General features: G+C 71.1%; 57 protein-coding genes and 1 tRNA gene (1 of these 58 only partly in view). 27 read left to right on the top strand and 31 right to left on the bottom strand.

Translation table 11 applies throughout. The features are described 5' to 3' along the window. Positions 1-2,137: VCBS domain-containing protein (locus BM041_RS06815; protein WP_217648648.1), on the top strand; the 2,137-nt coding region annotated here is incomplete at its 5' end. A 204-nt stretch (positions 2,138-2,341) separates the two neighbouring features. Here the strand turns inward: BM041_RS06815 and BM041_RS30470 are convergent. The 4 genes from BM041_RS30470 to BM041_RS06830 all read right to left on the bottom strand — a co-directional run bounded on the left by BM041_RS30470 (position 2,342) and on the right by BM041_RS06830 (position 3,403). Next, complete coding sequence (locus BM041_RS30470) at positions 2,342-2,503, bottom strand: hypothetical protein (RefSeq protein ID WP_175533787.1); 162 nt, start codon at positions 2,501-2,503, stop codon at positions 2,342-2,344. 297 nt (positions 2,504-2,800) lie between these two features. After that, a tRNA-Glu gene (locus BM041_RS06820) sits at positions 2,801-2,876 on the bottom strand. 65 nt (positions 2,877-2,941) lie between these two features. Then, a complete protein-coding gene (locus tag BM041_RS06825) occupies positions 2,942-3,121 on the bottom strand; it encodes a DUF2256 domain-containing protein (RefSeq protein ID WP_092957625.1) in 180 nt (59 codons plus the stop codon). 6 nt (positions 3,122-3,127) lie between these two features. After that, positions 3,128-3,403 (bottom strand): DUF6476 family protein, encoded by a 276-nt coding sequence (locus BM041_RS06830; RefSeq protein ID WP_245761964.1) that lies wholly within the window; start codon positions 3,401-3,403, stop codon positions 3,128-3,130. On the opposite strand from BM041_RS06830, the gene BM041_RS06835 reads away from it, so the two are divergent. The 4 genes from BM041_RS06835 (at position 3,390) to BM041_RS06850 (ending at position 8,130) form a co-directional block, all read left to right on the top strand. Then, positions 3,390-4,412, top strand: coding sequence for an RluA family pseudouridine synthase (locus BM041_RS06835; protein WP_408735396.1), 1,023 nt, complete (start codon positions 3,390-3,392; stop codon positions 4,410-4,412). The genes BM041_RS06830 and BM041_RS06835 overlap by 14 nt on opposite strands. Positions 4,413-4,764: 352 nt before the next feature. Then, positions 4,765-5,646 carry an RNA polymerase sigma factor RpoH gene (gene rpoH / locus BM041_RS06840; RefSeq protein ID WP_175533788.1) on the top strand — a complete coding sequence of 294 codons (882 nt, stop codon included), beginning with the start codon at positions 4,765-4,767 and terminating at the stop codon, positions 5,644-5,646. 145 nt (positions 5,647-5,791) lie between these two features. Beyond that, positions 5,792-7,486 carry a histidine kinase famiy protein gene (locus BM041_RS06845; RefSeq protein WP_245761965.1) on the top strand — a complete coding sequence of 565 codons (1,695 nt, stop codon included), beginning with the start codon at positions 5,792-5,794 and terminating at the stop codon, positions 7,484-7,486. A 125-nt stretch (positions 7,487-7,611) separates the two neighbouring features. Next, positions 7,612-8,130 (top strand): VOC family protein, encoded by a 519-nt coding sequence (locus BM041_RS06850; protein WP_092957637.1) that lies wholly within the window; start codon positions 7,612-7,614, stop codon positions 8,128-8,130. Here the strand turns inward: BM041_RS06850 and BM041_RS06855 are convergent. The 5 genes from BM041_RS06855 to BM041_RS06875 form a co-directional block, all read right to left on the bottom strand. After that, positions 8,127-9,236 (bottom strand): MFS transporter, encoded by a 1,110-nt coding sequence (locus BM041_RS06855; protein ID WP_092957639.1) that lies wholly within the window; start codon positions 9,234-9,236, stop codon positions 8,127-8,129. The genes BM041_RS06850 and BM041_RS06855 overlap by 4 nt on opposite strands. Next, complete coding sequence (locus BM041_RS06860) at positions 9,233-9,760, bottom strand: GNAT family N-acetyltransferase (RefSeq protein WP_092957642.1); 528 nt, start codon at positions 9,758-9,760, stop codon at positions 9,233-9,235. Before BM041_RS06860 ends, BM041_RS06855 begins: the two co-directional genes overlap by 4 nt. A 111-nt stretch (positions 9,761-9,871) precedes the next feature. Continuing rightward, positions 9,872-11,161, bottom strand: coding sequence for an adenylosuccinate synthase (locus BM041_RS06865; protein ID WP_092957645.1), 1,290 nt, complete (start codon positions 11,159-11,161; stop codon positions 9,872-9,874). A 52-nt stretch (positions 11,162-11,213) separates the two neighbouring features. Then, positions 11,214-12,350 carry an ATP phosphoribosyltransferase regulatory subunit gene (locus BM041_RS06870; RefSeq protein ID WP_092957648.1) on the bottom strand — a complete coding sequence of 379 codons (1,137 nt, stop codon included), beginning with the start codon at positions 12,348-12,350 and terminating at the stop codon, positions 11,214-11,216. Positions 12,351-12,499: 149 nt separating this feature from the next. Beyond that, positions 12,500-13,126: a dioxygenase family protein gene (locus BM041_RS06875; RefSeq protein ID WP_092957651.1), complete on the bottom strand. Its 627-nt coding sequence runs from the start codon at positions 13,124-13,126 to the stop codon at positions 12,500-12,502. Positions 13,127-13,264: 138 nt separating this feature from the next. On the opposite strand from BM041_RS06875, the gene BM041_RS06880 reads away from it, so the two are divergent. Then, a complete protein-coding gene (locus tag BM041_RS06880; RefSeq protein ID WP_092957654.1) occupies positions 13,265-13,813 on the top strand; it encodes a hypothetical protein in 549 nt (182 codons plus the stop codon). Between the two features lie 169 nt (positions 13,814-13,982). On the opposite strand, the gene serA is transcribed toward BM041_RS06880, so the two are convergent. Both serA and BM041_RS06890 read right to left on the bottom strand, forming a co-directional pair. Continuing rightward, positions 13,983-15,575 carry a phosphoglycerate dehydrogenase gene (serA, locus tag BM041_RS06885; RefSeq protein ID WP_092957657.1) on the bottom strand — a complete coding sequence of 531 codons (1,593 nt, stop codon included), beginning with the start codon at positions 15,573-15,575 and terminating at the stop codon, positions 13,983-13,985. Next, on the bottom strand, positions 15,575-16,747 hold the full coding sequence (locus tag BM041_RS06890; protein ID WP_092957660.1) for a phosphoserine transaminase: 1,173 nt from the start codon (positions 16,745-16,747) through the stop codon (positions 15,575-15,577). The genes serA and BM041_RS06890 overlap by 1 nt, the downstream gene beginning before the upstream one ends. A 151-nt stretch (positions 16,748-16,898) precedes the next feature. Here BM041_RS06890 and BM041_RS06895 point away from each other — a divergent pair, with 151 nt between their 5' ends. Then, positions 16,899-17,867 carry a Bug family tripartite tricarboxylate transporter substrate binding protein gene (locus tag BM041_RS06895; protein ID WP_092957664.1) on the top strand — a complete coding sequence of 323 codons (969 nt, stop codon included), beginning with the start codon at positions 16,899-16,901 and terminating at the stop codon, positions 17,865-17,867. Between the two features lie 73 nt (positions 17,868-17,940). Here the strand turns inward: BM041_RS06895 and BM041_RS06900 are convergent, their stop codons facing one another. Beyond that, entirely contained in the window at positions 17,941-19,098 is a 1,158-nt protein-coding gene (locus BM041_RS06900; RefSeq protein ID WP_092957667.1) for a YncE family protein, read from the bottom strand. A gap of 140 nt (positions 19,099-19,238) precedes the next feature. Between BM041_RS06900 and BM041_RS06905 the strand changes: the two genes are divergently transcribed. The 5 genes from BM041_RS06905 to BM041_RS06925 all read left to right on the top strand — a co-directional run bounded on the left by BM041_RS06905 (position 19,239) and on the right by BM041_RS06925 (position 23,759). Then, complete coding sequence (locus BM041_RS06905) at positions 19,239-20,120, top strand: 2-dehydro-3-deoxygalactonokinase (RefSeq protein ID WP_092957670.1); 882 nt, start codon at positions 19,239-19,241, stop codon at positions 20,118-20,120. Next, positions 20,111-20,725 (top strand): 2-dehydro-3-deoxy-6-phosphogalactonate aldolase, encoded by a 615-nt coding sequence (locus BM041_RS06910; RefSeq protein WP_092957673.1) that lies wholly within the window; start codon positions 20,111-20,113, stop codon positions 20,723-20,725. The genes BM041_RS06905 and BM041_RS06910 overlap by 10 nt, the downstream gene beginning before the upstream one ends. A 115-nt stretch (positions 20,726-20,840) precedes the next feature. Continuing rightward, a complete protein-coding gene (locus BM041_RS06915; protein ID WP_245761966.1) occupies positions 20,841-21,884 on the top strand; it encodes a TRAP transporter substrate-binding protein in 1,044 nt (347 codons plus the stop codon). 46 nt (positions 21,885-21,930) lie between these two features. Next, a complete protein-coding gene (locus tag BM041_RS06920) occupies positions 21,931-22,437 on the top strand; it encodes a TRAP transporter small permease (RefSeq protein ID WP_092957676.1) in 507 nt (168 codons plus the stop codon). Then, the gene (locus BM041_RS06925; RefSeq protein WP_092957679.1) at positions 22,437-23,759 is read left to right on the top strand and encodes a TRAP transporter large permease; all 1,323 of its coding nucleotides are present in this window, start codon (positions 22,437-22,439) and stop codon (positions 23,757-23,759) included. The genes BM041_RS06920 and BM041_RS06925 overlap by 1 nt, the downstream gene beginning before the upstream one ends. On the opposite strand, the gene BM041_RS06930 is transcribed toward BM041_RS06925, so the two are convergent. After that, on the bottom strand, positions 23,728-24,147 hold the full coding sequence (locus BM041_RS06930; RefSeq protein WP_092957682.1) for a rhodanese-like domain-containing protein: 420 nt from the start codon (positions 24,145-24,147) through the stop codon (positions 23,728-23,730). The genes BM041_RS06925 and BM041_RS06930 overlap by 32 nt on opposite strands. Before the next feature lie 54 nt (positions 24,148-24,201). After that, entirely contained in the window at positions 24,202-24,384 is a 183-nt protein-coding gene (locus tag BM041_RS06935) for a hypothetical protein (RefSeq protein ID WP_092957685.1), read from the bottom strand. Between the two features lie 125 nt (positions 24,385-24,509). Between BM041_RS06935 and pcaF the strand changes: the two genes are divergently transcribed. The 5 genes from pcaF to BM041_RS06960 all read left to right on the top strand — a co-directional run bounded on the left by pcaF (position 24,510) and on the right by BM041_RS06960 (position 29,704). After that, positions 24,510-25,718, top strand: coding sequence for a 3-oxoadipyl-CoA thiolase (gene pcaF, locus BM041_RS06940; protein ID WP_092957688.1), 1,209 nt, complete (start codon positions 24,510-24,512; stop codon positions 25,716-25,718). A gap of 102 nt (positions 25,719-25,820) precedes the next feature. Beyond that, complete coding sequence (gene pcaDC / locus BM041_RS32125; protein ID WP_092957690.1) at positions 25,821-26,960, top strand: bifunctional 3-oxoadipate enol-lactonase/4-carboxymuconolactone decarboxylase PcaDC; 1,140 nt, start codon at positions 25,821-25,823, stop codon at positions 26,958-26,960. Positions 26,961-26,966: 6 nt separating this feature from the next. After that, positions 26,967-27,671 (top strand): protocatechuate 3,4-dioxygenase subunit beta, encoded by a 705-nt coding sequence (gene pcaH / locus BM041_RS06950; protein ID WP_092957693.1) that lies wholly within the window; start codon positions 26,967-26,969, stop codon positions 27,669-27,671. A gap of 13 nt (positions 27,672-27,684) precedes the next feature. After that, positions 27,685-28,227, top strand: coding sequence for a protocatechuate 3,4-dioxygenase subunit alpha (gene pcaG / locus BM041_RS06955; RefSeq protein WP_092957695.1), 543 nt, complete (start codon positions 27,685-27,687; stop codon positions 28,225-28,227). A 133-nt stretch (positions 28,228-28,360) separates the two neighbouring features. Continuing rightward, positions 28,361-29,704 (top strand): class-II fumarase/aspartase family protein, encoded by a 1,344-nt coding sequence (locus BM041_RS06960; RefSeq protein ID WP_092957697.1) that lies wholly within the window; start codon positions 28,361-28,363, stop codon positions 29,702-29,704. 3 nt (positions 29,705-29,707) lie between these two features. On the opposite strand, the gene BM041_RS06965 is transcribed toward BM041_RS06960, so the two are convergent. Further along, positions 29,708-30,079, bottom strand: a complete 372-nt coding sequence (locus tag BM041_RS06965) for a response regulator (RefSeq protein WP_092957700.1) — start codon at positions 30,077-30,079, stop codon at positions 29,708-29,710. A 325-nt stretch (positions 30,080-30,404) separates the two neighbouring features. Here BM041_RS06965 and BM041_RS06970 point away from each other — a divergent pair, with 325 nt between their 5' ends. From BM041_RS06970 to BM041_RS06990, 5 genes are read left to right on the top strand one after another with little or no spacing between them, the layout of a single operon-like run. Continuing rightward, positions 30,405-31,382 (top strand): NAD(P)/FAD-dependent oxidoreductase, encoded by a 978-nt coding sequence (locus tag BM041_RS06970; RefSeq protein WP_175533789.1) that lies wholly within the window; start codon positions 30,405-30,407, stop codon positions 31,380-31,382. Continuing rightward, entirely contained in the window at positions 31,379-31,960 is a 582-nt protein-coding gene (locus BM041_RS06975) for a pyridoxamine 5'-phosphate oxidase family protein (RefSeq protein WP_092957705.1), read from the top strand. The genes BM041_RS06970 and BM041_RS06975 overlap by 4 nt, the downstream gene beginning before the upstream one ends. Then, on the top strand, positions 31,957-32,217 hold the full coding sequence (locus tag BM041_RS06980) for a DUF3253 domain-containing protein (RefSeq protein ID WP_092957708.1): 261 nt from the start codon (positions 31,957-31,959) through the stop codon (positions 32,215-32,217). The genes BM041_RS06975 and BM041_RS06980 overlap by 4 nt, the downstream gene beginning before the upstream one ends. Continuing rightward, positions 32,214-32,660: a DUF1499 domain-containing protein gene (locus tag BM041_RS06985; RefSeq protein WP_139225980.1), complete on the top strand. Its 447-nt coding sequence runs from the start codon at positions 32,214-32,216 to the stop codon at positions 32,658-32,660. Before BM041_RS06980 ends, BM041_RS06985 begins: the two co-directional genes overlap by 4 nt. 31 nt (positions 32,661-32,691) lie before the next feature. Beyond that, positions 32,692-34,416 (top strand): ABC transporter ATP-binding protein/permease, encoded by a 1,725-nt coding sequence (locus BM041_RS06990; RefSeq protein WP_092957711.1) that lies wholly within the window; start codon positions 32,692-32,694, stop codon positions 34,414-34,416. Here BM041_RS06990 and BM041_RS06995 read toward each other — a convergent pair. Together BM041_RS06995 and BM041_RS07000 are read right to left on the bottom strand one after the other, a co-directional pair. After that, entirely contained in the window at positions 34,413-35,369 is a 957-nt protein-coding gene (locus tag BM041_RS06995) for a polysaccharide deacetylase family protein (protein ID WP_092957714.1), read from the bottom strand. The two genes, BM041_RS06990 and BM041_RS06995, sit on opposite strands and share 4 nt — an antisense overlap. A gap of 53 nt (positions 35,370-35,422) precedes the next feature. Next, a complete protein-coding gene (locus BM041_RS07000; RefSeq protein ID WP_092957717.1) occupies positions 35,423-35,899 on the bottom strand; it encodes an SRPBCC family protein in 477 nt (158 codons plus the stop codon). Positions 35,900-36,094: 195 nt separating this feature from the next. On the opposite strand from BM041_RS07000, the gene BM041_RS07005 reads away from it, so the two are divergent. Beyond that, entirely contained in the window at positions 36,095-36,715 is a 621-nt protein-coding gene (locus BM041_RS07005) for a DUF1826 domain-containing protein (protein WP_175533790.1), read from the top strand. Continuing rightward, entirely contained in the window at positions 36,712-37,938 is a 1,227-nt protein-coding gene (gene zigA / locus BM041_RS07010; protein WP_092957723.1) for a zinc metallochaperone GTPase ZigA, read from the top strand. The genes BM041_RS07005 and zigA overlap by 4 nt, the downstream gene beginning before the upstream one ends. Positions 37,939-37,941: 3 nt before the next feature. Here zigA and BM041_RS07015 read toward each other — a convergent pair whose 3' ends face one another. Beyond that, a complete protein-coding gene (locus BM041_RS07015) occupies positions 37,942-38,328 on the bottom strand; it encodes a YkvA family protein (protein ID WP_092957726.1) in 387 nt (128 codons plus the stop codon). A gap of 143 nt (positions 38,329-38,471) precedes the next feature. Between BM041_RS07015 and BM041_RS07020 the strand changes: the two genes are divergently transcribed. Beyond that, positions 38,472-39,455 (top strand): Bug family tripartite tricarboxylate transporter substrate binding protein, encoded by a 984-nt coding sequence (locus BM041_RS07020; protein ID WP_139225981.1) that lies wholly within the window; start codon positions 38,472-38,474, stop codon positions 39,453-39,455. Positions 39,456-39,493: 38 nt separating this feature from the next. Here BM041_RS07020 and recQ read toward each other — a convergent pair whose 3' ends face one another. Together recQ and BM041_RS07030 are read right to left on the bottom strand one after the other, a co-directional pair. Further along, positions 39,494-41,317: a DNA helicase RecQ gene (gene recQ, locus BM041_RS07025; RefSeq protein ID WP_092957732.1), complete on the bottom strand. Its 1,824-nt coding sequence runs from the start codon at positions 41,315-41,317 to the stop codon at positions 39,494-39,496. Positions 41,318-41,421: 104 nt separating this feature from the next. Then, positions 41,422-41,835, bottom strand: a complete 414-nt coding sequence (locus BM041_RS07030) for an OmpA family protein (protein WP_092957735.1) — start codon at positions 41,833-41,835, stop codon at positions 41,422-41,424. Between the two features lie 163 nt (positions 41,836-41,998). Here BM041_RS07030 and BM041_RS07035 point away from each other — a divergent pair, with 163 nt between their 5' ends. Continuing rightward, positions 41,999-43,042: a hypothetical protein gene (locus tag BM041_RS07035; RefSeq protein ID WP_092957738.1), complete on the top strand. Its 1,044-nt coding sequence runs from the start codon at positions 41,999-42,001 to the stop codon at positions 43,040-43,042. A gap of 113 nt (positions 43,043-43,155) precedes the next feature. On the opposite strand, the gene phoB is transcribed toward BM041_RS07035, so the two are convergent. The 8 genes from phoB to BM041_RS07075 form a co-directional block, all read right to left on the bottom strand. After that, entirely contained in the window at positions 43,156-43,869 is a 714-nt protein-coding gene (gene phoB / locus BM041_RS07040) for a phosphate regulon transcriptional regulator PhoB (RefSeq protein ID WP_092957741.1), read from the bottom strand. 11 nt (positions 43,870-43,880) lie between these two features. Continuing rightward, on the bottom strand, positions 43,881-44,603 hold the full coding sequence (gene phoU / locus BM041_RS07045) for a phosphate signaling complex protein PhoU (protein ID WP_092957744.1): 723 nt from the start codon (positions 44,601-44,603) through the stop codon (positions 43,881-43,883). Between the two features lie 17 nt (positions 44,604-44,620). After that, positions 44,621-45,406 carry a phosphate ABC transporter ATP-binding protein PstB gene (gene pstB / locus BM041_RS07050; protein WP_092958965.1) on the bottom strand — a complete coding sequence of 262 codons (786 nt, stop codon included), beginning with the start codon at positions 45,404-45,406 and terminating at the stop codon, positions 44,621-44,623. Between the two features lie 71 nt (positions 45,407-45,477). Then, entirely contained in the window at positions 45,478-46,380 is a 903-nt protein-coding gene (gene pstA, locus BM041_RS07055; RefSeq protein ID WP_092957747.1) for a phosphate ABC transporter permease PstA, read from the bottom strand. Positions 46,381-46,383: 3 nt separating this feature from the next. Then, on the bottom strand, positions 46,384-47,358 hold the full coding sequence (pstC, locus tag BM041_RS07060; protein ID WP_092957750.1) for a phosphate ABC transporter permease subunit PstC: 975 nt from the start codon (positions 47,356-47,358) through the stop codon (positions 46,384-46,386). 89 nt (positions 47,359-47,447) lie between these two features. Beyond that, positions 47,448-48,509 carry a phosphate ABC transporter substrate-binding protein PstS gene (pstS, locus tag BM041_RS07065; protein ID WP_245761967.1) on the bottom strand — a complete coding sequence of 354 codons (1,062 nt, stop codon included), beginning with the start codon at positions 48,507-48,509 and terminating at the stop codon, positions 47,448-47,450. Positions 48,510-48,657: 148 nt separating this feature from the next. Then, positions 48,658-49,065 (bottom strand): ATP-binding protein, encoded by a 408-nt coding sequence (locus BM041_RS07070; protein ID WP_175533791.1) that lies wholly within the window; start codon positions 49,063-49,065, stop codon positions 48,658-48,660. 7 nt (positions 49,066-49,072) lie between these two features. Further along, entirely contained in the window at positions 49,073-49,414 is a 342-nt protein-coding gene (locus BM041_RS07075; protein ID WP_092957759.1) for an STAS domain-containing protein, read from the bottom strand. Between the two features lie 125 nt (positions 49,415-49,539). Here BM041_RS07075 and BM041_RS07080 point away from each other — a divergent pair, with 125 nt between their 5' ends. Next, positions 49,540-50,445: an isocitrate lyase/PEP mutase family protein gene (locus BM041_RS07080; RefSeq protein ID WP_092957762.1), complete on the top strand. Its 906-nt coding sequence runs from the start codon at positions 49,540-49,542 to the stop codon at positions 50,443-50,445. Positions 50,446-50,451: 6 nt separating this feature from the next. On the opposite strand, the gene BM041_RS07085 is transcribed toward BM041_RS07080, so the two are convergent. The 3 genes from BM041_RS07085 to BM041_RS07095 all read right to left on the bottom strand — a co-directional run. After that, the gene (locus tag BM041_RS07085) at positions 50,452-53,202 is read right to left on the bottom strand and encodes an autotransporter family protein (RefSeq protein ID WP_092957765.1); all 2,751 of its coding nucleotides are present in this window, start codon (positions 53,200-53,202) and stop codon (positions 50,452-50,454) included. A 78-nt stretch (positions 53,203-53,280) separates the two neighbouring features. Next, entirely contained in the window at positions 53,281-54,258 is a 978-nt protein-coding gene (locus tag BM041_RS07090) for a Bug family tripartite tricarboxylate transporter substrate binding protein (protein WP_175533792.1), read from the bottom strand. An 84-nt stretch (positions 54,259-54,342) separates the two neighbouring features. After that, on the bottom strand, positions 54,343-54,783 hold the 3' portion of the coding sequence (locus BM041_RS07095) for a fumarylacetoacetate hydrolase family protein (RefSeq protein WP_092957771.1). 432 nt of this gene lie beyond the right edge of the window; 441 of the gene's 873 nt are visible here — the last part of the coding sequence; its start codon lies off the right edge, out of view; it ends in the stop codon at positions 54,343-54,345.

A 54,783-nucleotide genomic window follows, 5' to 3' on the forward strand; every position in this document is an offset into this window, starting at 1 on the left:
CGACAATCCCTTCAACGGCATCGATGCCGGGGGCTACAGCTCGCCGAGCTTCGTTGACCTGGACAGCGACAGCGATCTCGACCTCGTCACGGGTGGGGATGAAGGCGTATTCAAGGCGTGGAAGAACAACGCGACGCCGGCGCCGATGCCCGCGTCGGCATCGATCACCGTGACCGTCACCGCGGAGAACGACGCGCCGGCCATCACCTCCGCCGCCACCGCCAACCATGCCGAGAACGGCACGGGCACCGCTTATCAGGCGGCGGCAACCGACCCGGAAGGCACCACGAGCTTCACCTGGTCGCTCTCCGGCGCCGATGCCGCCTTGTTCGATATCAGCAGCACGGGCGCCGTCACCTTCAAGGCCGCGCCGAACTTCGAGGCCCCGACCGATGCGGGCGCGAACAATATCTATGACATCACGGTCAAGGCCAATGACGGGACGCTGGACAGCGCGTCCCATGCGGTGACCATCACGGTCACCGATGGGAACGATGCGCCGACCGTCACTTCCGCCGCCACGGCGAACTTTGCCGAAAATGGCAGCGGCACGGCCTATCAGGCGACGGCGACCGACCCCGATGCCGTCACGACGCTTACCTGGTCGCTCGGCGGCGCGGATGCCTCGCTGTTCGACATCAATGCCGCGAACGGCGCGGTCACATTCAAGGCTGTACCGAATTTCGAGGCGCCCGCCGATGCCGGCGGCAACAACGTCTACAACATCACGGTCACAGCCGATGACGGTGGCGCAAGCAGCGCCGCCCATGCGGTCGCCATCACGGTGACGAATGTGAACGATGCGCCGATCGTCACTTCCGCCGCCACGGCGAACTTTGCCGAAAATGGCAGTGGCGCGGCCTATCGCGCGACGGCGGCCGACGCCGATGCCGGCGCGACGCTCACCTGGTCGCTCGGCGGCGCGGATGCCGCCCGGTTCAACATCAGCAGTGCTGGCGCGGTGACCTTCAAGGCATCGCCGAATTTCGAGGCCCCCACCGATACGGGCGGCAACAACGTCTATGACATCACGGTCGCAGCCAATGACGGTGTGGTGAGCAGCGCCGCCCTTGCGGTCGCGATCACGGTGACGGATGTGAACGAGGGGCTCAGCATCACTTCCGCCACCACGACGACCTTTGCCGAAAATGGCAGTGGCGCGGCCTATCAGGCGACGGCGTACGTTCCCTATGCCGCCACGACGCTCATCTGGAGTCTTGGCGGGACCGATGCGGCGCTGTTCAATATCACCAGGACGGGCACGGTGACCTTCAAGACCGCGCCGAACTTCGAGGCCCCGACCGATTCGGGCGGCAACAACATCTACAACATCACGGTCACCGCCAATTTCGGTGCGTTCAGCAGTTCGGCGCGGGCGGTTGCCATTACCGTGACCAATGTGAACGATGCGCCGACCGTCACGTCCACCGCCGTGGCGAACTTTGCCGAAAATGGTAGCGGCACGGCCTATCAGGCGACGGCGACCGATCCCGATGCCGGCACGACCCTCACCTGGTCGCTCGGCGGCACGGATGCCGCGCGGTTCGACATCAATGCCGCGAACGGTGCGGTCACATTCAAGGCCGCACCGAATTTCGAGGCTCCCACCGATGCTGGCGGGAACAATGTCTATGACATCACGGTCACAGCCAATGACGGTGGGCTGAACAGCACCGCCCGCGCGGTTGCCATCACGGTGACGGATGTCGCGGAGGCCTTGCGCCTCGAGGGTAGTGCGGGCAACGACAGCCTGATCGGTGGAACGGGCAACGATACGTTGCTCGGCTTCGGCGGCAATGATGTATTGGATGGTGGTGTCGGCCCCGACAGTCTGACGGGTGGGGCGGGGGCAGACAGCTTCCTGTTTGCAAGCAGCCTGCAGGCAAATCGCGATGTTGTGACCGATTTCAGCGCGCTCGAAGGGGATAAGATTGATCTAGCCGCCATGGACGCCAATACATTGTTTTCGGGTGATCAGGCCTTCAAATGGATTGGCAGCGCCAGCTTCAGCGCAGCGGGCCAGTTGCGCTTTGCTGGCGGGATCCTGGCAGGCGATGTGAATGGCGATGGCGCGGCCGATTTTCAGATCACGCTCACCGGTGTGACATCACTCACATCGGCTAGCATCTGGCTGTGAGAGTCGCCGACGAAGAGTGGGGGCAGACGGCGGCCTGCTGCCCCCACTCCCCGGGAAACGGCTTCGGCAGCGCCGGCAGACTGATCTCCTCGGCCTGCTGGTCAGCAAGGAGACCAGGACAATGTTCGGCGCCAGCAGCGGGAGCTGCGGCAGGCGCGAGATACGGGACTGGTTGAGCTTCCCGGCCGCCTCCATCATCCGGCGTTACCTGAATGCTCGGGCCAGCGCCTTCACCAACGTGGTGTCCGCAGCCGAGAAGCCTCGCTGCGCGGCGGCGCCCGGCGTCAGTATCAGCGTCCGCCCGCCCCACGGCTTCCGGACCGCCAGCGGCACCCGAACGGTCAGCATCTGCGCCGCGCCGGTCATGGTGCCGTCCTTGCCGATTCGGCGCCGGTCGCCACGAGGACCCAGGCCAGGCGCGCCAGCCCCTTCAACTCTAGCGGACTGCGGATGATCGGCGCCTGCTCGGTACGGGGTCCACGCCCCGCTGGCCTGGCGCTGAACCCACAGTGGCGATGCGTGTTGGTGTTGCGCCGCGTGATGCAATGATAGCGGACGGCCGGGACAGGCCACGCTCAACGCTGCGGGCGAAGCTGCGCAATTCCGATATCGGACCCGAAATGGAGCGGCCGACGTGGCTGGCGGGCAACCCGATGAAAAATATGGCGTCCCCTAGGGGATTCGAACCCCTGTTACCGCCGTGAGAGGGCGGTGTCCTAGGCCTCTAGACGAAGGGGACCCAGACAAACCGTCAGGCGCCGTGGCGCCGCGGTGAACGCTCTCTAGCGTCCCGGCCGGGGGCGATCAAGCCGCCCCCCGGCTTTTTCCGGTGCGCTGTTTCGCGGCGTCATACCGCCCCGTCCGGCAGGCATCGGAGCAGAAGCGCACCTGGTCCCAATCCCGCGCCCATTTCTTCCGCCAGGCGAAGGGGCGGCCGCAGGCGGCGCAGATCTTCTCCGGCAGGTTGGGCTTGCGATGGGCCATGGCCGCTCACTCCGCCGCGCGCAGCTCGCCGACCACGCGGCCGCTGCGGCCATCCACCAGCAGCACGCGCTCCGACCCGTCCGGCCGCGTGACCAGGACCGCGATCCGCCCCTCCGCGCCGGCGATGGACATGATCCGCGTCCCGGCGGGCTGGCCGAGCGCGCGCGGCGGCATCGTGCCGGAATCGCCGCCGGCGCGCTGGACGATCAGCGCAACCAGCGTCACGGTGCCCGCGACGATGAGCACCCCCATCCCGATCACCAACGCCTTGAGCAGTGCCACGACCCAATCCCCCCTGAAGCCCGATCCCGAAACCGGCGAGACGCAACGCATCGTCGCGCCCGCCGAGGCCGCCGGCACCCGTGCCGACCGATTCATCACGGATGCCCTCGGCGTCGCGATAGGCGGTCTCTCCCGGTCCCGGGTCAAGGCGCTGATGGAAGCGGGGCAGGTCACGCGGGATGGCGCCGTCATGCGCGACCCGTCGGAGGCGATCCGCGCCGGCGCGACCTACACGCTCCGCCTGCCGCCGCCGGAGGCCGCGACCCCCCAGCCCCAATCCATCCCCCTGACCATCCTGTTCGAGGACCGGCACCTGCTGGTGATCGACAAGCCGGCGGGGCTGGTGGTGCATCCCGCGCCGGGCAACCAGGACGGCACGCTGGTCAACGCCGTGCTCGCCCATGCGGCGGAGGATCTAACCGGCATCGGGGGGGAGAAGCGGCCCGGCATCGTCCACCGGCTGGACAAGGACACGTCCGGCGTCATGGTCGTGGCGAAGTCGGAACGCGCGCATACCGCGCTGTCGGAAGCCTTCGCGACCCGGGACCTGGACCGCGAATACCTGGCGCTGTGCTGGGGCCTGCCCTCCCCCATCCAGGGGGAGGTCGATGCCCCGATCGGCCGCCACCCGATCGACCGCAAGCGGATGGCGGTGGTGGAACGGCAGGGCAAGCACGCGCTGACGCGCTACCGGACGGAACGCGGCTTCGGCACGGCCTGCGCCCTGCTGCGCTGCCGGCTGGCCACGGGGCGCACCCATCAAATCCGCGTGCACCTGGCCCATATCGGGCACCCGATCGTCGGCGATCCGGTCTATCTGAAGCGCACGCCGGCCAGCGCCAAGGGTCTGCCGGCGGCGACGCGGGACCTGCTCCTGGCTTTCCCGCGCCAGGCTCTGCACGCGGCGACTCTCGGCTTCAAACACCCGATCACTGGCGATTCCCTGTCATTCTCGGCCCCGGTCCCGCCGGACATGCAGGCGCTGCTCACGGCCCTTGGCGGCGGTTAATCCGTGAAATCAGAAGGTTAACGACCCCTTAAGCCTGTTACCGGCAGGTTACCGTTCGTAAACCTACCTTACAGGTCGGTTTTTCTTGCCGGCCCCGCGCGGTGGGGCTACAACCTCCCTGCCAGCATCGGGTGGGTGCCGCTTCGTGCCCTGCCCCGGAATCCAGTGCTCCTCGTGCCGAACCATGCGCACGGTGGGTCCTGGATGGCAGGAGCACCCCACCGCGCCTCTCCCCGTCGTGACCGGGGGGTCTGCGGAAAGGGAGGGCCCGACCGGCGTTGGCGGAACAGCACAGTCACAGCGGACCCCGCCGTCACGGGGGGTGCCGGTGACATAGGAGGCAGTTCTCCCCATGGCTTCCCTGTCCATCCCCATTGCCCCCGAGGGCAACCTCTCCCGCTACCTGCAGGAGATCCGCAAGTTTCCGATGCTGACGCCGGACGAGGAGTATGCCCTCTCCAAGCGCTGGAAGGATGAGGGTGACGAACCCGCCGCCCATCGCCTCGTCACATCGCATCTCCGCCTCGTCGCCAAGATCGCCATGGGCTACCGCGGCTACGGCCTGCCGGTCGGCGAGCTGATCTCGGAAGGCAATGTCGGCATGATGCAGGCCGTCAAGCGCTTCGATCCGGATCGCGGCTTCCGCCTGGCGACCTACGCCATGTGGTGGATCCGCGCCGCCATCCAGGAATACATCCTCCACAGCTGGTCCCTGGTGAAGATGGGGACGACGGCCGCGCAGAAGAAGCTCTTCTTCAACCTCCGCCGGCTGAAGGGCCAGATGGCGGCGCTGGAGGATGGCGACCTGAAGCCGGAGCAGGTGGAGAAGATCGCCCGCGTGCTCCAGGTGCCGGAGCAGGACGTGGTCTCCATGAACCGCCGCCTGGCCTCGCCGGACAACAGCCTCAACGCCCCGGTCCGCGCGGATTCGGACGGCGAATGGCAGGACTGGCTGGTCGATGACAGCGAGAGCCAGGAGACGGAACTCGCCGACCGGCAGGACATGTCCAACCGCCGCCAGCTGCTGGGGGAGGCGCTGAAGACGCTGAACGACCGGGAGCGCCACATCCTGATCGAGCGGCGCCTGAAGGACGAGCCGACGACGCTGGAGGAGCTCTCCCAGCAGTACAACATCAGCCGCGAACGCGTCCGCCAGATCGAGGTCCGCGCCTTCGAGAAGCTGCAGAAGAGCATGAAGACCCAGATCGTCGAGCAGAGGCTCGCGGTCAGCTGATGCAGAGGCTCGCGGTCAGCTGATGCAGAGGCTCGCGGTCAGCTGAGGGCGGCGGGAGGGTCATCCCTCCCCCGCACCCGCTCCTCCCGAGAACGGCATGGCGCCCGGCGGAACCCCCGCCGGGCGTCGCGCTTTTGGCGCTGCCGTGGACCAGAAACCTTCCCGACCGCCCCTGCCGGCGGCGCCCTCCCCCAATGCCGATCCGGCATCCGCCTCCAACCAGGGGAGGCGCTTCGATCCGCCCCGCGCGCCCGGCGCCGCCACCCCCCCGGGGCGCGACGACTTGTTCTTCGCGGCCGTCGAGATGACGCGCATGCCGATGATCGTCACGGACCCCAACCAGCCCGACAACCCGATCGTCTTCGCCAACCAGGCCTTCCAGCAGATGACGGGCTATGCGGCGGAGGAGGTGATCGGCCGCAACTGCCGCTTCATGCAGGGCGAGGGCACGGACCGCGACAGCGTCACCGCGATACGCGACGCCATCGCCGGCCGCACCGATGTGGCGATGGAGGTGTTGAACTACCGCAAGGATGGCCGCCCCTTCTGGAACGCCCTCTTCGTCTCCCCGGTCTTCGGCACGGATGGAAGGCTGCTCTACTTCTTCGGCAGCCAGCTCGACGTCACGCGGCGGCGGGAGGCCGAGGCCGCGGCTCGCCGCGCCCAGCGGCTGGAAGCGCTGGGCCAGCTCACCGGCGGCGTGGCGCATGACTTCAACAACCTGCTGCAGGTCGTCACCGGGTCGCTGGAGATGATGCGGCCGCTGGTGGAGGCCTCCGACAACCCCCGCGTCCGCCGCCGCCACGAAGGCGCGCTGGAAGCGGCCCGGCGCGGCGCGGCGCTCACGCGCCAGCTGCTGGCCTTCGCGCGGCGCCAGCGGCTGGAAGGCCGGCCGACCGACATCAACGCGACGCTCCAGGCGCAGGCGGACCTGCTGGCCCGCGCCCTCGGCCCCGGCCTCGGCCTGCGGCTCGACCTCTCTCCCCAGGCGGGCCAGGCGCATGTCGATGCCGGGCAGCTGGAAGCGGCGCTGGTCAACCTGCTGTTCAATGCGCGGGATGCGATGCCGGCGCGGGGCGAGGTGGTGATCGCCACGACCCGCCTGACAGAGGCCGCCGCCATGGCGGATGCCGGCCCGGATGAGGAAACCCGCGCCCCCCACGGCTTCATCGAACTGGCGGTGCGGGACAGCGGCACCGGCATCGCGCCGGAGATCCTGGACCGCGTGACGGAACCCTTCTTCACCACCAAGGATGTGGGCCAGGGATCGGGGCTCGGCCTGGCGCAGGTCTATGGCTTCGCCCGGCAATCCGGCGGCCATCTGCGGATCGAAAGCCACCCCGGCCGCGGCACCACGGTGCGGCTGCGCTTCCCCGCCCTGCAACCCGACACCAGCACGCAACCGGCCCCGCCCCCCGACCGGCCGCGCCAGGCGGAACCCCGCGGCGGGGGCGAAAGCATCCTGATCGTCGACGACAATGCGGAAGTCCTGGAACTCGCCGAAAGCGTCCTGACCGACCTCGGCTACCAGGTGGCGACGGCGGGGGATGCGCGGGCGGCGCTGGCGGCGCTGGAGGCGCCCGGCCATCGCTACGACCTGCTGTTCAGCGACGTGGTGATGCCCGGCGGCATGAACGGCATCACCCTGGCCACCGAGGCCCGCCGCCGCGTCCCGGGGCTGCGGGTGCTGCTCTCCACCGGCTTCATCGACCCGCGGGAGGAAGCGGCGGCGGAGGGCATCCGCCCGCATGGCTTCCCGGTGATGCAGAAGCCCTATCGCCGGTCGGAACTGGCGCGACGCATCCGCCGCGCGCTGGACGATGGCGCCGCCGCGGGCTGATCATTGCCGCGCCGGATGGTGCCGGCCGCCACCATCACCCGGATGGATGGGCCGTATCCGGCACCCCGATTGGACCCCGCGCGGCGCGGCGCCCATCTTCCGGACCACGGAGAAGGAACAGCCCGATGTCCGCCACCACCCTGGAACAGCCCGCCACCGCCGCCTACGCCGCCGATCCCGGCCTGAGGATCGGCCATGTCCACCTGAAGGTCGCCGACCTGGAACGGGGCCTCGCCTTCTGGCGGGACATCATCGGCCTGCAGGTGATGCAGCGCATGGGGGACCAGGCGGTGTTCCTCTCCGCCGGCGGCTATCACCACCACATCGCCCTCAACACCTGGGAGAGCGCCGGCGGCAGCCCGCCCGGCTTCGGCACAACGGGCCTCTACCATGTCGCGCTGCTCTACCCCGATCGGCCGTCCCTGGCGCGGGCGCTGAAGGCGCTGGTGCAGGCGGGGTATCCGCTGGAGGGGGCCTCCGACCATGGCGTGTCGGAAGCGCTCTATCTGCGCGACCCCGACGGCAATGGCGTGGAACTCTACCGCGACCGCGACCGCGCCGACTGGCCCTTCGACGCGCATGGCAAGCTGGCCATGGTGACGAAGCGGCTGGACCTGCGGGCGCTGCTGGCGGAGGCGGGCTAACGCCGCAGCGCGTGCAGCGACGACGCCACCAGCACCGCCGCGGCGCCGAGGTAGAGGAACACCGCCGGCACCAGCGGCAGCAGGATGCCGGCGGCGAGCGGCCCGATCCCCGCGCCGATATCCCGCCAGGTCGCCATCCGCGCCAGCGCCGCCACCCGCTCCTCCGGCGGCGCTCGGCTGGCGGCCACCGGGGCCGGCAGCGGCTGCAGCAGCCCGCGCAGCCCCACCACCATCAGGCTGCCGACCCAGAGCCACCCCGCGCCGATCACCGCCAGCCCGGCGGCGGAGGCCAAAGTCACCACCAGCAGCACCCGCGCCGCGCCGAAACGCTCCGCCAGGCGCCCGGCGGGCGGGCCGAGCAGCACCTCCGCCAGGTAGCGCGCGGCCAGGGCGCCGCCGGCAGCCAGCGCCGCGCCCTCCGGCATCGCCTGCGCCGCCAGGAAGGCCAGGCCCAGCACGAACAACCCATCCAGCGCGAAGCCCTGCACGAAGGACCAGACATCCAGCGACCGTGGCAGCGCGAAGCGCGGCCCGCCGGCGGATAGCCTCACCGCCTCCCCGTCCGGCAGCCGCCAGGCGAAGACCAGCCCCAGCAGCGACACCGCGCCCAGGCACAGGAACACCACCCGCGGCCCCGCGACCTCCGCCAGCACCGCCCCCGCCAGCAGGCCGATCATCGGCCCCGCCGCGATGATGCCGCGCGACGCCCCGCTGCGCCGCGACGCACCCGTGGGTTCCGCCGTCGCCAGCGCCTGGGTCGCGATGTTCATGGCCGCGAAAGCGAGGCCCCAGAGGAGGCGGGCCGGCAGCAGCCACCACACGCCAGGCAGCACCGCATAGCCCGTGGTGGCGCAGGCCGCCGCCAGCACCGCCACCACGCAGGCGCGGCGGGGGCCGAAGACCTCATACCCCCGCGCCACCCAGCCATAGCCGAGGATGCGCACCAGCCGGTTCGCCGCCAGCAGCAGCCCGGCCTCCGCGAGCGACACGCCAAAGACGGCGGCATGCAGCGGCAGCAGCAGGTAGAGCACCGTATCCCCCGGCAGCGTCATCGCCAGGACCAGGGAGGCATCGCGGGAGGCGCGGTCCGCCTCCGCGCGCGTCATGGCGCGGGGGCGGTGGCAGCCCCCTCCCCCAGCGGCCGGGTCATCAGCACGCTGTCCACCCAGCGCCCATGCTTCCAGCCCACGGCCGGCAGCATCCCCGCGGGCGCGAAGCCCGCGCGGCGATGCAGCCCGATCGAGGCCGCGTTCCCGCTATCCCCGATCACCGCCACCATCAGCCGGAAGCCCCGCGCCGTGCAGGCGCCCACCAGCGCATCCAGCAGCGCGGCGCCGACACCCCCGCGCCCCGCGCCGGGCGCGACATAGATGCTGTTCTCCACCGCGAAGCGATAGGCCGGGCGGGTGCGGTAGGCGCTGGCATAGGCGTAGCCGAGCACAAGGCCATCGGCCGATTCGGCCAGGAGGTAGGGATAGCCGCCCTCCAGCACCGCCTGGCGCCGCCGCGCCATCTCCTCCGGCTCCGGCGGCGTCAGCTCGAAGCTGGCCAGCCCATGGCTCACCCAGTGGCCGTAGATCGCGGCGATGGCGGGGATGTCGTCGTCTCGGCAGTCACGGATCGTCACCATGACCGTATGATGTCAGACGACTCAGCGCCCGACAACCAGATGTCTAGATGAATAACCCGTAGCCCGGGGTCCATCGGCCCGCCCCGGCAGGGGCGGGCCTGGTCGCTTCCCTCAGCCCGCGAAGGGGTCGCGCAGCATGATCGTGTCGTCGCGGTCGGGGCTGGTGGACAGCAGCACCACCGGCGCCTCCACCAGTTCCTCGATCCGGCGGACATACTTCACCGCCTCGGCCGGCAGTTCGGCATAGCTGCGCGCCCCGGCGGTGGAGCCCGACCAGCCCGCCATCACCTCCCACACCGGCTCCGCCTTCTCCTGCGCCGCGATGGAAGCCGGCAGGCGCTTCAGAACCTCGCCCCCGATCCGGTAGCCCGTGCAGATCCGCAACTCCGGCAGCCCGTCCAGCACGTCGAGCTTGGTCAGCACCAGGCCCTCGATCCCCCCGACCTTCACGGCCTGGCGCACCATGCAGGCGTCGAACCAGCCGCAGCGGCGCGGCCGGCCCGTCACGGTGCCGAATTCGCGCCCCCGCTCGCCCAGCAGCTTGCCGGTGGCGTCGTGCAGTTCCGTCGGGAAGGGCCCGGCGCCGACGCGGGTGGTGTAGGCCTTGGCGATGCCGAGCACATAGCCGATCTGCTTCGGCCCGATCCCCGCCCCCGCCGCCGCATTGCCGGCCACGGTGTTGGAGGAGGTGACGAAGGGATAGGTCCCGTGGTCCACATCCAGCATCACGGCCTGCGCGCCTTCGAACAGCACGCGCTTGCCGGCGTGATGCGCATCCTCCAGCAGCGCCCAGACCGGCTCCGCATAGGGCATCAGCTGCGGCGCCAGCTCCAGCAGCCGGTCCAGCAGGGCCTGCTTCTCGAAGGTCGCGGCGCCAAGGCCCTTCAGCAGCGTGTTGTGGTGCAGCAGCAGCTCATCCAGCTTGTGCGCCAGCACCTCGGGCTCCGCCAAATCGCCCAGGCGGATGGCGCGGCGCGCCACCTTGTCCTCATAGGCAGGCCCGATGCCGCGCCCCGTGGTGCCGATGGCGGAGGCGCCGCGCGCCACCTCCCGCGCCTTGTCGATGGCGGGGTGCAGCGGCAGGATCAGCGGCACATTCTCCGCCACGCGCAGGTTGTGCGGCCCGACATTGAGGCCCTGCGCATTGACCTTCGCGATCTCCGTCAGCAGGTGCTCGGGGTCCAGCACCACGCCATTGCCGATGACGCCGAGCTTGCCGCGCACGACGCCCGAGGGCAGCAGCGACAGCTTGTAGACGTTGTCGCCGACAACGAGGGTATGGCCGGCATTGTGGCCGCCCTGGAACCGCACGACGATGTCGGCCCGGCTTGCCAGCCAGTCCACCACCTTGCCCTTGCCCTCGTCGCCCCACTGGGCGCCGATCACGGCAACATTCGCCATCGCGCTGTCTCCCTGGCCGGCCCTCGGGCCGGTGCGTGGTGAGAAGAACTCGTCAGACCGGAACCGCGTCGCCCGCTGCGTTCATCGCATGGGTGCAGCGCAGGCTGTCCGGCGTATCGCCGGACGACAGCTGCGCCACCGTGGCAAAGCCCTGCGCCCGCAGCGCCGCCGCCAGGGCGCCATCGGCACCGGCGGGGATGAAGACGCGCCGACGCGGCGGGGCCGCCGCGACCGCCCGCAGCATGGCATCGGGGTAGAGCGTCATGCCCGTGGCCGGTTCCTCCCCGGACAGGTAGCGGCCGCCGCGCGCCAGCTCCCCGGTCAGGCCCTCGCCGAAGATCGTGAAGGCGACGCCGGTGTGGTAGCGGAAGCCGCGGAACTCCACGGGATCCAGCGTGATGCGCAGCCCCGGCGCGCGGGCGCGCAGCGCCACCACGATCGCCGCCGCATTGTCGGCGATGGCGCGCGCCGCCGGCGGCAGGTCCGCGGCCGCCAGCGCCGCCAGCGCGCCATCCACCGGCCCGGCGGAGGCCAGCAGCGCCGGCAGCAGCAGCGCCGCGCCGCCGCCCGCTTCCGCCCGCGCGGTCACAGCGGCCATGTCCTTGCGGTCCAGCGCCCGCGCCAGGCGGCGCCGGTCCTCGCCCTCCACCCCCGCCGCATCCAGCAGCGCGGGCGCCAGGCGCGGCAGCGTGATATCGAGCGACGCGCCGGTGATGCCGACCGCCGCCAGCGCTTCCGCCGCCACCGCCGCCACTTCCGCATCGGCTTCCGCGCTGTCCGCGCCGATCAGCTCGATCCCCGCCTGGGGCAGCTGCCGCGCCGGGGCCAGCTGCGTGCCATGCACCCGCAGCACCTGCCCGGCATAGGACAGCCGGAGCGGCCGGGCCACGCGGGCCAGGCGCGTCGCGGCGATGCGCGCCACCTGCGGCGTGGTGTCGGCCCGCAGCCCCATCATCCGGTGGCTCACCGGGTCCATCAGCCGGAAGGTCTGGTCGGCCACCGCGGCGCCGGAACCCGCGAGGAGGCTGTCCTCGAATTCCAGCAGCGGCGGCTTCACCCGTTCATAGCCGTGCCGCGCGAAGGTCTCCGCCAGCACCTCGACGAGCATGGCCTCGCGCTCCGCCTCGGGCGGCAGCACGTCGGACAGGCCGGCGGGCAGAAGGGCGGGGTTGGGCGGGTCGTCGGTCATCTGTCTGGGGTGTGATCAGGCGGCGCGTGTGTGGCAGGGGGGGCGCCCCGCCGCAACCCCTGCCACGCGCATGACCGCCCCCAGGGACGATGAGAGGCTGCCAGGGTCCAAACCCCATCATCCGCCTCGGGTCTGATCGGGTTTGGACCCTAGGCCAGGAAGATGTCGAAATCCGCCCGCAGCCCGCCATCGGCCGGCGCGACCCGCGCCGTCAGCAGCGCCCGCTGGTCATTCGCCATGCGGCGCAGCAGCGGGTCGGAGTCATTCCCCGGCTCGTTCGGGAAATAGACCTGCGTGGTCAGCGCCGTCCGCCCGGCGGCCGGCTGCGCCCGCAGGTGGATGTGCCGCGTGCGGCCGGGATAGAGGCCCGGGCGGATGGTGCGGAAGACGTAGCGCCCGGCGCCATCCGCCACCGTGCGGCCGAAGCCCTGGAAGGCCGCGTCGCGCTCGGCCAGTCGCGCATCCTCGGGGTGCAGGTAGATGCCCTGGTCATCGGCCTGCCAGATCTCCACCCGCGCGCCCGGCAGCGCCGAACCATCCGCGGCGCGGACGACGCCTTCCAGCAGCAGCGGCACGCCGCGCGCCGGCCCGGGCTGGCCCGCCACCCGCAGCAGGTCGGCATCCGCATCGGCGGGGATGGCGCGGGGGTAGTAGGGCCCTTCCATCTGCGAGGGCGTCCGCACCGCCTGGGCGACGGCGGGCCGGCACAGCAGGGCGGGCGCGGCCAGCAGCACGGGGCTGGCCAGGATCAGGCGGCGGCGGTTCAGAAGGGTCATGGCGGCATCGTTCCCGGTTGTTGCCGATCGGATAGTCCGCGGCCCCGCTTGAAGGCGAGTGACGAAGCGTGTCCGAGTTTTGCCTTGGCGCGGCCCCGCCGACCCGCCACTCTGCCCGCGACAGACGGAGACCCCGCCATGCGCGCCAAGACCCTGCGAAGCCTGCCCATCCTGGCCCTGCTGGCGCTCGGCGCCTGCACCGATCCGGCGGCGCAGCACCTCGGCGGCTATGGCGATTCGGTGCGCGGTGCCGCGATGCACGCGCCCTTCATCCTGGGCGATACCGCGCTCCTCGCCGGGCAGCCCGCCCGCGCCGCCCGCGCGGCGGTGCAGATGGAGGTGCTGGCCCAGGGCTTCGCCGCCAATCCGATCTACAACGCCGACGCCTCCGGCAGCGTGCTGCACGCCACCGCCCTCGGCCGGGCGGAGATGCGCCGCGCACTGGGCATCGCGCCGGATGCGCCGGCCGATCTGGTGATCGACACGCTGCGGGATGCGGCGGCGGCGCTGGATGCCGGGAGCCCCGCCCGGGCGGAGGCCGCGCTCTCCGGCCCCGCCTATCCCGCCGGCGCGGCGGCGACGCTGGCGCGCCTCAACCGCCTGCCCTACCTGCCCCGCGTGGCGGAAGCCGCCGGCGCCGCCTGGCAGGAGGTGCGGCGCCGGGACGGCTTCGGCCGGCGAGGGTAACGCTTCAGGGCCTGTGGACAGTCAGCCTGCGGGCGCGTTCGGCGGCGCTTTTCCGCGCCTGCGGCGTCAGGCGGCTTGCCGATACCAAAGGGTATCGGCGGCGCCACCTTCCTTGCAGGCCCGAAAAATCCCTCGCCGCCCTCATCCCGGGGCTAACTGCCCACAGGCCCTAGAACGCCAGCGGCACCGCGCGGACCACCAGCGGCAGCCCGCGCACCGTCGCCAGCACGGCATCGGGCACCGGCCCGTCCAGCCCCACCAGGCAGATCGCATCCCCGCCCGGCTTGTCGCGGCCCAGGTGGAAGGTGGCGATGTTGATGCCCGCTTCCGCCAGCGTCGTGCCGAAATGGCCGATGAAGCCGGGGCGGTCCTGGTTGGTGACGTAGAGCATGTGCGGCGCGAAATCGGCCTCCACCGCAATGCCCTTGATCTCCACCAGGCGCGGCCTGCCGGTGCCGACGAGCGTGCCCGCGACGCTGCGGGACCATTCATCCGTCACCAGCGTGACGCGCAGCAACGTCGCGTAGTCGCCGCTGCGTTCCAGCACCGTCTCCGCGACCTCGATCCCCCGCTCCTTCGCCAGGGCCGGTGCATTGACCATGTTCACCGCGCCCATCATCGGCGCCAGCACGCCGGCCAGCGCCGCCGCCGTCAGCGGCTTCTGGTTCAGCTCCGCCGCCGCGCCCTCGTATTCCACGCGGATCGCCTTCACCTCATCGCCCACATGGGCGGTGAGCTGCCCGGCCAGCGCGCCCAACTGCCGCGCGAGTTCCATGTAGGGGCGCAGCCGCGGCGCTTCCTCCGCCGTCACGCTCGGCATGTTGATGGCGTTGGAGACGGCGCCGGAGAGCAGGAAGTCGCTCATCTGCTCCGCGACCTGCAGCGCCACATTCTCCTGCGCCTCCGCCGTCGCGGCGCCGAGATGCGGCGTGCAGACCACATTCTCCAGCGTGAACAGCGGGCTGTCCGTCGCCGGCTCCACCTCGAACACATCAAGCGCGGCGCCGGCCAGGTGGCCCGACTTCAACGCGTCATGCAGCGCCGCCTCATCCAGCAACCCGCCGCGGGCGCAGTTGATGATCCGCGCGCCCTTCTTCAGCGCGAAGATCCGATCCCGGTTCAGGATGTTCTTCGTCTGCTCGGTATAGGGCGCGTGGATCGTCACGATGTCCGCGCGCGCCACCAGCGCATCGAGGTCCACCTTCTCCACCCCGATCTCCAGCGCCCGCTTCTCCGACAGGAAGGGGTCGAAGGCGATGACCTTCATGTGCAGGCCATTGGCGCGGCTGGCGACGATGGAGCCGATATTGCCCGCGCCGATCAGCCCGAGCGTCTTGCCCGTCAGCTCCACGCCCATGAAGCGGTTCTTCTCCCACTTCCCCGCCTTGGTGGAGGCGCTGGCCTCCGGCAGCTGGCGGGCGAGGGCGAACATCATCGCGATGGCGTGTTCCGCCGTGGTGATGGCGTTGCCATGCGGCGTGTTCATCACGACAACGCCGCGCGCGGTCGCGCTCGACACATCGACATTGTCCACGCCGATGCCCGCGCGGCCCACGACCTTGAGGCGCGGCGCGGCGTCCAGCACTTCCCGCGTCACCTTGGTCGCGCTGCGCACGGCGAGGCCGTCATACTGCCCGATGATCTCCCGCAATTCGGCGGGCTTCAGGCCGGGCTTGAAATCGACCTCGATGCCGCGGGACTGGAAGATCGCGATGGAGGCCGGCGACAGCTTGTCGGAGATGAGAACCTTCGGCGCCGACATCAGGCGGCCGCCTTCTTGTGCTCGGCCGCAACCTGCGCGAAGCCCCAATCCAGCCACGGGAGCAGCGCCACGATGTCGCTGGTCTCGACGGTTGCGCCCCCCCAGATGCGGAGGCCCGGAGGCGCATCGCGATAATTCGCCGCGTCGAGAGCCACGCCCTCCTTCTCCAGAACCGAAGAAAACTTCTTCGCCGCCGCCGCCTGCCCTTCGGCATCCAGCGCGGTGAACCAGGGCGCGACGATCTTCAGGCAGATGGAGGTGCAGGACCGCGTCGCGGCGTCATCCGCCAGGAAGGCCGCCCAGTCGCTGGTCGCGACCCAGCCCGCGATGGCGGCGAGGTTCGCTTCCGACCGCGCGACCAACCCCTTCAGCCCGCCGACGCTTTCGGCCCAGCGCAGGCCATCGATCGCATCCTCCACGCAGAGCATGGAGGGCGTGTTGATCGTCTCGCCCTTGAAGATGCCCTCGTTGATCTTCCCGTCCTTGGTCATGCGGAAGATCTTCGGCATCGGCCAGGACGGCTTGTAGGATTCCAGGCGGGCCACGGCGCGGGGCGACAGCGCCAGCATCCCATGCGCGGCCTCGCCACCCAGGACCTTCTGCCAGGACCAGGTCACGACATCCAGCTTCGACCAGGGCAGTTCCATGGCGAAGGCGGCAGAGGTGGCATCGCAGATCGCCAGCCCCTCGCGGTCATCCGCGATGAAATCGGCATTCGGCAGCCGCACGCCGCTGGTCGTGCCGTTCCACACGAAGACGAGGTCACGCGCCTTGTCCACCTGCGTCAGGTCCGGCAGCTGCCCATAGCCCGCCGAGATCACGCGCACATCGGACAGCTTCAGCTGCTTGGTGACATCCGTCGCCCAGTCCTTGGAGAAGCTTTCCCAGGCCAGGATATCGACGCCCCTCGGCCCCAGCAGCGACCACAGCGCCATCTCCACCGCGCCGGTGTCGGACGCGGGCACGATGCCCAGCCGCCAATCCTTCGGCATGCCGAGGATGGCCTTGGACAGGTCGATGGTCTCGGCGAGCTTCGCCTTCGGGTCCTTGGCGCGGTGGCTGCGCCCGAGCAGCGCGCCTTCCAGCGCGGCCAGCGACCAGCCGGGGCGCTTGGCGCAGGGACCAGAGGAGAAACGGGGGTTCGACGGACGGATGTCCGGCTTGGTGCTCATGGCGGTGGCTCCCTTCCAGAAGCGAATGCGCCCCGGTGGGGGGGCGTGGCCCGCCGCGAGAGTTAGTCCCGTCGCACGCGCCCCGCAAGCCGCCCCTCGCTTGCCCACTTCTTGCATGGCAGTCTGGCGTCGCTGAACCGGAGCCCCGCCCATGCCTCGCCTGACCCGCCGCGCCGCCCTGGCCCTGCCCGCGATCCTCGCAGCCCCGCTCGCCGCGCGGGCACAGTCGCGGACCATCACCCTGATCTGCCCCTTCGGCCCCGGCACCAATGTGGACCAGATCGCGCGCCTGATCGCGCCGGAGATCGGCAGCCGCCTGGAACGCCAGGTGGTGGTGGAGAATGTGACCGGCGCGGGCGGCACCATCGCCACCGAACGCGCCGCCCGCGCCACCCCCGATGGCACCACGCTGCTGATCGGGGTCGAGAGCACGATCAACGTCGCGCAGCTCGTCACCCCCTCCACCACCCGCTATGATGGGCTGCGCGACTTCGCGCCGATCCACATGATCGCGACGCTGCCCCTGCTGCTCATCGGCCGCCCCAACCTGCCCGCGAGTTTCGCGGAGCTGATCGCGATGAGCGCCTCCCGCCCCGCGCCCTTCAGCTTCGGCAGCTCCGGCACCGGCACGTCCCTGCACCTGTTCGGCGAATTGCTGGTGCAGCGCGCGGGCCTCAAGATGGAACACGTGCCCTACCGCATGGGCGCGCAGATGCTGACGGATGTGATGAGCGGCCAGCTCGACCTCGCCATCAGCACGCTGACCAGCAGCGCGCCCATGGTGCGGGACGACAAGGTGCGCGCCTGGGGCGTGTCCTCCCCCGCACGGCACCCCTTCCTGCCCGATATGCCGACCTTCGCGGAACAGCCGCAGACGGCCGGGATGTCCATGGAAGTGTGGCAGGCGCTCTTCGCCCCCGCGCGCACGGACCCCGCCTTCGTGGCGCGCGTCTCCGCCGCCGCCGCGGCCGCGATGGCGACACCGGACCTCCAGCGCCGCATCCGTGACATCGGGCAGACGCCGAGCACGCTGACCGGCGATGCGCTCAACACCTTCCTGCGGGAAGAAAGCGCGCGCTACGAGGCGCTGGTGAAGGCGGCGAATATTCAGCCTCAATGAGTGGCCCGGGGGGAGCGCCGCTCCCCCCGATACCCCCCACGCCAGGGTCCGACGGGACCCTGGACCGCGGGGTTCAGCGGGGCGCCGACCCCAGCGCGGCACTGCCACCCGGCAGCGGCAGCGTCTGGCCGACCGGGGCCAGCGCGCCATCCTCCGCCACGCTGAACACATTCAGGCTCTGCTCCACCATGTTGCCGACCATCATCATGCGGCCGGCCGTGTTGAACACCGCACCCTGCGACCAGGTGCCGACCCGCCCCTCACCCGCCGGCACGAAGCGCATGTTCTCGACGCGATAGGTCCGCACCAGGCCCGGGCCCCGGAACGGCGAATTCTCCGCCTTGTTCGACCCGTTCATCACCGTCACGGCCACCAGCTTGCCATCCGGGCTGACCGTGATCCCCTCCGGCGTCTGCCCCACCGTCAGCGTATGCACCACACGCCAGGTGGCGGGATCGCCGCGCAGGCTGATGAGGCTGATCGTATCCTCATCCCCGCCGCCACGCCCGATATTCGCCACCGCCGCCCATGTCCCATCCGGCGCGATGCCGATGCCATAGGGGCGCAGCCCGGCGGAGATGGTGCGGTTCGTACGCGTCACATTCTCCCCGTTGATCGCCAGCACATGGATGAAGAAGTCGCCATCCCGCGTCACCAGCGCATGCCGCCCATCCGGCGTGATCGCCACCGCGGAAACGCCCGTCGCCGCCGGCCCGATCTCCACCGTGCCGACCGCCTCCAGCCGCCCATCCCGGATGCGGAAGACGGAAACCGTACCCGCTTCCCGGTTCGCCACCAGCGCCAGCGTGCCGGTGCGGTTCACCGCGATGCCGGCCGGGCCGCGTCCCGTTTCCAGCGTCTGCACCACCGCCGGCGGCGTCGCCCGCAGGTCGATGACGGACAGCACATTGTGCGGCACCGTCCTGCTGTCATTCGCCGGGTCGATCCGCTGGTTCGCCGTCACCAGCACCAGCCGCTCATCCGGCGTCAGGGTGATGGAGGAAGGCGGGCCGACGACGGAAACCGGCGCCTCCACCTCCGCCACCTGGCGCGGCGGCGTCGCCGAGAAATCGAAGACCGTCACGGTATCGGCGGGCGGGCTCGCCGCGATCACCGTCATGCCGTTGATGAGCCTGGCCTTGGCATCATTGGCCGAGGCGACAAGTTGCGCCTGGGCCGGCACCGCCGCCAGCGCAAGCAGCGCCGCGCCCGCGAGAAGGGTTGTCTTCAACGTCCTGTCCTCCCAAGCCGGATCGGAAGTCCGGTGCGGCGATCCTCCGCCCTCACCGCCGCGCGATGCAAGGGGCGATGGGCTTGCAACGGACCCGGGGGCGCGCCAATCGACAGAAGGATGGAAACGGCGGAGGCCACATGATCGGCGTCGATTGGGGCACCAGCAGCCTGCGGGCCTATCGCATCGCCCCGGGCGGCGCGGTGACGGACCGGCTGGACCGGCCGGGCGGCATCCTGACGGTGGAGGGCGGCCGCTTCGCCGAGGCGCTGCGCGACACGATCGGCCCCTGGATCGCCGCCGGCGAAACCCGCGTGCTGCTCTGCGGCATGATCGGCAGCCGCCAGGGCTGGGTGGAGGCGCCCTACCTCCCCTGCCCCGCCGGCCCGGCGGAGATCGCTGGCGCCACCATCCCCGTGCCCTTCCCCGATGCCGAAACCCGCCTGGTCCCCGGCCTGACCAGCAGCGACGAAGCCGGCGTGCCCGACGTGATGCGGGGCGAGGAGACGAAGCTGGTCGCGCTGGCCGACCTGCTCGGCGATGCGCCCGCGCTCGCCTGCCTGCCCGGCACCCACAGCAAATGGGCGCGCCTCGAAGGCGGCCGCGTCACCGGCTTCTCCACCCAGATGACGGGCGAGGCCTTCGCGGCGCTGTCGCACCACACCATCCTGGCCCGCACGGCGGAAGACGGGCCGGACCAGCCCGCCGCCTTCGCCCGCGGGCTGGCCCGCGCGCGCCAGCCCGGCGGGCTGCTGCACCACCTCTTCGGCACACGCGCCCTGCACCTGATGGATCAGCTCGCCGTCGCGGAAACCCGCTCCTACCTCTCCGGCCTGCTGATCGGGCATGAAGTCGCTTCCGCCTCGAAGGGCGTGACGCGGGTGCAGCTGGTCGGCGCCGCGGGCCTCGCCGCGCTCTACGAAACCGCGCTGCGCGATGCCGGCATCGAGGTCACGACCCATGACCCGGACCTGGTCGCGTCCGGGCTGCACCATATCGGCAGGAGCCTCGGATGGCTGTGACGCTCAAGGACTGGCTGGCGCGCTGCCCGCTGGTCGCGATCCTGCGTGGCGTGAGGCCGGAGGAGGTGGAGGCGATCGGCGATGCGCTGCTGGCCGCCGACATCCCCGTGCTGGAAGTGCCGCTGAACTCCCCGGACCCCATCGAGAGCATCCGCCGCCTGGCGCGGCGCTTCGGCGATCGTGCCCTGGTCGGCGCCGGCACCGTGACCGATCCCGCGGATTGCGCGCGGATCGCGGCGGCGGGTGGCAGGCTGATCGTGACGCCCCATGCCGACCCCGCCGTGGTCCGCGCGGCGAAGTCGCAGCAGATGATCTGCGTGCCCGGCTTCTTCACCCCCGGGGAAGCCTTCGCGCTGCTCGCCGCCGGGGCCGATGGCCTGAAGCTGTTCCCGGCGGAAGCGGCTTCCCCCGCCGTGCTCAAGGCGATGCTCGCCGTGCTGCCGAAGGGCACGCCGGTGCTGCCCGTCGGCGGCATGGATGCCACCACCATCCCCGCCTGGCGCGCGGCCGGCGCGGCGGGATTCGGGATCGGCAGCGCGATCTACAAGCCGGGCGACGATGCCGCGGCGGTGGCGGCCAAGGCGCGCGCCCTCCGCGCCGCCTGACCGTTATGTAATATACACATCCCCGCCTTGCCTGGATGGACAGGTGCGGGCATTGATTGCGCAGCCGGCGGCCATCGCCGCGTCCAAGAAACGAAGAATCCAGGGAGCTCATGGGATGCTGATCCAACGCCGCCACCTCGCGGCCCTCGGCGCCGCCGCCTTCGCCTCGCCCGCGCTGGTCCGCCCCGCTTCCGCGCAGGAACTGACGCTGCGGCTGCACCACTTCCTGCCGGCGGTGTCGAACGTCCATCGCCACTTCCTGATGCCCTGGTCGCAGAAGATCAGCGCGGAAAGCCAGGGCAAGCTCCGCGTGCAGATCTTCCCCTCCATGCAGCTGGGCGGCGCGCCGCCCCAGCTCTTCGACCAGGCCCGCGACGGCGTGGTGGACATCGTCTGGACGCTGCCCGGGAACACCCCCGGCCGCTTCCCGCGGATCGAGGTCTTCGAACTCCCCTTCGTCGGCAGCCCCAAGGCCGGCCCCAACGCCAAGGCGACCTGGGAATTCTACACCACCCACCTCCGCGACGAATTCCGCGAAGTGCATCCCATCACCATCTGGACGCATGACGGCGGCGTCATCCACGCCAACAAGCCCGTCAACCGGCTGGAGGATATGCGCGGCCTGAAGCTGCGCTTCCCGACGCGCCAGGCCGGCGAGGCGCTGCGCGCCCTTGGCGCCGCCCCCATCGGCATGCCCGTCCCCCAGGTGCCGGAAGCCGTGTCGCAGGGCGTGATCGACGGCGCCGTGGTGCCGTGGGAGGTCGTGCCTTCGATCCGCCTGCAGGAACTGGTCCGCAACCACACGGAGATCGTGGGCGCGCCGACGCTCTACGCCGCCTCCTTCATCCTCGCGATGAACAAGGCGAAGTATGAGGCGATGCCGGCCGAACTCCGCACCGTGCTCGATGCCAATTCCGGCATGGTGGCGGCGGAGATGGCGGCCAAGGTCTGGGACGAACAGGGCCCGATCGTGCGCGAACAGGTCGCCCGCCGGCGGGACAACCGCATCGTCCAGCTTTCCGCGGCCGAGAAGGAGCGCTGGATGATCGCCTGCCGCCCGGTGCTGGACAATTGGCTGGCGGCGTCGCGCGAACGCGGCTTCGACGGCGCCGGCCTGCTGGCCGATGCGCGCGGGCTGATCGCCAAGCACGGCGGCTGAGACCCCAACGGCCAAGGCCGGCCCCCCACCCACAGAGGAGCCGGCCTTGTCCGAGCCTGACGCCCCCCCCGCGCCGCCGAGCGGCCCGATCGCCACCCTCGCGCGCGCCCTCGCCTTCGCCGGGGGCATCGCCCTGCTGGTCGGCGCCTGCATCACCACGACCAGCGTTTTGCTGCGCTGGACGACGAGCCAGCCCATCCGCGGCGACTTCGAGATGGTGCCCATCGCCACCGGCATCGGCGTCTTCGGCTTCCTCGCCTATGGCACGCTGATGCGCGCCAACATCCTGGTGGACACCTTCACCACCTGGCTGCCGAAGCGGGTCAACGACGTGATCGACGGCTTCTGGACCCTGGTCTGGGCCGCCATCACGCTGTGGCTGGCGGAACGCATGATCATCGGATCGCTCGACACGCTCTCCTCCGGCACGCGGACCATCGGGCTGCTGGCGCTGCCCTACTGGTGGGCCATCGGCATCGGCGCGCTGTGCTTCGCCGCCACGGGCATCGCCGCCCTGTGGTGGGTGCCGCGGCATCTCAGGGGGCAGGGCTGATGGCACCCGAATTCATCCTGGCGGGCACGGGCTTCGCCGTGCTGCTCGGCCTGATCGCGATCCGCGCGCCGGTCGGGCTTTCGATGCTCATCGTCGGCATCGGCGGCTATGTCCACATCCTGGACTGGAGCACGCTCGGCAACTACCTCAAGACCACGCCCTACCACCTGTTCGCGAACTACACGCTCTCCGTCATCCCGCTCTTCATCCTGATGGGCGCGCTGGCGGAACGGGGCGGGCTGGCGCGGGATCTGTTCGCCGCCGCCAATGCGCTGATCGGCCGCAAGCCCGGCGGCATGGCGATGGCGGTGATCGGCGCCTGCGCCTGCTTCGGCGCGGTCTGCGGCAGCAGCGTCGCCACCACCGCCACCTTCGGCCGCGCCGCGCTGCCCGAACTCCGCCGCTTCGGCTACCCCGCCGGCTTCTCCGCCGGCACCGTCGCGGTGGGCGGCACGCTCGGCATCCTCATCCCGCCCAGCGTCATCCTGGTGGTCTATGCCATCAGCACCGAACAGAACATCGCCAAGCTCTTCATGGCGGCGCTCATCCCCGGCCTGCTGGCGACGGCCTTCTACATCATCGCCATCGCCATCGTCGTGAAGCTGAAGCCCGAACTCGGCCCGCCGGGTGAGGCACCGAGCCCGGCGGAGCGGCGGGAGGCCTTCCTCAACGTCATCCCCGTGCTGCTGATCGCCCTCGTCGTCGTCGGCGGCATCTATGGCGGCATCTTCACCCCCACGGAAAGCGCCGCCGTCGGCTGCATCGCGACGCTGGCCGTCGGCGTGCTGCGCGGCACGCTGAAACCCCGCCAGGTGAAGGAAAGCCTCTTCGCCACGGCGGAGACCACGGCGATGATCTTCGCCATCCTGCTGGGGGCGGAGGTCTTCAACACCTTCCTCGCCTTGTCCCAGGCGCCGGATCTGCTGGCGATGTGGATCACGGAGCAGGACTTTCCTCCGTACGGCGTCCTCGTCATCCTCCTCGTCGCCTACATCATCCTCGGTGCGGTGATGGATGAGCTGGCGATGATCCTGCTGACGCTGCCGGTCTTCTTCCCCGTCGTCACGGCGCTGGATTTCGGCCTGACGACGGAGGAGACGGCGATCTGGTTCGGCATCCTCGTGCTGGTCGTGGTCGGCATCGGGCTGACCGCGCCGCCCATCGGGCTGAACGTCTTCGTCGTCTCCGGCCTGGCGAAGGACGTGCCGATCTCCCAGATCTACAGGGGCGTCATGCCCTACCTGGCCATGGACGTGATCCGCCTGGTGCTCTGCGTGGTGTTCCCGGGGCTCAGCCTTTGGCTGGTGAACCTGCTGACATGACGCTCGCCGGCATCTCGGTCGGCCCGCCGGCCTGCTTCCAGGCCGTGATGCCGCCGCCGAGATGGGCGACGCGCGCCAGCCCCATCTCCTGCGCCGTCTTCGCCGCCAGGGCGGATCGCCAGCCGCTGGCGCAGTAGAACAGGAAGCGCTTCGGTTCCTGGAAGACCGGCTTGGCATAGGGGCTGTCCGGGTCGATCCAGAATTCCAGCATCCCGCGCGGGCAGGCGAAGGCCCCGGGGATGCGGCCCTCCCGCTGAATCTCGCGGGGGTCGCGGAGGTCCACGAAGACCACGCCGGGGTCACCCTGCAACGCCAACGCCTGGTCGGCGGGCAGCGTCTCCACCACCGCATCGGCCTCGGCCAGCAATTCCTTGTAGCCCTTGCGCATCGCCCCATCCCCCCAGGATCGCGGGGCAGGATAGGGCGCGCGCGGCGCGGGCGGCTAGGCCCGCTCGGGATGCACGGCGGGGCCGGGCGGCGCGGCGCCGGGGTCCTTCGGCGTCTCCGCCGGCTGCTGCGGCGGCTCGTGCACCGCGGGGCCGACCGGCGCCGGGCCGGGGTCCGGCTTTCGCGCCGGCTCCACGCTGGTGTTCGCCCCGCCGCCGCGCTGCTGTGAACCGCTCATCCGCCGCTTCCTTCCGTTCGCATCGCGGCCCGAACGCCCGGCAACCGCCCGGGTTCGCCCCGGCATCGGTTGACGCCGAGGCCGCCCGGCGGCACCAACGCGCCACGAAAGAGGGGACCCCGACCATGGCCGACGCCTTCATCTGCGACGCCGCCCGCACCGCCATCGGCCGCTATGCCGGCGCGCTCAAGGATGTCCGCCCGGACGACCTCGGCGCCGTGCCGCTGAAGGCGCTGATGGCCCGCAACCCCGGCGTGGACTGGGCCGCGGTGGATGACGTGATCTTCGGCTGCGCCAACCAGGCGGGCGAGGACAACCGCAACGTCGCGCGCATGTCCTCCCTGCTCGCCGGCCTGCCGGACAGCATCCCGGGCGCCACGGTGAACCGCCTCTGCGGTTCCGGCATGGACGCCGTCGGCATCGCCGCCCGCGCCATCAAGGCGGGCGAGGCCGAATTCATGCTGGCCGGCGGCGTGGAGAGCATGACCCGCGCCCCCTTCGTGCAGGGCAAGTCCACGGAAGCCTTCGGCCGGAGCGCGGAAATCTACGACACGACGATCGGCTGGCGCTTCGTGAACGCGAAGATGAAGGCCGCCTACGGCGTGGATTCGATGCCGGAGACGGCGGAGAACGTCGCGCAGGATTTCAACGTCAACCGCGCGGACCAGGACGCCTTCGCCTGGCGTTCCCAGCAGCGCGCCGGCGCCGCCATGGCCCGCGGCCGCTTCGCGGAGGAGATCGTGCCGGTCGCGATCCCGCAGCGGAAGGGCAACCCGATCATCGTGGACAAGGACGAACACCCCCGTCCCGACACGACGATGGAAGCCCTGGCCAGGCTCGGCACGCCCTTCCGCAAGGAAGGCGGCAGCGTGACCGCGGGCAATGCCTCCGGCGTCAATGACGGCGCCTGCGCCATCATCCTCGCCAGCGAATCGATGGCGGCGAAGTTCGGCCTGACGCCCCGCGCGCGGGTTGTGGCGACCGCCACCGCCGGCGTCGCGCCCCGCATCATGGGCTTCGGCCCCGCCCCCGCCACGCGCAAGGTGCTGGCCAAGGCGGGGCTCTCGCTCTCCGACATCGCCGTCATCGAACTGAACGAGGCCTTCGCCGCGCAGGCGCTGGCGGTCACGCGCGACCTCGGCCTGCCGGATGATGCCGAATTCGTGAACCCGAACGGTGGTGCGATCGCACTCGGCCACCCGCTGGGGATGAGCGGCGCGCGGCTGGTGCAGACGGCGGTGGCGGAGCTGCACAACCGCAAGCAGCGCTACGCTCTCGTGACCATGTGCATCGGCGTCGGCCAGGGCATCGCGATGATCATCGAGCGCGTCTGACACTCGACAACCTCAGGACGGGTCTGGAATCAGGCTCAGGGTCCCTCCCGCCCCGCGCAACGAAGTGATACGCATCGCGCCGGGGCAGGTTGGGGGAACAGGATGTTTCTGCATCTCGGGGACATCGTGGTGCATGCGGTGGTGGAGGGGCCGGCGGAAGCGCCGCCCCTGCTGATGCTGCATTCCATCGGCACGTCGCTGCATGTCTTCGATCCGCAGGTCGCGGCGCTGTCGCGGCACTACCGCGTGATCCGGATGGATCTGCGCGGGCACGGCATGTCGGGCGTCACGGATGGCGCCTACTCCATGGCGCTGCATGCGCGGGATGCCGTGGCGCTGCTCGATTCGCTCGGCATCCGGCAGGCGCATGTGCTGGGGCTTTCCATCGGCGGGCGCATCGCGATGGAACTCGCGGTGCTGGCGCCCGATCGCGTCGCGTCGCTGATCCTGATGGACACCGCGCTGGAATTCCCGCCGCCCCAGGCCTGGCAGGACCGGATCGATGCCGTGATGGAGATCGGCACCCAGGCGCTGGTCGAGGTCGTGATGCCGCGCTGGGTGGTGGATCCCTCCCTCGCCTCCTCCCAGGGCCTGCGGCAGATGCTGCTGCGCACGGATCGCCGCGGCTATGCCGGTTCCGCCGCCGCGCTGCGCGATGCCCGCGCGGTGGACGTGGCCGGGAAGATCACCTGCCCCACCACCGTCGCCGTCGGCACCAACGACATCGCGACCCCGCCGGCCATGTCCCGCGCGATCCAGGACGCCATTCCCGGCAGCCGCTACGTGGAAATCCCCGAAGGCGGCCACCTGCCGACCTTCGAGCGCGCCGCCGACACCACCGCCGCGATCCTCGGCCACTTCGCCGCCTTCGCGCCCCCGCCGGGCTACGATGCGGGCCTCGCCATCCGCAAGCAGGTGCTGGGGGAAGCGCATGTGGCGCGGGCATCCGCCAACATCACGCCGCTGGATGCCGCCTTCCAGGAATGGATCACGGCCAATGTCTGGGGCGGCGTCTGGACCCGCCCGGGCCTGCCGCGCCACACCCGCAGCCTGCTGACCCTCGGCATGATGGCGGCGCTGGGCCGGCATGAGGAGTTCGAGCTGCATGTCCGCGCCACCCGCAACACCGGCGTGACGCCGGAGGAGATCGGGGAGGTGCTGCTCCAGGTGGGCGCCTATGCCGGGGTGCCAGCGGCCAATTCCGCGTTTAAGATCGCCAAGACCGTTCTGAAGGAAGCGTGATCGCCGATGAGCGACCCGATCCCCTATCGCCGCCCGGACCCGGCGACCCAGCCGCCCTATGACGCACCGTCCTATGGCAGCACCCACAAGCGCCATCCGAAGCAGCCGATGCTGCGCGTCCCGCACACGCTGACGGAAACCAGCGCGCCCCGCTTCGACCAGCGCTTCTACGGCACCCAGGCCGATATGAGCCAGGTGAACGGCAAGGCCGCGCTCGGCGAACGCATCATCGTCGCCGGCCGCGTGACGGATGAGGATGGGCGCCCCTGCGCCAACACGATGGTGGAGGTCTGGCAGGCCAATGCGTCGGGCCGCTACCACCACCCGCGCGACCAGCATGACGCGCCGCTCGATCCCAATTTCGAAGGCCGCGCCCGCATCTTCACCGATGCCGATGGTCGCTATTCCTTCGTCTCCATCAAGCCCGGCGCCTATCCGTGGCGGAACCACTGGAACGCCTGGCGGCCCATCCACATCCATTTCGGCCTGCATGGCGCGGGCTGGGCGCAGCGCATGATCACCCAGATGTATTTCCCGGGCGACCCGCTGCTGGCGCTGGACCCTATCTTCAACACCACGGCGGATGAGGCCGCGCGCAACCGCCTGGTCTCCACCTTCGACCTGGAGGTGACGAAGCCCGAATGGGCGCTCGGCTACCGCTTCGACATCGTGCTGCGGGGGCGCGACGCGACGCCCTTCGAGAAGGCCTGAGGGGGCACGCGCCATGACACCCGCGACCGCGCACCAGACCGCCGGCCCCTACTGGCACATGATCGACTTTCCCGAGTGGGCCGACCTGCTCCGGGCCGATGGGCCGAATGCGGGGGTGGGGGGCGAGCGCATCACCCTCACCGGCCGCATCACCGATGGCGACGGCGCGCCGGTCGTCGATGGCCTGGTGGAGATCTGGCAGGCCGGCCCGGATGGCGCCTACGAATCCGGCTTCCACGGTTTCGGCCGCTGCGCGACGGATGCCGAGGGCCGCTACCGCTTCACCACCATCAAGCCCGGCCCCGTCCCTGGCCTCGGCAACGCCACCCAGGCGCCGCACATCACCGTCACGCTCTTCGCCCGCGGCCTGATGAAGCATGTCGTCACCCGCGCCTATTTCGAGGGCGAGGCCCTGAACGCCACCGACCCGGTCCTGGCGCTGGTGGATGACCCCGCCCGCTGCGCGACGCTGGTGGCCAGGCCGCAGGGCGATGGCGTCTGGACCCTGGACATCGTCCTCCAGGGCGAGGGCGAGACCGTCTTCCTCGACGTCTGACGGGCGGGAGAACCCCCACCCAACCCTCCCCCGCAAGCGCGGGGGAGGGCTTCTTGGCACCGCCGCCTCTCCCTCCCCCGCGCTTGCGGGGGAGGGTCGGGGTGGGGGTCCGGCAAGCCTGCGGAGAACCCCCATGACCGTCTCCCCCGCCGATGGCCCCGTCTTCGGTGCCGTCTACGGCACCGATGCGATGCGCGCCGCCATGGGGGAACGCGCCTTCCTCCAGCGCATGCTGGACACCGAAGCCGCCCTGGCCCGCGCCCAGGCCCGGCTCGGCATGATCCCCGGGGAGGCCGCCGCCGCCATCACCGCCGCCGCCCGCGTCGAGACGCTCGACATCCCCGCGCTGGCCGCCGCCACCCGCAACACCGGCTTCCCCGTGGTCGGCCTGGTGAAGCAGCTCTCCGCCGCCGCCGGCGCGGATGCCGGGCGCTGGACGCATTGGGGCACCACGACGCAGGACATCGTGGACACCGCCCTGGTGCTCCAGATGCGCGACGCCTTCGCGCTGATCGCCGCCGACCTCGATCGCCTCATCGCCGCCTTCGCGACGCTGGCGCGGGACCACCGCCACACCGTCATGGCCGGGCGCACCCATGCCCAGCAGGCCCTGCCCATCACCTTCGGCTACAAGGCCGCGCTGTGGCTGGACCCGGTGGTTTCCATGCGCGAACGCCTGGCCCAGGCGCTGCCGCGCATCCTGAAGCTGCAATTCGGCGGCGCCGTCGGCACCCTCGCCTCCCTCGGCGACAGGGGCCGGGACTGCGCCGCGGAACTGGCGAAGGAACTGGACCTCACCTTGCCCGCCATCCCCTGGCATGTGGCGCGGGACGGCACGGCGGAGGCCGCCTGCTGGCTCGGCATGCTCTGCGGCGTGCTGGCCAAGCCCGCCACCGACGTGATGCTGCTGATGCAGTCGGAGGTGTCGGAAGCCAGCGAACCCTCGGCGCCGGGCCGCGGCGGGTCCTCCACCATGCCGCAGAAGCGCAACCCCATCGCCTGCGAATATGTCATCGCCCAGGCCCGCGCCGCGCAGGCCCTGGTCCCGCAGGTGCTCGGCGCCATGGCGCATGACCATGAACGCGGCGCCGGCCCGATGCAGATCGAGCAGCTCGCCCTCGCCCCCATCTTCCTCTACGCCCATGGCGCCATGGCCCAGGCGCTGCTGATCGCGGAGGGCCTGGTGGTGGATGGCGCGCGGATGCGCCGCAACCTCGATGCCTCCGGCGGGCTGATCGTGGCGGAGGCGGTGATGATGGGCCTGGCGCCGCTGCTCGGCCGGGGCGTGGCGCATGACGTGGTGCACCATGCCTGCGACGTGGCGCTGGCGGAGGGCGTGACGCTGGATGTGGCGCTGGCCCGCGACCCGCGCGTCACCGCGCATCTGGACCAGGCCGGCATCGACCGGCTGACCGACCCCGCGGGCTATCTCGGCGCCACCCAGGGCTTCATCGACGCGGTGCTGGCCCGCGCCTGACCCTCATCCCAACGCCCGCATCGCCCCCGCGATGGTCGCCGCCGCGCAGGCCACGCTGAAGGGCTTGGCCAGGAAGGGCGCGCCCGCCAGGCCGCGCCCCGGCTCCGCCTGGCGGAACCGGCCGGAGGCATAGACCACCGGCAGGTCCGGCCGCAGCACGCGCGCGGCCCGCGCCAGCGCGAAGCCGTCCGCGCCCGGCAGGTTGATGTCCGTCAGCAGCAGCGCGATCTCCGGATGCCGCGCCAGCATGCGAAGCGCCATCTCGGCATCCTCCGCCTCCAGCACCGCGAACCCCGAATCCGACAGCCCTTCCACCAGGGTCATGCGGACCAGCGGATCATCCTCGACGAGCAGAACATGCCGGGCCAATGCCATGGCGTCCCCTTTTCCGGACTCAACCTAGCGCCCGGATCGGCAAGCGGGATGGGCGGCGGCTGGCACGACTGCGTGATGGCCCCCGCCGGGCCGTGCCTGTGACGCCAAAACACCAGGGTTCCGCCGCAATCCGCAGCGTCGGTTAACAGCCGGTTAACACCCATCGCCGATGCAGCCGCCGCGACCAACGCCAGAACGGCGGTTCGGCCCGGCAGGGCCGAAGCCCCAGGATCGGGGGGCTGGGCGCCCCGACCATCCGGGCCGATCCACCGCGCCGCGCGATCCCGCCCTTGCCTCCGGCTCCGGCCGCGCCATACACGCAGGCATGGTTCCTCAGAACATCGCGATCGTGGGCGCCGGTCTTGCCGGCATGGCCTGCGCCAAGACCCTCGAAGCCCATGGCGCCCGCGTGCGCCTGTTCGAGAAGAGCCGCCGCCCCGGCGGCCGCATGGCGACCAGGCGGGTGGAGGTGGACGGCGTCACCCACGCCTTCGACCACGGCGCGCAGTACCTGACCGCGCGGGGCGCCCATTTCGCCGCGGTGCTTGAAGTGACGAAATCGATGAACTGGCCGGATGAGAAACGCTGGGTCGGCCAGCCGAACATGGCGATCATCTGCCGCGGCCTGGCCGATGGCCTGGACATCACGGTCAACCGCCATGTCGTGGAGATCACCGGCTCCCCCGGCGCCTGGATGCTGCGCCACCATGATTCCGCGCTGGTCACGCCCGGCGCCCCCAGCCCGGATGCCGCGACGGCGGAGGACGGGCCCTTCGACGCGGTGGCCCTGGCCATCCCCTCCCCCCAGGCGATCCCGCTGCTCGCCGGCCCCGCGCCGCATCTGGCGCATGTGCTGGAAGGCGTCGTGATGGCGCCCTGCTGGACGCTGATGGTTGCCTTCCCGACCCGCCTGCCCCTGCAGGACACGCTGCGCCTCACCGGCGGCCCCATCGGTTGGGCGGCGCGGGACAGTTCCAAGCCCGGCCGCAACGCGCAGCAGGAGAACTGGGTGGTCCAGGCCAGCCCCGCCTGGACCCGCGAACACCTGGAACGCCGCCCGGCGGAGGTCGCGCTGCTGCTGCGGGATGCGCTGGAAAAGCTGGTCGGCCAGCCCCTGCCGCCGACGCTGGTCTGCCTGGCGCATCGCTGGCGCTATGCGCTGGTGGAAAAGCCGCTCGGCGCCCCCTGCCTGTGGGACCCCGCGCTGGGCCTCGGCGCCGGCGGGGATTGGGCGATCGACGCGCGGGCGGAAGCCGCGGTGGATAGCGGCGCGGCCATGGCCGCCGCGATCCGGCGGGAATGACCCACCAGGCTGCGCCCGCGACGCTGGAGGACACGCTGGCCTGGGCCCTCGCCCTGGTCGCGCGCGGGGTCGCGGACCGGCGCCATCCCTTCCATACGCCGGTCCTCGCCACCACCGGCCTTGATGGCGCGCCCCAGGCCCGCACGGTGGTGCTGCGCGGCATCGATCCCGCCACCCGCCAGCTGCGCCTGCACACGGATGCGCGGGCGGGGAAGGTGGCGGAACTGGAAGCCGAACCGCGCGCGACGCTGATGTTCTACGACCCCGGCGCGCAGCTGCAGCTGCGGCTGGCCGGCCGCGCCACGCTGCATCGCGACGATGCCCTGGCGGATGAAGCCTGGGCGGCCAGCCGGGATTTCAGCCGCATGTGCTACGCGATCGAACCCGCCCCCGGCCGCGCCATCGCCGCCCCGCCCGCCGCGCCGCTGGACAGCCAGGCGGGCCGGCCGCATTTCTGCGTGGTGATCCTGCACCTCCACACCCTCGAATCCCTCCACCTCGCCGCCGGCGGGCACCGGCGCGCGCGCTTCGCCTGGGACCAGGCCAGTACCCCCGCTGCCACCTGGCTCGTCCCATGACGAATGCCGAGGCGCTGGAGGCCGAGATCCTCCGCCAGACCACCGAACGCGGCAGCGACAAGAGCATCTGCCCGAGCGAGGTCGCCCGCGCCCTTGCGGCCGATGAGGAGACCTGGCGCCGCCTGATGGGCCCGATCCGCGCCGCCGCCATCCGCCTGGCACGGGCCGGCCAGGTGGAGATCCTGCGCAAGGGCAAGCCCGTCGACCCCACCGCGGAAATCCGCGGCGTCATCCGCCTGCGAAAGTCAGCAACATGAGCACCCTGTCCCTGCTGATGGGCCGCGGCACCGCCGGCCTGCCGCAAGCGGAGCCGGTCGACTTCAACGGCCTGGTCCTGCCCCCCTCCCCCAACGCCCACCTGGCCGCGCCGGCCGGCGCCACGGCGGAGCGGCATGAGACGACGCCGCTCCTCCCCGTCTCCCCGGAAGCGGCCTGGGCCGCGCTGCGGATGCTGGGGGAAGGCGAGGCCCGGACCTGGAAGCTGGCCGAATGGCCGGACCGGCGGCAGGTGCAGTGGGTGGTTCGCACCAGGCTCGCCAATTTCCCGGACATCGTCGTGGGCCAGATCGTGCCCCTGCCCGGCGGTTCGGGCCTGTTCCTCTATTCCCGCAGCCTGATCGGCTATTCGGATTTCGGCGTGAACAAGCGCCGCATCGCCGAATGGCGCGCGCGGATGGACGGGGCACTCCGCGCCCCCTGATACTGGCGGGGCGCTTCAGGATTCCCCGCCCATGCGACGCCTCGGCTCCTTCCTGCACGACGCCTGGACGCTGACCCGCCCCTATTGGGTGAGCGAGGAGCGCGGCCGCGGCCTGCTGCTGCTGGCCGCCGTCATCGTGCTGAACCTGTCGCTGGTCGGCATGACGGTGGTGCTGACCTACTGGCAGCGCGCCTTCTACAACGCGCTGGAGGCGAAGGACGCCGCCACCTTCTGGTCCCTGCTGTTCCTGGGCGGAGAGGCCGACGGCACCTGGTTCCCCGGCTTCACCGTGGTGGCCATCGCCTACATCCTGATCGCGGTCTACCAGCTCTACCTGAGGCAGGCGCTCCAGATCCGCTGGCGCCGCTGGCTGACCAAGGACTACCTGGATCGCTGGCTGGCCGACCGCGCCTATTACCGCATCGCCCTGACCGACCCGGCGACGGACAACCCCGACCAGCGCCTGGCCGACGATTTGCGCCTTTTCGTGGACGATACCCTCTCCCTCGGCCTCGGCCTGATGAACAGCATCGTCACGCTGTTCTCCTTCATCCTCGTGCTCTGGTCGCTGTCGGGGCCGCTGGAGGTCTTCGGCATCACCATCCCCGGCTACATGGTCTGGGTGGCGATCCTCTATTCCGTCATCGGCACCTGGCTGGCCCATCTGATCGGCCGCCCGCTGATCCGCCTGAATTTCCTCCAGCAACGCGTCGAGGCCGATTTCCGCTACGCCCTGGTCCGGCTGCGCGACAATGTCGAAGGCGTGGCGCTGCACCAGGGGGAGGCCGATGAGAAGCGCGGCCTGCTGACGCGCTTCAACGCGCTGACGGAGAATTGGTGGGGCATCATGACCGCCACCAAGCGCCTGACGTTCTTCACCGCGGGCTTCACCCAGGTCGCCAGCATCTTCCCCATCGTCGTCGCCGCCCCCGCCTATTTCGCCGGGCGCATCCCCCTCGGCGGCCTGATCCAGACGAGCAGCGCCTTCGGCCAGGTGCAGGGCGCGCTGTCCTGGTTCGTGGACAATTACGCCCGGCTGACGGAATGGCGCGCGACGGTCGAGCGCCTGACAGGCTTCCGCCGCGCGATCGAGGTCGCCCGCGCCGCGACCGATGGCGTCCGCGCCCTGCCCGGCGCCGATCCCGCCGTGGTGCTGGACGACGTCACCATCAGCCTGCCCGGCGGCCGCGTGCTGATGCAGGGCGCGTCGCTGCGGCTGGAGAAGGGGGAGGCGGTCCTCATTACCGGCGCCTCCGGCAGCGGCAAATCGACGCTGTTCCGGGCGCTCGCCGGCATCTGGCCCTTCGGCCAGGGCACCGCGCACATCCCCGACGGCGCCCGCGCCCTGTTCCTGCCCCAGCGCCCCTATTTGCCGCTGGGCAGCCTCCGCCGCGCCGTCTGCTACCCGCTGGATGCCGCGACGGTGCCCGACGATGCGGTGCGCGAAGCCCTCTCCGCCGCCGGCCTGCCCCATTTGCTGGACCGGCTGGATGAGGAAGATGCCTGGGACCGGCGCCTGTCGGGCGGTGAACAGCAGCGCCTGGCCATCGCCCGCGCCCTGCTGGTGAAGCCTGACTTCCTGTTCCTGGACGAGGCGACGGCCAGCCTGGACCCGGCGGGGGAGGAAGCGCTGTACCGGTTGGTGGCGGAGCGGCTGCCCGGCACCGCCGTCCTCTCCATCGCCCACCGCCCGGCCGTCGCGCAGTTCCACGGGCGCCGGCTGGTGGTAGCGGAGGGGGCGTTGCTGCCGGGCTAGCCCGGCAGCACCGGCGCATCCCGGGGCGTCAGCGCCCGCCCCGGGCCCAGCGCCCATTCCGCGATCTCGTCCCGCCGCGCGAACCACACGCCGGGGTGCTTCCCCGCCCAGTGCAGGAAGCGCTGGACCGAGGGGATGATGGCCGGCCGACCCGCCACGAAATCATGCAGCGGCACGCTCATCATGCGGCGGCGCGCCGCGCCTTCCTCGTACAGCACCTCGAATTCCTGCCGCAGCATCTGCTCGTAGTCGTCCAGGCTGCGCTGCTGGTTCTGGAAGAAGTTCAGATCGTTGACGTGGCCCATATAGGGCACGAGGCAGAGTTCCCTGTCGCCATTCACCGCCTGGATCCAGGGCTCGTCCCGTGTCCGGTCGTCGATGGAATAGACCAGGCCGAGTTCCTGCAGCAGGTCGTTGGTGTTCACGCTGCCCTGCAGGCCCTGGGCATTGAAGCCCTTGGGCCAGAGCCCCGTCGCGCTGCGCAGCGCCTCGAACCCCTCCCGCAGGAACTCCCGCTCCTGCTCCTTCGGCAGATGGAATTGCGGCGCGTGGCGGATGGCGCGGCCGCCGGCCTCATGCCCGCGTTCCACGATCTCCTTCGCCAGGTCCGGGTATCGCCGGATCGTCTCCCCGATCATGAAGGAGGAGACGCGGATATCCAGCCGGTCGAACAGGTCGAGCAGCCGCGGCACGCCTTCCTTCGCGCCATAGGTGCGGCCCTGGATCATCGGCAGGTTGGGGAAGCGCTGCCCGGCCTGGGGCGTGCCGGGCGGGCCGTTCTGCCACATGGCGGGCTGCCCGCCATCGGCCTCGAACATCATGCAGACCCCGATGGCGAGCCTGGCGCCGCCCGGCCAGAAGGGCCCGCGCGGCCGCCGCGCCGGCTGCGCCACCACCGGCGAGGCCAGCAGCCCCGCCGCCGCGCCCATCATCCCCCGACGCCCGATCGCCATCCCGCCTCTCCCGTCCCTGCGTCGCCGGCAGATCGGGGGCGGTGCCGGGTGGGTCAAGCCTCCAGCCCGCGCGCCACCCCCACCAGCTGGTCCAGCGCCGCGTCCCAGCCCTGCTCGAACCCCATGGCCGCGTGGCGGTCGCGATCCGCGCCATCCTTGTGCAGGACGCGGGCCGTGTAGCGCGTGCCCTCCGCCACTTCCTCGAAGGTCAGCACCGCCGTCATGAAGGGGTTGGGGCGCGGCCGGAAGCCCGGCAGCAGCGTGTCGGTCCAGACCAGGCGGGAATGCGGCACCACCTCCAGCCAGCAGCCCGGCGGCTCGTTCATCACCTGGCCCTCGGGGCCCTGCATCACCGTGTGGAAGATGCCCCCGGGGCGGAGGTCCACCTCCGCATGGGTGGTCTTCCAGGGATGCGGCGTGAACCACCGCATCAGCAGCGCGGGCTCCGTCCAGCAGCGCCACACCAGCCGCGGCGGCAGCGGGAGGATGCGGGTCTGGACGAGGTCCCGATCGGTCTCGGTGGCAGCCATGGTCGTTCTTCCCTCCTGCGATGGCCGGTCGATCGGCCCGGGCGGCGCGCGGTGCCCGCCAGCGCTGCCCCATGGTTAACCGTTTACCTAAGTAACCACCACCCGGCTGCCCCGTCGAGTCACGCCCGCGTCACCCGGGCCTTGTCCGGCAGCGCGACTATGTTATGTTATACCATATCAAACGGACCCCGTGAGATGCCGCTCGACCACGTCGAACACGCCTCCCCCCTGGCCGCCATGGCGGTGCTGGCCCCCGTGCTGCGCGATGGCACCAACATCGCGGCCTGGCGCCGCCGCCTGCCGATCCCGCTCTTCGCCGGCCTCGGGCCGCTCCTCGCCCGCGGTCCCTTCGTCGCGATCGGGGAGGATGCGCCCGACGCCGCCCTCCAGGCGCTGTCCCGCCAGGTCCCGCTGACCGGCCTGCTGCACGCCGACATCAGCCTCCTCGCCGCCAGCTTCACCGCCCTGACCGGCCAGGACCGCCTGCGCATCCGGCTGGAGGCACTGCGCGGCCGCGGTTGCCATCGCTGGCACGCCGATGCGGTCGGGCTCCGCCTGCTCTGCACCTATGCGGGGCCGGGGACCGAATGGCTGGACCTTCCCGGCGGCGCGGCGCTGGCCCGGCGGCTCGACCCCGCCCACCTCATGATGCAGCCGGACAGCCTGGCCACCGGCGATGTCGCGGTGCTGAAGGGGGAGGCCTGGCCGGGCAATGCCGGGAATGGCTGCATTCACCGATCGCCCCCCAACCCCGATGACGCGCCGCTGCGCCTGGTGCTCTGCCTGGATGAGGCCGGCCGGTTCCCCGCGCCATGAACGCCGATCCCCGCCTGCCCGTCACCGTGCTCTCCGGCTTCCTCGGCGCCGGCAAGACCACGCTGCTGAACCATGTCCTGGCGAACCGGGAAGGCCGGCGCGTCGCCGTCATCGTCAACGACATGTCGGAGGTGAATATCGACGCCGCCCTTGTCGGCAACGACTCCCATGCGCCCCTCCGGGGCGACGCGGGCACCATCTCCCGCACCGAGGAACGCCTGGTCGAGATGTCGAATGGCTGCATCTGCTGCACGCTGCGGGAGGACCTGATGCAGGAAGTCGCCAAGCTGGCGCGGGAGGGCCGCTTCGACGCGCTGCTGATCGAGAGCACCGGCATCGCCGAACCCATGCCCGTCGCCGCCACATTCGACTTCAGGACGGAGGATGGCTTCTCCCTCTCCGACATCGCGCGGCTGGACACGATGGTGACGGTGGTGGATGCGGCCGCCTTCCTGGCGGATTACGCCAGCGCCGACAGCCTGCGCGCACGCGGCCAGGCGACCGGGGAGGAGGACACCCGCCTGCTGGTGGATCTGCTCGTGGAGCAGGTGGAATTCGCCGACGTCATCGTCGTCAACAAGGCGGACCGCGTGACGACGGAGGAACTCGGCCGCCTGGCCGGCATCCTCGCCACCTTCAACCCGCGGGCGGAGATCGTGGCCAGCGTCCAGGGCCAGGTGCCGCTGCGCCATGTGCTGGACACCGGCCGCTTCGATTTCGCGCAAGCCTCCCAGGCCGCCGGCTGGGCGCAGGCGCTGTCCGGCCACCATTTGCCCGAAAGCGAGGAATTCGGCATCACCAGCTTCGTCTGGCGCGCCCGCCGGCCCCTCCACCCCGCCCGCTTCAAGCGGCTGATCGAAAGCCCCCTGCCCGGCGTGATCCGCGCCAAGGGCTTCTTCTGGCTCGCCACCCGCATGCCCTGGGCGGGGTCCTGGCAATTGGCCGGCGCCGTCGGCCGGCATGAGGCCGCGGGCTTCTGGTGGGCCGCCCAGCCGGAGGAACGCTGGCCCGAGGATCCCGACTGGCGCCGCGGCGTGATGGCCAATTGGCAGGAACCCTTCGGCGACCGGCGGCAGGAAATCGTCTTCATCGGCATCGGCATGGACGAAGCCGCGCTGCGCCGCGCCCTCGATGCCTGCCTGCTGACGGATGCCGAGATGCGCGGCGGCCCCAGGACCTGGGGCCGCTTCGCCGATCCCTTCCCCGCCTGGCGGCAGGGCTGACCCTCACCCCAGCCACCACCACGCAGCCAGGCCCGCCACCGCCACCCACAGCCCCACCACCGCGACCGCCCCCGCCCGGCTGACCGGGCGCGCGGCGATCGACGTGGCCTGATCCTCCAGCTCGGCCCGCAGCGCCGGCGGGATCATCCGCAGCACCAGCCACACCAGGCCGGGCAGCAGGATCAGCTCATCCAGCAGCCCCAGCACCGGGATCACATCCGGGATCAGGTCGATGGGGGAGAAGGCATAGGCCGCGATCCCCGCCGCCAGCAGCCGCGCCGCCCAGGGCACGCGCGCATCCCGCGCCGCCAGCCACAGCAGGATTGCCTGGCGCTTCAGCGCCCCCGCCCATCGCTTCAGCGCCCCCGCCCATCGCTTCAGCCGCTCCATCCATCCCCCCGCCCGGCCACCACGCACGAAACCGTGATCGATGGCGCGTGGCTTGCTTGGCCCCGGGCGCCTGTCGGGCGCGGGAAGGGGATTGCCTCTTTCCCGTGCACACCGGGCCCATGAAATGCTGCCGGGATGATCATATGAACCGCCGCCACCTGCTGGCCAGCGCCCCCGCGCTGGCTCTTCCCCTTCTGCTGCCCGCCGGCGTCCTCGCCCAGGGCGCCTTTCCCAACCGGCCCATCCGGATCGTCAGCCCCTTCTCGGCCGGCGGCACCTCCGATGGCGTGGTGCGGCTGCTGTCGCCGACGCTGGAGCGGGTGCTCGGCCAGCCCGTCGTGCTGGACAACCGCCCCGGCGCGGGCGGCACCGTCGGCACCGCGCATATCGCGGCGGAACGGCCGGATGGCTATTCGCTGGTGCTGGCCAATGCCGGGCCGATGGCCATCGCGCAGACGCTGTTCCCCACCCTGCCCTACGATGTCCGCCGCAGCTTCTCCTACGTCATGCTCGTCGGCGGCGCGCCGATGGTCGTCGGCGTGCGGCCGAACAGCCCCATCCGCAACATGGCGGACTACCTCGCCGCGGCCCGCGCCCGGCCGGAGGCGATAAGCTACGGCTCCGCCGGCATCGGCTCCGTCGGCCACCTCGCGGGCATGCTCTGGGCCAGCGAGACCGGGACGCAGCTGCTCCATGTGCCCTTCCGCGGCGGTGGGGAGGCCGAGCAGCAGGTCCTCGGCGGCAGCCTTGAATCGCTGTGGAACACGCTCGGCGCCCATGCCGGCAGCGTGCGCGGCGGCACGCTGCGGGCGCTGGCGATCACCAGCGGGGAACGCATGTCCACCTTCCCCGACGTGCCGACCATCGTGGAGGCCGGCTTCCCCGGCGCGACGGCGATCAACTGGTTCGTCCTGGCCGGCCCCGTCGGGCTGCCGGAGGGCGTGGTCACGCGGGTGCGGGAAGCCTTCACCATCGCGATCAATGAGCCGGGCATGAAGGACCGCATCGCGGGCCTCGGCGTCCTGCCGATGTCCGATAGCGGCCCCGCCGATGTCCAGGCCTTCGTGAACCGGGAGGTGGCGCGCTGGGCGCCGATCGTGCGGTCCTCCGGCGCCACGCCGAGCTGAAGACACTGTCGGGGGGAGCCATGCTTCCCCCGACGGCCTCAGTCGCAGCCGCGCAGCACCCGCAAGACCTCGTCGCCATACCGGTCGAGCTTGGTCCGCCCCACCCCCGGGATCGCGCCCAACTGGTCCAGGCTGCGCGGGCGCGCGGCGGCGATTTCCGCCAGCGTCTTGTCCTGGAAGATGACATAGGCCGGCACCTGCTGGGCCTGGGCCTCGCCGCGCCGCCAGTCCCGCAGCGCCTCGAACACCCGGTCGCCGACCGGCGCGCCGCCGCCGCCGCCCCGCACGCCGCGCGTCCCGCTGCCGGAGGGGGCGTTGCCGGCGCGCAGCACATCCTCCCGCAGCAGCACCTTCTCCTCCCCCTTCAGGATCGGGCGGGCGGCATCGGTCGGCACCAGTTCGCCATGGTTCTCGACCGCCACGTCCAGCGCGCCCCGCGCCACCAGCTGCCGCGCCACGCCGCGCCAGGCGAATTCGGACAGATCCTTGCCCACGCCGAAGGTCGGCAGCTGGTCATGCGAGAATTGCGTGACCTTCTCCGTCATCTTGCCGCGCAGCACATCGACGACATGCGCGACGCCGAAGCGCCGCCCGGTGCGCAGCACGGCGGAGAGCATCTTCTGCGCCGCCACCGTGCCGTCGAACAGCTTGGGCGGCGTCAGGCAGACATCGCAATTGCCGCAGGGGGGGATGTCATCCTCCCCGAAGCAGCGCAGCAGGATCTGGCGGCGGCAGGTCGCGGCTTCCGCGATCGCGATCATGGCGTCCAGGCGCTGGCGCTCGATCCGCTTCTGCTCCGGCGCCGCCGGGCTTTCCTCGATCCGGTGCCGGGCCAGCGCGATGTCGCCCGCGCCGTACAGCAGAAGGGCGCGGGCCGGCAGGCCATCGCGGCCGGCGCGGCCGATCTCCTGGTACCAGCTCTCCGGCGATTTCGGCAGGTCGAGGTGGGCCACCCAGCGCACATCCGGCCGGTCGATCCCCATGCCGAAGGCGATGGTCGCGCACATCACCACGCTGTCGCCACGGGCGAAGCGGCGATGCGCGTCACGCTTCGCGCCGCCATCCATGCCGGCATGGAAGGCCAGCGCATCCACGCCATCGGCGCGCAGCCATTCCGCCGTCTGCTCCGTCTTGTTGCGGGTGCCGCAATAGACGATGCCGGCCCCGCCCTTGGAGGCTTCCTCCCGCAGCAGGGCGCGGAGCTGCGCGCGCTCCTGCTCCCGCGGCACGGCCTCGATCCGGATGTTCGGGCGGTCGAAGCCGCCCCGGAACACCGGATCATCCTGCAGCCCCAGCTGCCGGCGGATATCCTCCACCGTCCGCTGGTCCGCCGTCGCGGTCAGCGCCAGGCGGGGCGTGCGGGGGAAGCGTTCCGACAGCACGCCGAGGGTTCGGTATTCTGGCCGGAAGTGATGCCCCCACTGGCTGACGCAATGCGCCTCATCCACCGCGAAGAGCGCGATGGGCAGTTCCTCCAGCCGGTTGAGCATCCCCTCCAGCGTCAGCCGTTCCGGCGAGACGTAGAGCAGCTTGAGGTCGCCCGAATGGAGGTCCCGCAGCACGGTCCGGGCCTCGCCTTCCGGCAGGTCCGAATGCAGCGCCGCCGCCGCCACGCCCTGCTGGCGCAGCGCCGCCACCTGGTCCTCCATCAGGGCAATCAGGGGGCTGACCACCACCCCGACCCCTTCCCGGCACAGCGCCGGCACCTGGAAGCAGAGCGACTTGCCCCCGCCCGTCGGCATGAGCACCAGGCCGGAGCCCCCGCCCGCGACATGGCGCACCACCTCCTCCTGCCGCCCGCGGAAGCCGGGGTGGCCGAAGACGCGGCCCAGAACCTCGACAGGGTCCACGAGGCTTTCCATGGCAGGGCTGGCTACGGGGGAGAATCGGCCATCATCGGGCATGGCATCCTGTGCCATGCCCCGGCCCGCGCGTCATGCGGCGATCCGCGCGGGGAAGCTGTCCCTCAATTGCCGCCGATATGGATCTCCACCCGGCGGCTCTGCACGGGCACCGCATCGAAGGCGACCGCGCCGCGGCCCTGCTGGGTGACCTGCGCGCGCGGCACGCCGGCGGCGACCAGTTCGTTCACCACCCGCTCCGCCCGCGCGCGGGAGAGGTTGACCGTCGGCGCGTGGTTCGGATCGGGCGCGGAGAAGCCGAGCACCCGCACCGGCGCGCCGGGGTAGCGCCGGGCCACCGCCGCCGCATCGAGGATCACGGCCTTGGCCTCCTCGCTCACGGCGATGCTGTCATCCTCGAAGAACACGACGCGGACCGGCTGGGCCGCCAGCTGGGCGCCCATCGGGTCGGTCGCGGAACAGGCGGCCACCAGGGGCAGGGCGAACAGGGCGGCGAGCCCGAAGCTGCGGCGATTCATGACATTGGGCTCCCCAGTTGTGTTGGCGCATTGGTCGCGCGTGGCAGGCCCCCCGTCAATCACGCAGGCTCCACGACGGGGCCATGACGCCACACGGAATCGGCACTCGCATTCCGGTTGTGTGGCCACCTCTCGTTAACCATTCGTCCCGCATCTTGCGACCGTGCCCGATCAAGCCAGCCCTGCTCCGGTCTCCACCGCCATCCCGCCGCACCGGGGGGGGCTGCCGGATCCTCGTCATTTCGACCCCGTCATCTTCCCGGGCGCCGAGGCCGGGGAGGTCTGGCCACCCACCCATTTCAACTTCCACGCGCCCTGGATGCATGAGGCGGGCCTGGGCTTCGAACGCGATGCCAGCGGCGGCATCGCCGTGGTGCGGTCCTTCGCCCATCTCCGCCTGCTGGTGGATATCGAGACCGCGCACCAGCTTTTCGACCTGGCGCCGGGCAGCCGCGACTTCCGCCTGCTGCGCCTGATCCCCGCCGCGCTGCGCTGCGTGGAGCGGATCATCCCCGGGGACCCCATGCCAGGGCCCCTGCTGGATGAGGAGGAGGAGGTGCCGGAGGAGCACCACCTCTACGCCGCCACCACCGCCATGGTGGAACGCCTGGCCGGCCAGGCCGGGGAGGAAGGGCAGGCGCTGGCGGAGGCAATGCGCCGCGTGCCGCCCGGCCCCGGCATGTTCGAAGCCGCCGTCGCCCGCTGCATCACCCGCTTCGGCTTCCCGATGGCAACGGTGGCCCCCCTCGCCCGGCGCCTGCAGCGCCTGGCCAATGCCCATGCGCGCGTCCTGGCCACCGCCGCCGCGCAGCCGGATTATGCGGCGATGGAGAAGGTGGTGCTGCGCACGCGCCAGCCACTCGGCGCCGATCGCGGCTGGGTCGGCGGCGGCTTGCTGACGCGGGCCATGGATGGGCTGCTGCCGCAGATCAGCCGCCCGCGCCGCGCCAGCACCGCCATCCTGGCGGCGGCCGAGGAAGCGATGCGCCGCCCCCTGCCGCTGGAAGCGCCGACGCGGCTGATCCTGGAACAGGATGGCTACCGGGACCGGCTGCTCGACATCTCCGTCTTCTGGCGGCGCCTCTCCGCCGCCTGGATGACGGTGGACCCCGACACGACCGACCGGCGGGAGATCGAGGCGCTCGCCCGCAACACGCTGCGGCGCCTGTCGCTCACCTCGCTCTACCGCGCACCGGACGAGCCCTGAGGTTCATGCCCCCAAGCGTCGTGCCGAAGGCACGCCTGCGGCGTGACGGGCGGCCGCATCTGCGGCCTCGGCCGACTGCGTCGGCCGCCAGTCACGCCATCATGCCGTCGGTCCTACTCCTCCACGTCCAGCGCATAGCCGGCGGAGCGGACGGTGCGGATGATGTCCGCCTCCCCCTCCCCGTTCACCGCCTTGCGCAGGCGGCGGATATGCACGTCCACGGTACGCGGCTCCACATGGATGTCGCGGCCCCAGACGGCGTCCAGCAGCTGTTCCCTCGTGAAGACGCGGCCGGGATGGCTCAGGAAGAACTCCAGCAGCCGGTATTCGGTGGGGCCGAGATGCAGCGACCGGCTGCCCCGCGTCACCCGATGCGCGTCCTGGTCCATCACCAGGTCGGCATAGGTCAGGCGCCCCTTCACCGGCACCGCGCCCGACCGCCGCAGCAGCGCCCGGATGCGCGCCAGCAGCGCGTCCATCACGTAGGGCTTGGCGATGTAGTCGTCGGCGCCGGTATCCAGCGCGCGCACCGCGTCCTGGTCCTCCGTCCGCGCCGTCACCATGATGATCGGCAGGTCGCGGGTGTTGGGGCGCCGGCGGATCTGGCGGCAGACCTCCAGCCCCGAAAGCTGCGGCAGCATCCAGTCCAGCAGGATCAAATCCGGCGGGCCTTCGGCGACGCGCAGCAGCGCCTCCTGCCCATCGGTCGCTTCCTCAACACGGAAGCCCTGCTTCTCCAGGTTGTAGCGCAGCAGGGTCAGCAGCGGCGCCTCGTCCTCCACCACCAGGATGGTGGGCTTGGCCAGGCTGCCAATGGCGTCGGGCATGGCGTGATCCCTCACTCGCGTGGGCGGACGACGGCGTAGGCGGAGGCGTCGGCCTTGGGCCGGTCATCCGGCAGGCTGTCGCCGCGCACCGCGTAGTGCACCGTCTCCGCGATGTTGGTGGCGTGGTCGCCGATGCGTTCCAGGTTCTTGGCGATGAACAGCAGATGCGTGGCCGCGGTGATGTTCCGCGGATCCTCCATCATGAAGGTCAGCATCTCCCGGAAGATGCCGTTGTAGACATCGTCCACCGGCTCATCCGCCGCCCAGACGCGCTGCGCGGCCTCCGCATCGTCATTCACCAGCGCATCGATGGCGAGCTTCAGGTTCTCCTGCACCAGCAGCGCCATGCGGCTGAAGCCGTTCAGGCTGCCGATCGCCGGCTGCTGCGCGATGACGATGCTGCGCTTGGCGGCGTTGCGGGCGTAGTCCCCGATGCGTTCCAGATTGTGGCTCACCTTCATCGCGGCGATGATGAAGCGCAGGTCCATCGCCATCGGCTGGCGGGTGGCCAGGATGCGGATGCAGAAGGTCTCGATCTCGCGCTCCAGCTGGTCGATCGCGGCGTCGCGGCCGATCACCTCCGTCGCCAGCGAGGCATCGCGCCGCACCAGCGCCACCGTCGCGTCATTCACCTGGCGCTCCGCAAGGCCGCCCATCCGCGCCACCATGTCGCGCAGGCGGCGAAGCTGTTCGTCGTAGCTGCGGACGATGTGGTCGCCCTGTTCCATCGGCATGTGCCCAGCCCTCCCGCTCAGCCGAACCGGCCGGTGATGTATTCCTGCGTCCGCTTCTCCCGCGGCGCGGTGAACATGCGCGCGGCCGGCGCCACCTCCACCAATTCGCCGAGGTAGAAGAACGCCACCTGGTCGGCGCAGCGCGCGGCCTGCTGCATGTTGTGGGTGACGATGCAGATGGTGAAGTCTCGCTTCAGCTCGTCGATCAGCTCCTCGATCTTGAGGGTGGAGATCGGGTCGAGCGCGCTGGTCGGCTCGTCGAACAGCATCACCTCCGGCCGCACCGCGATGGACCGCGCGATGCACAGCCGCTGCTGCTGGCCGCCCGACAGGCCCATGGCGCTGGATTGCAGCCGGTCCTTCACCTCGCCCCAGATCGCGGCGCGGGACAGCGCCCATTCGATGCGGTCGTCCAGTTCCGATTTCGGCAGCTTCTCATGCAGTTTGATGCCGAAGGCGATGTTGTCGTAGATCGTCATCGGGAAGGGCGTCGGCTTCTGGAACACCATGCCGACCTTGGACCGCAGCTCATTCAGGTCGACCGAGGGGTCGATCATGTTGCGGCCATCCATCAGCACTTCGCCCTCCGCCCGCTGCCCGGGGTACAGGCTGTACATCCGGTTCAGCACGCGCAGCAGCGTGGACTTGCCGCAGCCGGAGGGGCCGATCATGCCCGTCACCTGCCGGTCCGGCAGTTCCAGGTTGATGCCCTTCAGCGCCTTGTTGGTGCCGTAGTAGAAATCGAGGTTGCGGACCGAGATGCGGGAGGTGGCATTGATCTGCGCGCCCGACCGCGCCTGCATGCCGCCGAAGCCGGCCTCGGCGCTCTGCTTGGTCTCGGTGGTGGAGCTCATCGGCCCTCTCCCTTCCTGGATCACTGCCGCCCGCGCAACAGCGTGCGGGCGATGATGTTGATGGCAAGAACGCCGAGCGTGACCAGCAGCGCGCCCGACCAGGCGATCTCGATCAGGTCCGGGAAGCCCGAATTGGCCTGCTGGTAGATGGCGATCGGCAGGCTCGCCATGGCGGTGGACAGGTCGAAGCTGGTGACGTTGTTGCCGAAGCTGGTCAGCAGCAGCGGTGCCGTCTCACCCGCGATGCGCGCCACCGCCAGCAGGATGCCCGTCAGGATGCCGGAAGCGGCAGCCTTGTAGCAGACCAGCGTGATCATCTTCCATTTCGGCGCGCCGAGCCCGATCACGGCCTCCCGCAGCGTGTTGGGGATGAGCTGCAGCATGTCCTCCGTGGTCCGGACCACGACGGGAATGACGATGATGGCCAGCGCCAGCGCACCCGCGATGCCGGAGAAGCCGCCCATCGGCAGCACGACAAGCTGGTAGATGAACAGCCCGATCAGGATCGACGGCGCCGAGAGCAGGACGTCCGAGACGAAGCGCAGCACGTTGCCGAAGGCGGAGCCCCGCGCGTATTCGGACAGGTAGGTGCCGACCAGCAGGCCGATCGGCGTGCCGATGGCCGTGCCGATCGCGGTCTGGATCAGGCTGCCGAGAATGGCGTGGACAAGGCCGCCCTTCGGCGCCGTCTCATCGCCATAGCGGGTCGGGCGGAATTCCTCCGTCAGCACCACCCAGTCCATCGAGGCAAGGCCGCGCCAAAGCAGCGTCGCCATGATGGAGGCCAGGAAGAACAGGCCCACCAGCGTCGCCGCCAGGCAGAACCACTTGACCATCAGGTCCACCGCCTTGCGGCGGGAGGCGAGGGCGGCGCTGCGCCGGACGGCGGCGCGCGGCGGCGGCTCGAAGATCGTGGTGCTCATGGATCAGGCCTTGAGGCGGGAGCGGAGCAGGTAGCGGGACGCTGCCAGCACCAGGAAGGAGATCACGAACAGCAGGAAGCCCAGCGCGAAGAGCGCGGATTGCTTCATGCTCCCCATCAGGCTTTCCGGGAATTCCATCGCGACGATGGACGCGATGGTGGTGGAGGGGTCGAACAGGCTCTGCGGCATGCGGTTCGCGTTGCCGATGACGAAGGTTACCGCCATCGTCTCCCCCAGCGCGCGGCCCAGCCCCAGCATGATGCCGCCGACCACGGAGATCCGCGTGTAGGGCAGGACCACGCCCTTCATCACCTCCCACCGCGTGGCGCCCAGCCCGTAGGCGCTTTCCTTGAACACCGGCGGAACCTGCAGGAACACGTCCCGCATGGTGGCCGCGATGAAGGGGAGGATCATGATGGCCAGCACGATGGCCGCCGTGAACAGCGACGTGCCGGCGAAGAAGCGGCTCTCGAACAGGAAACCGACCAGCGGGATGGCGACCAGGTAGTCGCCGAGCGCCAGCTGGATGTGCATCTGGACGAAGGGCACCACGACGAAAAGGCCCCACATCCCGTAGATGATGGAGGGCACCGCGGCCAGCAATTCGATCGCCGTGCCCACCGGCCGGCGCAGCCAATCCGGCGCCAGCTCCGTCAGGAAGAAGGCGATCCCGAAGGCCACCGGCACCGCGAAGCAGATCGCGAGCACCGCCGACATCACGGTGCCGAAGATGGCGACCGCGCCGCCATAGTTCTCGCGGCCCTCCACCGGGTTCCACTGCGTGCTGGTCAGGAAGCCCAGGCCGAATTCGCGGAAGGCAGGCAGGGCGCCGATGAACAGCGTGACGATGATGCCGCCCAGCAGCAGCAGCACGATGACGCCCGCGCCGCGGCACAGCCATTCGAAGACCAGATCCCCCACATCCATCCCGCGGCGGCGCGCGACCGGCCTCGGCGCGGCGCCCGCGCCCATTGTCATATCGCTCACCGGCAAGGTCCTGATCAGGGGTTCAGGGAAGGCGGAGTCCCCCGGGCGCGCGGCCCGGGGGCGAGTGGGACAAGCTTCGCTCAGGCAGTCCAGACCGGCGCGCCATTCGGCGCCTTGACCATGGCGGCCCAGTTGCGACGGATCACGTTGGTCACGCTGTCCGGCAGCGGGATGTATTCAAGCTGGCCGGCGATCTGCGCGCCGTTCTTGAAGGCCCAGTCGAAGAACCGCATGGTGTTGCGGCTGCCCTCGACCTTGTCCGCCGCCGGGTTGGTCGGCAGCAGGATGTAGGTGCCCACCGTCATCGGCCAGGCATTGGCACCCGGCAGGTCCAGCGTGTCCGGCGCCATGTTCGGCACGGTCCAGTCGGCGGCATCGGCGGCGGCGACGAAGGTGGCCTGCACCGGCTCCACGAAATTACCGGCCTTGTTGCGGATCTGCGTCGTCACCAGGCGGTTCACCACCGCGTAGGCATTCTCGGCATAGCCGATGGCGCCCGGCGTGTTGCGGACCGCGTTCGCGACACCCTCATTGCCCCGCGCGCCCTGCCCGGCCGGCCACTGGATGGAGGTGCCGGCGCCAGGGCCGTCCTTCCACGCCTGGGACACGCGCGCCAGGTAGTTGGTGAAGCCCCAGGTGGTGCCGGAAGCATCCGCGCGATAGGCCACGGAGATCGGCAGCGACGGGATGCGCAGGCCACGGTTCAGCTCGGCGATGCGGTTGTCGTTCCAGCGCGTCAGGCGGCCGAAGAAGATGTCCGTGATGACTTCCGGCGTCAGCTTCAGCTGGCGGTCGGCAACCCCCGGCAGGTTCACGATCAGCACGATCGAGCCCATGACGGTCGGGAACTGCATCAGGTTGCCCTCGCGCAGCTGCTCCAGCGTGCGCGGCGCGTCGGTGGCGCCGAAATCCACCGTGCGGTTGGTGATCTGGTTGATCCCGCCGCCGGAGCCGATGGACTGGTAGTTGAGCTGGATGCCCGCCGCCGTGCGCGCGGCATTCGCCCAGCGCTCATAAACGGGGCGCGGGAAGGTCGCGCCGGCGCCAGTGATCGTCACGGTCTGGGCCATCGCGCCGCGGGCATCGAACAGCCCGGCGCCAAGGGCCGCGCCGGTGCCGAGCAGAAGGGTCCGCCTGTTCACTGTGTCTCTCTCCGGTCCTGTTCGCGTGCCGGAAGCGCAGCGTGGCGTCCGGCGAGCGCCTTCTAGGCGCATGGGACGACCAACCGATTGCAGTTTGATGAAGCTTCGATGACAGAGCGCCCGACAACCCGGCGCCTTGTCGCAATCTTCACGCCGCGTCGAGGGTGATACTGGTGCGGTTCCAGCCATCCCCGGCCGGGCCGTACTCCAGCCCCGCCGCCATCTTCCGCACCAGCGCCAGGCCCATGCCGCCGATGCGGTCGTCATCCAGCCGTGGTGCCGCGGGCCGGGCGGCCGCCCGCGGATCGAAGGGCGCGGCCGCGTCCTCGATCACCAGCACGGCGGCGCCCCCTTCCGCCTCCACGCTCAGCCGGGCGGCGGGCGCCTCCCCCGCGAATCGGCCATGCATGACCAGGTTCGCCAGCAATTCCTCCGCCACCAGCGCCAGGCGGTAGGTGGCGGCGGGGCCGAGACCCGCTTCCCCGGCCCAGGCCTCGATCGCCGCCTGCGCCTCCGCGATCGCGGGCAGCCGGATCGGCACCTCGAGTCGCAGCATCGGCGCGTCAGGCGGCCAGTCGGGCCAGCGCCTCATCCTCGGTCGCCACCAGCGGCAGCACCTGGTCCAGCGCCATCGCCGCCAGGACCTCCGCCACCATGGGCTGGGCGCCGAACAGCACCACCTTGCCGCCGCGCCGCGACACCACCCGCGCCGCGGACAGCAGCAGCCGGATGCCAAGCGAGGACAGGAAGTCGAGCGCCGTCAGGTCCAGCACCGCGCTGCGGCCGGATGCGGCGATGGTCGCCGTGAAGGGCGTCTCCACCGCGCCGACCGTGCCCGAATCCAGCCGCCCCGTCAGGACGATCCTGTTGGCCTTGTCGTTGATCTCCACCACGTCGAACTTCACGCCATCGCTCCCGTCCCGAACCGCCGGTCATCTAGACCAACCGCCGCCACCGCGCGTGTGACAGTTGCACGACACTGCCCGGCCGCCCCCGCGCGTGCCAGCATGGCGGCCGGAGGATAACGACCATGCTCGACCCGGAAGCCGAGGGGCCTGTCCCCTCCCCCGCCGCCCGCCTGCGCGCGGTGCTCGACGCCCCCGGCATCGCCGTGGTGCCGGGCTGCCATGATGCGATGGGTGCGCGCCTCATCGCCCGCGCCGGCCTCCCCGCCGCCTTCCTCTCCGGCTACGCCGTCTCCGCCGCCCGCCTCGGCCTGCCCGATGCGGGCCTGGTCTCGTACCGGGAGATGCTGGATGCGGGGCGGGAGGTCTGCGCCGCGAGCCCGATCCCCGTGATCGGCGATGCCGATACCGGCTTCGGCAATCCCGTGAATGTCCGCCGCACCATCGCCGGCTACCACCAGGCCGGCTTCGCCTGCGTGATGATCGAGGACCAGGTCTTCCCCAAGCGCTGCGGCTTCGCCCAGGGGCTGGAGGTCGCGCCGCGGGAGGAGGCGATCATGCGCCTGCGCGCCGCCCTGGATGCGCGGGACGCGATCCGCCGCGCCGGCGGCGACCTCCTCATCATCGGCCGCACCGACAGCCGCGCCGCGGTCGGCATCGACGAAGCCCTCTGGCGCGCCCAGGCCTTTGCCGAACTCGGCGCCGACATCGTCTATTTCGAGGCGCCCCAGTCAACGCAGGAAATGGAGGCGCTGCACCGCGTCACGGGCGACACGCCGACGATGCTGGCGCAGGTCGAGAAACCCGGCCGCCCCTTCCTGTCGCCGAGCCAGGCGGAGGCGATCGGCTACGACATCCTGCTGCTCGGCGTCACGCTGCTCAACGTCGTCATCAAGGCGCAGCAGGATGCGCTGGCGCTGATGGCGCAAGGGCAGCACCCCGGCGCGGACCGGCTGCTGCCCTTCGACGAACTCTATGACCGCGTCGGCTTCAACGCCTACTACGAGATGGAAAAGAGATACGCGCGGTAGCGCGCCTCACCACACCCAGCGCAGGCCGATGGTGGCGACATGGTCGCTGCCGCGCTCCGTCCGCGCGGTATCGATATCCGCCACCACCGCGAAGCGGTCGCCGCGGAAGGCGGTGACGCCGATGCCGCCGCTCAGCCCGTTCTGGCCGACCCGCGCGGATTCCACGCCGAAGCCCGCGCCGCCCAGCCGGTGCGTGGACCGGCCGAGGCCATCCTGCATCTCCCGCGCATAGCCGATCCGCGCCTCCGGCCGCAGCCGGACGCCGTTGCCGAGGTCGAAGCTCCGCGCCGCGGAGACGCCGATGCCGGCGCGCAGCGCATCCGCCGTGCGCCCGTCCACGCTGAGGTTCAGTGACCCCGCCCCCGTCTCCGTCAGGCCGCGCCGCGCGATGCGGTCCCAGCGCAGATGCAGCCGCGGCTCGATCTCGATCCCCTCGATCCGGGTGGAGACGCCGATCCCGGCCTCCGCCGAGAGGTCGGTGCCCTGGCTGTCCGCGTTGGCGCGGCGCGACAGGGTGCCGAAGGCGATGGTCCGGCGGGAATCGTAGCGGCTGAGCCCGGTGCCGATCGTCACATCGACGAAGGGCTTCACCGAGGCTTCGGTCGGCGGCGCGTAGAGGCCGTACAGGCTGGCCTGGTAGCTCTCGATCCGCACCTCCCCGGTGGCGCCGTCGCCATCCACCTGGCCGCGCAGGAAGCCCAGCGCGATGCCGCCCGTCAGGCCGGCCGCGAAGGCGCGGTCCGCGCCCACCAGCGCGCCGCCGGATTGCCGGCTGTAGCCCGGCGCGATGCCGTCGCTGCCGGTGCTGCCCCAGCCCCCCAGCGCCCGGCCCCAGACGGACCAGCCCGGCAGCCCGAAGCCGCCATCGCCATCCCCGCCGTCGCCGGCGGGCGCGTCATCGCCATCCCCGCCCACGCCGGCGCCCGGCATGGCGGACATCCGCGCGATGCGCGCGCTGTCCAGCGCCACGCGCGGCGCCAGGGCGCCCTGCGCCGCCACCAGCCCGGCATCGCCGCTGCGGATCGCCGCGAGCCGCTGCCCGGTGGCAGCGCCGAACATGCGGCGATGCGCGAGCGCCGCCGCCAGCGCATCGGCATGCACCACGCCCGACACCTGGTCGAGCGCCGCCGGGATGGCGCTGGCCGGCAGGACATAGAGCGCGCCGAAGACAGTCGCCGCATCGCCGTCCATCCGCAGCCCCGCCGCCGGGCGGATGGCGTCCACCGCGCCGCCCGTCGCGGCCTGGTTCACCCGCTGCCCGCCCCCCAGCGGCGACAGATCCGCATAGCGCGCCGGCGTCAGCACCAGGTCGAGCGTGTTGGCGCCATAGAGCGCATCGAAGCGCGAACCCGCCGGCAGGCCATCCGTCGGCTGCGTCAGCCCGCCAAAGCTGCCCAGCAGCCCACCCTGCGCCTGGATCACCCGGAAGGACTGGCCGATCACGGGGTTGAAGCTGTTGGTGGCGTCCCCGCTGATGCCGCGCAGCACGGGCGCCAGCGTGCCGCCCGCCGTCAGCGCATTGCCCGCGCCCGTCACCAGCACCTGGTCATGGAACCCGCGGCCGGTCCCGGCGGCGGGCCCATCGATCTCCAGCCGCGTGGTGGACCCCGCGCCCAGCGTCACCGGCGCGGTGAAGGTCATGATGCCCGGCGATGCGCCGGGGGAGAGCGTGCCATTGATGGTGCTGGGGCCGGTGACCGTGCCGCCGCCCATCACCATGCCGCCCGCCAGCACCGACAGCGGCCCGCCAAGCTGCCCCTGCACCACCAGCGTGCCCTGCTGCACCTGCGCGCCGCCGCTGTTCTGCGCCTGGCCCTGCACGGTCAGCCGCCCGGTGCCGATCACCTGCAACTGGCCGTCGCCCGTGATGTTGCCCAGCAGCACGACCGGCCCGGCGGAGGTGTCGATGATGCCGTTCGTCGCTTCCACCACCACCGGCTGGCTGAGCGCCACCGACGCGGTCGGGCGGAAGGTGCCGCCGCGGAAGGTCACGGTGCCGGCCTGCGCGGCGCTGTCGCTTTCGTTGAAGGACCCGCGGCTGGTGTCGATCGCCGTGCCGCCGGACAGCCCCCCCACCGGCACCACCGCGTAGCGCACCGTGCCGCCGCCGAACATCGTGTCGCCGCTTGCCTCGCCGTAGAAGGCGATGCTGGAGAAGGTGCCGCTGTCGCTGATCGCGGCGACGAAGGTCATCACCTGGCCGTAGCGCGCATCGCCGGGATTGTCGGATCGTGCATTGGCGGAACCCACCAGGATCGGCGTGCCGCCATCGAAGGCGATGTAGAGCGCGCTCGGGTAGCAGCAGGTCGCCCAGCCCTCCAGCTCCACACCGAAGGCATTGATGGGGCTGGCGAAGGTGAAGACGAGGCCGCTGCCCGGCGGGTTCAACGAGGAAGCCTCCATCCGGATGGAGTCGCCGCTGTTGAAGGTGCCGCTCGGCCCCTGGACGTTGTTGAAGCTGGTCGTGCGCGTGCTGCGCGTGGTGCCGTCGCCGGAGGTGATGGTGAAGGCGCTGCGCGCCCAGCTCGTCTGGTTCGTGGTCAGGCTGGACAGCAGGTCCGTGTTCACCGTGCCGCCCGCGGTCGCCACGCGGTTGTCGAAATCCGCCCGCCCTTCGGCGATGCTGTCGAAGAAGGTGGCCGTCGCGGCCGCCGCATCCTGCGGTTGCCCCCCCAGAAGGGCCAGGCCGGAGACCGACAGCAGAAGCCGGGCGGCACGGCCGGCAAGGCGCCGGCCACGGGGGTACGATGCGGACATTCCTTGGCCTTCCTGGCGCGTGGCCAGGCGTCTTAGCCAAGGTCGGGTTAAGCCCCGGTTAATCCGGGATCGGCTTCCTCACTCCGCGGAAGCGCCAGAGGCGCGCACCACGCCCGCCCATTTCGTCACCTCCTCCGCCAGGTAGGCGGCGAAGGCGGGGCGGTCCCGCGCATCCGGCACGAAGCCCATCGCGTCCAGCCGCGTGCGCGTCTCGGCGGAGGTCAGCACCTTGTTGATCTCCGCATTCATCCGGTCGGTGATGGCGGGCGGCGTGCCATGCGGGGCCATGAGGCCGAACCAGGTCAGCGCCTCGAACCCAGGGAAGCCCTGTTCGGCCACCGTGGGCACGTCGGGCAGGGCGGGGTCGCGGCGCAGGCTGGTCACGGCGATGCCGCGCAGCCGGCCGTCGCGCACCATCGGCAGGGCCGGCGGCAGGCTCGTGCTGCCGATCGGCACCTGCCCGCCCACCACCGCCGTCACCGCCTGGGCGGGGCCGAAGGGCACGTGCTGCACCTCCACCCGCGCCAGGCTGCGGAACAGCAATTCCATGCCGAGATGCGTCGTCGTGCCGATGCCGGAGGAGCCGTAGTCCAGCGGCCGGGTGCGCGCCTGCGCGATCAGCTCGCCCAGGTTGGCGACGGCCAGTTTCTCCGTGTTCACGGTGATGATGTTGGGCGTGCTGGCCAGCATCGCCACCGGCTCGAAATCCGTGGCGGCGTCGTAGCCCGCGTTGCGGAACAGGGACGGGTTGACGGAGAAGGCGACGGAATGCGCCAGGAACAGGCTGCCATCCGGCGGGCTGCGCTTGACGGCGACGGTCGCGATGTTGCCGCCCGCGCCGGGCCGGTTCTCCACCACCACGGGCTGGCCGAGCACCGGCGCCAGCGCATGGGCCAGCGCCCGGGCCAGCACATCCGTGCTCGCGCCCGGCGGGAAGGCGACCAGGATGCGCACAGGCTTGTCCGGCCAGGGCGCCTGCGCGAAGGCCGGCGCCGCCAGCCATCCCACCGCCGCGCCCGCGATCGCGGCGCGACGGCCCATGATGATGCGCCCCATGGTCACGCTCCCCCCCATCGTCGTTTTCGTTGATGGGGCGGAGCATATCCCCACCCCGCGAGCGCGGGGAAGGGATCGTGGGTCTCAGCCGAAGGCGGGATCGTCCGCGATGGTGTTGCGCAGCACGCCGATGCCCTCGACCTCGATCTCCACCACCTTGCCCGGCGCCAGGAACAGCGGCGGCTTGCGCGCATAGCCGACGCCGGACGGCGTGCCGGTCGCGATCACGTCGCCCGGCTCCAGCGTCATCACCTCGGAGATGATCTCGATCGCGCGCGCCACGCTGAAGATCATGTCGCCCGTCGTGCTGTCCTGCACCGTCTGGCCATCGACGCGCGCGCAGATCCGCAGCGGCGCGGCACCCGGCGGCAGCTCATCCGCCGTCACGATCTCCGGCCCGAAGGCGCCCGTGGCGTCGAAGTTCTTGCCCATCGTCCACTGCGTGGACTTGCGCTGGTAGTCGCGGATGGAGCCGTCGTTGAACAGCGAATACCCCGCCACGTAGTCCAGCGCGTCGGCCTGCGA

Source organism: Falsiroseomonas stagni DSM 19981 (assembly GCF_900114315.1).
In the GTDB taxonomy this organism is placed as follows: domain Bacteria; phylum Pseudomonadota; class Alphaproteobacteria; order Acetobacterales; family Acetobacteraceae; genus Falsiroseomonas; species Falsiroseomonas stagni.

Excerpts from the sequence above, each read along its gene's own strand:
- BM041_RS30470 (WP_175533787.1), bottom strand. The coding sequence starts at position 2,503 with ATGACCGGCGCGGCGCAGATGCTGACCGTTCGGGTGCCGCTGGCGGTC.
- BM041_RS06825 (WP_092957625.1), bottom strand. The coding sequence starts at position 3,121 with ATGGCCCATCGCAAGCCCAACCTGCCGGAGAAGATCTGCGCCGCCTGC.
- rpoH (WP_175533788.1), top strand. The coding sequence starts at position 4,765 with ATGGCTTCCCTGTCCATCCCCATTGCCCCCGAGGGCAACCTCTCCCGC.
- BM041_RS06850 (WP_092957637.1), top strand. The coding sequence starts at position 7,612 with ATGTCCGCCACCACCCTGGAACAGCCCGCCACCGCCGCCTACGCCGCC.
- BM041_RS06855 (WP_092957639.1), bottom strand. The coding sequence starts at position 9,236 with ATGACGCGCGCGGAGGCGGACCGCGCCTCCCGCGATGCCTCCCTGGTC.
- BM041_RS06860 (WP_092957642.1), bottom strand. The coding sequence starts at position 9,760 with ATGGTGACGATCCGTGACTGCCGAGACGACGACATCCCCGCCATCGCC.
- BM041_RS06865 (WP_092957645.1), bottom strand. The coding sequence starts at position 11,161 with ATGGCGAATGTTGCCGTGATCGGCGCCCAGTGGGGCGACGAGGGCAAG.
- BM041_RS06870 (WP_092957648.1), bottom strand. The coding sequence starts at position 12,350 with ATGACCGACGACCCGCCCAACCCCGCCCTTCTGCCCGCCGGCCTGTCC.
- BM041_RS06875 (WP_092957651.1), bottom strand. The coding sequence starts at position 13,126 with ATGACCCTTCTGAACCGCCGCCGCCTGATCCTGGCCAGCCCCGTGCTG.
- BM041_RS06880 (WP_092957654.1), top strand. The coding sequence starts at position 13,265 with ATGCGCGCCAAGACCCTGCGAAGCCTGCCCATCCTGGCCCTGCTGGCG.
- serA (WP_092957657.1), bottom strand. The coding sequence starts at position 15,575 with ATGTCGGCGCCGAAGGTTCTCATCTCCGACAAGCTGTCGCCGGCCTCC.
- BM041_RS06890 (WP_092957660.1), bottom strand. The coding sequence starts at position 16,747 with ATGAGCACCAAGCCGGACATCCGTCCGTCGAACCCCCGTTTCTCCTCT.
- BM041_RS06895 (WP_092957664.1), top strand. The coding sequence starts at position 16,899 with ATGCCTCGCCTGACCCGCCGCGCCGCCCTGGCCCTGCCCGCGATCCTC.
- BM041_RS06905 (WP_092957670.1), top strand. The coding sequence starts at position 19,239 with ATGATCGGCGTCGATTGGGGCACCAGCAGCCTGCGGGCCTATCGCATC.
- BM041_RS06910 (WP_092957673.1), top strand. The coding sequence starts at position 20,111 with ATGGCTGTGACGCTCAAGGACTGGCTGGCGCGCTGCCCGCTGGTCGCG.
- BM041_RS06915 (WP_245761966.1), top strand. The coding sequence starts at position 20,841 with ATGCTGATCCAACGCCGCCACCTCGCGGCCCTCGGCGCCGCCGCCTTC.
- BM041_RS06925 (WP_092957679.1), top strand. The coding sequence starts at position 22,437 with ATGGCACCCGAATTCATCCTGGCGGGCACGGGCTTCGCCGTGCTGCTC.
- BM041_RS06930 (WP_092957682.1), bottom strand. The coding sequence starts at position 24,147 with ATGCGCAAGGGCTACAAGGAATTGCTGGCCGAGGCCGATGCGGTGGTG.
- BM041_RS06935 (WP_092957685.1), bottom strand. The coding sequence starts at position 24,384 with ATGAGCGGTTCACAGCAGCGCGGCGGCGGGGCGAACACCAGCGTGGAG.
- pcaF (WP_092957688.1), top strand. The coding sequence starts at position 24,510 with ATGGCCGACGCCTTCATCTGCGACGCCGCCCGCACCGCCATCGGCCGC.
- pcaDC (WP_092957690.1), top strand. The coding sequence starts at position 25,821 with ATGTTTCTGCATCTCGGGGACATCGTGGTGCATGCGGTGGTGGAGGGG.
- pcaH (WP_092957693.1), top strand. The coding sequence starts at position 26,967 with ATGAGCGACCCGATCCCCTATCGCCGCCCGGACCCGGCGACCCAGCCG.
- pcaG (WP_092957695.1), top strand. The coding sequence starts at position 27,685 with ATGACACCCGCGACCGCGCACCAGACCGCCGGCCCCTACTGGCACATG.
- BM041_RS06960 (WP_092957697.1), top strand. The coding sequence starts at position 28,361 with ATGACCGTCTCCCCCGCCGATGGCCCCGTCTTCGGTGCCGTCTACGGC.
- BM041_RS06965 (WP_092957700.1), bottom strand. The coding sequence starts at position 30,079 with ATGGCATTGGCCCGGCATGTTCTGCTCGTCGAGGATGATCCGCTGGTC.
- BM041_RS06970 (WP_175533789.1), top strand. The coding sequence starts at position 30,405 with ATGGTTCCTCAGAACATCGCGATCGTGGGCGCCGGTCTTGCCGGCATG.
- BM041_RS06975 (WP_092957705.1), top strand. The coding sequence starts at position 31,379 with ATGACCCACCAGGCTGCGCCCGCGACGCTGGAGGACACGCTGGCCTGG.
- BM041_RS06980 (WP_092957708.1), top strand. The coding sequence starts at position 31,957 with ATGACGAATGCCGAGGCGCTGGAGGCCGAGATCCTCCGCCAGACCACC.
- BM041_RS06985 (WP_139225980.1), top strand. The coding sequence starts at position 32,214 with ATGAGCACCCTGTCCCTGCTGATGGGCCGCGGCACCGCCGGCCTGCCG.
- BM041_RS06990 (WP_092957711.1), top strand. The coding sequence starts at position 32,692 with ATGCGACGCCTCGGCTCCTTCCTGCACGACGCCTGGACGCTGACCCGC.
- BM041_RS06995 (WP_092957714.1), bottom strand. The coding sequence starts at position 35,369 with ATGGCGATCGGGCGTCGGGGGATGATGGGCGCGGCGGCGGGGCTGCTG.
- BM041_RS07000 (WP_092957717.1), bottom strand. The coding sequence starts at position 35,899 with ATGGCTGCCACCGAGACCGATCGGGACCTCGTCCAGACCCGCATCCTC.
- BM041_RS07005 (WP_175533790.1), top strand. The coding sequence starts at position 36,095 with ATGCCGCTCGACCACGTCGAACACGCCTCCCCCCTGGCCGCCATGGCG.
- zigA (WP_092957723.1), top strand. The coding sequence starts at position 36,712 with ATGAACGCCGATCCCCGCCTGCCCGTCACCGTGCTCTCCGGCTTCCTC.
- BM041_RS07015 (WP_092957726.1), bottom strand. The coding sequence starts at position 38,328 with ATGGAGCGGCTGAAGCGATGGGCGGGGGCGCTGAAGCGATGGGCGGGG.
- BM041_RS07020 (WP_139225981.1), top strand. The coding sequence starts at position 38,472 with ATGAACCGCCGCCACCTGCTGGCCAGCGCCCCCGCGCTGGCTCTTCCC.
- recQ (WP_092957732.1), bottom strand. The coding sequence starts at position 41,317 with ATGGAAAGCCTCGTGGACCCTGTCGAGGTTCTGGGCCGCGTCTTCGGC.
- BM041_RS07030 (WP_092957735.1), bottom strand. The coding sequence starts at position 41,835 with ATGAATCGCCGCAGCTTCGGGCTCGCCGCCCTGTTCGCCCTGCCCCTG.
- phoB (WP_092957741.1), bottom strand. The coding sequence starts at position 43,869 with ATGCCCGACGCCATTGGCAGCCTGGCCAAGCCCACCATCCTGGTGGTG.
- phoU (WP_092957744.1), bottom strand. The coding sequence starts at position 44,603 with ATGCCGATGGAACAGGGCGACCACATCGTCCGCAGCTACGACGAACAG.
- pstB (WP_092958965.1), bottom strand. The coding sequence starts at position 45,406 with ATGCAGGCGCGGTCGGGCGCGCAGATCAATGCCACCTCCCGCATCTCG.
- pstA (WP_092957747.1), bottom strand. The coding sequence starts at position 46,380 with ATGAGCACCACGATCTTCGAGCCGCCGCCGCGCGCCGCCGTCCGGCGC.
- pstC (WP_092957750.1), bottom strand. The coding sequence starts at position 47,358 with ATGACAATGGGCGCGGGCGCCGCGCCGAGGCCGGTCGCGCGCCGCCGC.
- BM041_RS07070 (WP_175533791.1), bottom strand. The coding sequence starts at position 49,065 with ATGCTGCGACTCGAGGTGCCGATCCGGCTGCCCGCGATCGCGGAGGCG.
- BM041_RS07080 (WP_092957762.1), top strand. The coding sequence starts at position 49,540 with ATGCTCGACCCGGAAGCCGAGGGGCCTGTCCCCTCCCCCGCCGCCCGC.
- BM041_RS07085 (WP_092957765.1), bottom strand. The coding sequence starts at position 53,202 with ATGTCCGCATCGTACCCCCGTGGCCGGCGCCTTGCCGGCCGTGCCGCC.
- BM041_RS07090 (WP_175533792.1), bottom strand. The coding sequence starts at position 54,258 with ATGGGGCGCATCATCATGGGCCGTCGCGCCGCGATCGCGGGCGCGGCG.